Source organism: Marinobacter sp. L-13 (assembly GCF_056857715.1).
This window is the reverse complement of the sequence record NZ_JBSXNQ010000034.1, coordinates 1-46,225: the sequence shown is the minus strand read 5'-3', so window position 1 is coordinate 46,225 and position 46,225 is coordinate 1. Positions and strand designations below refer to the sequence as shown.

The 46,225-nt window shown below is 58.5% G+C and carries 45 protein-coding genes and 1 tRNA gene; 31 read left to right on the top strand and 15 right to left on the bottom strand.

The features are described 5' to 3' along the window. Positions 1–228 precede the first annotated feature (228 nt). Positions 229–1,431, bottom strand: a complete 1,203-nt coding sequence (tyrS, locus tag AC13DD_RS03025) for a tyrosine--tRNA ligase (protein WP_092033786.1) — start codon at positions 1,429–1,431, stop codon at positions 229–231. 304 nt (positions 1,432–1,735) lie between these two features. On the opposite strand from tyrS, the gene AC13DD_RS03020 reads away from it, so the two are divergent. Then, positions 1,736–3,145: an OapA family protein gene (locus tag AC13DD_RS03020; protein WP_008173144.1), complete on the top strand. Its 1,410-nt coding sequence runs from the start codon at positions 1,736–1,738 to the stop codon at positions 3,143–3,145. Positions 3,146–3,152: 7 nt separating this feature from the next. Beyond that, the gene (locus tag AC13DD_RS03015; RefSeq protein WP_008173145.1) at positions 3,153–4,250 is read left to right on the top strand and encodes an anhydro-N-acetylmuramic acid kinase; all 1,098 of its coding nucleotides are present in this window, start codon (positions 3,153–3,155) and stop codon (positions 4,248–4,250) included. A gap of 19 nt (positions 4,251–4,269) precedes the next feature. On the opposite strand, the gene erpA is transcribed toward AC13DD_RS03015, so the two are convergent. From erpA to argC, 4 genes are all read right to left on the bottom strand, one after another. After that, a complete protein-coding gene (gene erpA, locus AC13DD_RS03010) occupies positions 4,270–4,623 on the bottom strand; it encodes an iron-sulfur cluster insertion protein ErpA (protein ID WP_008173146.1) in 354 nt (117 codons plus the stop codon). A gap of 63 nt (positions 4,624–4,686) precedes the next feature. Further along, a complete protein-coding gene (locus AC13DD_RS03005; protein ID WP_008173148.1) occupies positions 4,687–5,172 on the bottom strand; it encodes a bactofilin family protein in 486 nt (161 codons plus the stop codon). 1 nt (position 5,173) lies between these two features. Further along, positions 5,174–5,914, bottom strand: coding sequence for a DUF6776 family protein (locus tag AC13DD_RS03000; RefSeq protein WP_014575940.1), 741 nt, complete (start codon positions 5,912–5,914; stop codon positions 5,174–5,176). Between the two features lie 16 nt (positions 5,915–5,930). Continuing rightward, complete coding sequence (argC, locus tag AC13DD_RS02995) at positions 5,931–6,968, bottom strand: N-acetyl-gamma-glutamyl-phosphate reductase (protein ID WP_092033803.1); 1,038 nt, start codon at positions 6,966–6,968, stop codon at positions 5,931–5,933. Between the two features lie 154 nt (positions 6,969–7,122). Between argC and AC13DD_RS02990 the strand changes: the two genes are divergently transcribed. From AC13DD_RS02990 to AC13DD_RS02965, 6 genes are all read left to right on the top strand, one after another. Continuing rightward, positions 7,123–8,898: a chloride channel protein gene (locus AC13DD_RS02990; RefSeq protein ID WP_092033784.1), complete on the top strand. Its 1,776-nt coding sequence runs from the start codon at positions 7,123–7,125 to the stop codon at positions 8,896–8,898. A 3-nt stretch (positions 8,899–8,901) separates the two neighbouring features. Continuing rightward, positions 8,902–9,324 (top strand): protoporphyrinogen oxidase HemJ, encoded by a 423-nt coding sequence (gene hemJ / locus AC13DD_RS02985; protein WP_092033781.1) that lies wholly within the window; start codon positions 8,902–8,904, stop codon positions 9,322–9,324. 41 nt (positions 9,325–9,365) lie between these two features. Further along, positions 9,366–10,124 carry a bifunctional hydroxymethylpyrimidine kinase/phosphomethylpyrimidine kinase gene (gene thiD, locus AC13DD_RS02980; protein ID WP_273070309.1) on the top strand — a complete coding sequence of 253 codons (759 nt, stop codon included), beginning with the start codon at positions 9,366–9,368 and terminating at the stop codon, positions 10,122–10,124. Continuing rightward, the gene (thiE, locus tag AC13DD_RS02975) at positions 10,121–10,780 is read left to right on the top strand and encodes a thiamine phosphate synthase (RefSeq protein ID WP_008173154.1); all 660 of its coding nucleotides are present in this window, start codon (positions 10,121–10,123) and stop codon (positions 10,778–10,780) included. The genes thiD and thiE overlap by 4 nt, the downstream gene beginning before the upstream one ends. A 15-nt stretch (positions 10,781–10,795) precedes the next feature. Beyond that, positions 10,796–12,076 (top strand): glutamate-1-semialdehyde 2,1-aminomutase, encoded by a 1,281-nt coding sequence (hemL, locus tag AC13DD_RS02970; protein ID WP_474546646.1) that lies wholly within the window; start codon positions 10,796–10,798, stop codon positions 12,074–12,076. Positions 12,077–12,398: 322 nt separating this feature from the next. Next, on the top strand, positions 12,399–13,319 hold the full coding sequence (locus tag AC13DD_RS02965) for a lipase family alpha/beta hydrolase (protein WP_474546645.1): 921 nt from the start codon (positions 12,399–12,401) through the stop codon (positions 13,317–13,319). A gap of 34 nt (positions 13,320–13,353) precedes the next feature. Here AC13DD_RS02965 and AC13DD_RS02960 read toward each other — a convergent pair whose 3' ends face one another. Genes AC13DD_RS02960 through AC13DD_RS02945 form a run of 4 tightly spaced genes read right to left on the bottom strand, consistent with a single transcriptional unit; the run spans position 13,354 to position 16,400 of the window. Further along, entirely contained in the window at positions 13,354–14,676 is a 1,323-nt protein-coding gene (locus tag AC13DD_RS02960) for a tetratricopeptide repeat protein (RefSeq protein WP_474546643.1), read from the bottom strand. Positions 14,677–14,729: 53 nt separating this feature from the next. Continuing rightward, positions 14,730–15,104: a hypothetical protein gene (locus tag AC13DD_RS02955; protein WP_092033775.1), complete on the bottom strand. Its 375-nt coding sequence runs from the start codon at positions 15,102–15,104 to the stop codon at positions 14,730–14,732. Then, positions 15,101–15,802 carry an anti-sigma factor family protein gene (locus AC13DD_RS02950; RefSeq protein ID WP_482930845.1) on the bottom strand — a complete coding sequence of 234 codons (702 nt, stop codon included), beginning with the start codon at positions 15,800–15,802 and terminating at the stop codon, positions 15,101–15,103. The genes AC13DD_RS02955 and AC13DD_RS02950 overlap by 4 nt, the downstream gene beginning before the upstream one ends. Positions 15,803–15,812: 10 nt before the next feature. After that, positions 15,813–16,400, bottom strand: a complete 588-nt coding sequence (locus AC13DD_RS02945; RefSeq protein WP_008173164.1) for an RNA polymerase sigma factor — start codon at positions 16,398–16,400, stop codon at positions 15,813–15,815. Between the two features lie 224 nt (positions 16,401–16,624). On the opposite strand from AC13DD_RS02945, the gene AC13DD_RS02940 reads away from it, so the two are divergent. Further along, positions 16,625–17,542, top strand: coding sequence for a DUF4382 domain-containing protein (locus tag AC13DD_RS02940; RefSeq protein WP_092033770.1), 918 nt, complete (start codon positions 16,625–16,627; stop codon positions 17,540–17,542). Positions 17,543–17,589: 47 nt separating this feature from the next. On the opposite strand, the gene AC13DD_RS02935 is transcribed toward AC13DD_RS02940, so the two are convergent. Both AC13DD_RS02935 and mrcB read right to left on the bottom strand, forming a co-directional pair. Beyond that, a complete protein-coding gene (locus AC13DD_RS02935) occupies positions 17,590–18,171 on the bottom strand; it encodes a tetratricopeptide repeat protein (protein ID WP_482930844.1) in 582 nt (193 codons plus the stop codon). Next, a complete protein-coding gene (mrcB, locus tag AC13DD_RS02930; protein WP_482930843.1) occupies positions 18,168–20,498 on the bottom strand; it encodes a penicillin-binding protein 1B in 2,331 nt (776 codons plus the stop codon). Before mrcB ends, AC13DD_RS02935 begins: the two co-directional genes overlap by 4 nt. 157 nt (positions 20,499–20,655) lie before the next feature. Here mrcB and AC13DD_RS02925 point away from each other — a divergent pair, with 157 nt between their 5' ends. Genes AC13DD_RS02925 through AC13DD_RS02915 form a run of 3 tightly spaced genes read left to right on the top strand, consistent with a single transcriptional unit; the run spans position 20,656 to position 22,983 of the window. Next, the gene (locus tag AC13DD_RS02925) at positions 20,656–22,206 is read left to right on the top strand and encodes a bifunctional aminoglycoside phosphotransferase/ATP-binding protein (protein ID WP_482930846.1); all 1,551 of its coding nucleotides are present in this window, start codon (positions 20,656–20,658) and stop codon (positions 22,204–22,206) included. Between the two features lie 40 nt (positions 22,207–22,246). Continuing rightward, on the top strand, positions 22,247–22,615 hold the full coding sequence (locus tag AC13DD_RS02920) for a pentapeptide repeat-containing protein (RefSeq protein WP_014575923.1): 369 nt from the start codon (positions 22,247–22,249) through the stop codon (positions 22,613–22,615). After that, a complete protein-coding gene (locus AC13DD_RS02915; RefSeq protein WP_338355805.1) occupies positions 22,612–22,983 on the top strand; it encodes a Rieske (2Fe-2S) protein in 372 nt (123 codons plus the stop codon). Before AC13DD_RS02920 ends, AC13DD_RS02915 begins: the two co-directional genes overlap by 4 nt. On the opposite strand, the gene sfsA is transcribed toward AC13DD_RS02915, so the two are convergent. Further along, complete coding sequence (gene sfsA, locus AC13DD_RS02910) at positions 22,967–23,698, bottom strand: DNA/RNA nuclease SfsA (protein ID WP_482930842.1); 732 nt, start codon at positions 23,696–23,698, stop codon at positions 22,967–22,969. The genes AC13DD_RS02915 and sfsA overlap by 17 nt on opposite strands. A 179-nt stretch (positions 23,699–23,877) precedes the next feature. Between sfsA and dksA the strand changes: the two genes are divergently transcribed. The 11 genes from dksA (at position 23,878) to pgi (ending at position 35,759) form a co-directional block, all read left to right on the top strand. Next, the gene (dksA, locus tag AC13DD_RS02905) at positions 23,878–24,318 is read left to right on the top strand and encodes an RNA polymerase-binding protein DksA (protein ID WP_008173182.1); all 441 of its coding nucleotides are present in this window, start codon (positions 23,878–23,880) and stop codon (positions 24,316–24,318) included. A 61-nt stretch (positions 24,319–24,379) separates the two neighbouring features. After that, a complete protein-coding gene (gluQRS, locus tag AC13DD_RS02900; protein WP_008173183.1) occupies positions 24,380–25,252 on the top strand; it encodes a tRNA glutamyl-Q(34) synthetase GluQRS in 873 nt (290 codons plus the stop codon). Between the two features lie 50 nt (positions 25,253–25,302). Beyond that, entirely contained in the window at positions 25,303–25,479 is a 177-nt protein-coding gene (locus tag AC13DD_RS02895; protein ID WP_008173184.1) for a hypothetical protein, read from the top strand. Beyond that, a complete protein-coding gene (locus AC13DD_RS02890; protein WP_014575918.1) occupies positions 25,469–28,432 on the top strand; it encodes an ATP-binding protein in 2,964 nt (987 codons plus the stop codon). The genes AC13DD_RS02895 and AC13DD_RS02890 overlap by 11 nt, the downstream gene beginning before the upstream one ends. A gap of 7 nt (positions 28,433–28,439) precedes the next feature. Beyond that, positions 28,440–29,843, top strand: coding sequence for a sigma-54-dependent transcriptional regulator (locus AC13DD_RS02885; protein WP_008169641.1), 1,404 nt, complete (start codon positions 28,440–28,442; stop codon positions 29,841–29,843). Between the two features lie 469 nt (positions 29,844–30,312). Beyond that, positions 30,313–30,522, top strand: a complete 210-nt coding sequence (locus tag AC13DD_RS02880) for a hypothetical protein (protein WP_008169646.1) — start codon at positions 30,313–30,315, stop codon at positions 30,520–30,522. After that, the gene (gene pcnB / locus AC13DD_RS02875; RefSeq protein WP_482930841.1) at positions 30,515–31,882 is read left to right on the top strand and encodes a polynucleotide adenylyltransferase PcnB; all 1,368 of its coding nucleotides are present in this window, start codon (positions 30,515–30,517) and stop codon (positions 31,880–31,882) included. The genes AC13DD_RS02880 and pcnB overlap by 8 nt, the downstream gene beginning before the upstream one ends. Then, the gene (gene folK / locus AC13DD_RS02870) at positions 31,879–32,376 is read left to right on the top strand and encodes a 2-amino-4-hydroxy-6-hydroxymethyldihydropteridine diphosphokinase (protein ID WP_008169650.1); all 498 of its coding nucleotides are present in this window, start codon (positions 31,879–31,881) and stop codon (positions 32,374–32,376) included. Before pcnB ends, folK (AC13DD_RS02870) begins: the two co-directional genes overlap by 4 nt. A gap of 59 nt (positions 32,377–32,435) precedes the next feature. Beyond that, entirely contained in the window at positions 32,436–33,230 is a 795-nt protein-coding gene (panB, locus tag AC13DD_RS02865; protein WP_008169652.1) for a 3-methyl-2-oxobutanoate hydroxymethyltransferase, read from the top strand. Beyond that, entirely contained in the window at positions 33,227–34,075 is an 849-nt protein-coding gene (gene panC / locus AC13DD_RS02860; RefSeq protein ID WP_053114245.1) for a pantoate--beta-alanine ligase, read from the top strand. The genes panB and panC overlap by 4 nt, the downstream gene beginning before the upstream one ends. A gap of 22 nt (positions 34,076–34,097) precedes the next feature. Then, a complete protein-coding gene (pgi, locus tag AC13DD_RS02855) occupies positions 34,098–35,759 on the top strand; it encodes a glucose-6-phosphate isomerase (protein WP_482930840.1) in 1,662 nt (553 codons plus the stop codon). Here the strand turns inward: pgi and folK (AC13DD_RS02850) are convergent. Then, positions 35,742–36,266: a 2-amino-4-hydroxy-6-hydroxymethyldihydropteridine diphosphokinase gene (gene folK, locus AC13DD_RS02850; RefSeq protein ID WP_482930839.1), complete on the bottom strand. Its 525-nt coding sequence runs from the start codon at positions 36,264–36,266 to the stop codon at positions 35,742–35,744. The genes pgi and folK (AC13DD_RS02850) overlap by 18 nt on opposite strands. Next, a complete protein-coding gene (gene folB / locus AC13DD_RS02845; RefSeq protein WP_482930838.1) occupies positions 36,266–36,622 on the bottom strand; it encodes a dihydroneopterin aldolase in 357 nt (118 codons plus the stop codon). Before folB ends, folK (AC13DD_RS02850) begins: the two co-directional genes overlap by 1 nt. 139 nt (positions 36,623–36,761) lie before the next feature. On the opposite strand from folB, the gene plsY reads away from it, so the two are divergent. Continuing rightward, positions 36,762–37,352: a glycerol-3-phosphate 1-O-acyltransferase PlsY gene (plsY, locus tag AC13DD_RS02840; RefSeq protein ID WP_482930837.1), complete on the top strand. Its 591-nt coding sequence runs from the start codon at positions 36,762–36,764 to the stop codon at positions 37,350–37,352. Here plsY and tsaD read toward each other — a convergent pair whose 3' ends face one another. Further along, complete coding sequence (gene tsaD / locus AC13DD_RS02835; protein WP_482930836.1) at positions 37,353–38,411, bottom strand: tRNA (adenosine(37)-N6)-threonylcarbamoyltransferase complex transferase subunit TsaD; 1,059 nt, start codon at positions 38,409–38,411, stop codon at positions 37,353–37,355. Positions 38,412–38,649: 238 nt separating this feature from the next. Between tsaD and rpsU the strand changes: the two genes are divergently transcribed. The 7 genes from rpsU (at position 38,650) to AC13DD_RS02800 (ending at position 46,117) form a co-directional block, all read left to right on the top strand. Further along, on the top strand, positions 38,650–38,865 hold the full coding sequence (gene rpsU / locus AC13DD_RS02830) for a 30S ribosomal protein S21 (RefSeq protein ID WP_007153483.1): 216 nt from the start codon (positions 38,650–38,652) through the stop codon (positions 38,863–38,865). Positions 38,866–39,014: 149 nt separating this feature from the next. Next, the gene (dnaG, locus tag AC13DD_RS02825; RefSeq protein ID WP_482930835.1) at positions 39,015–40,742 is read left to right on the top strand and encodes a DNA primase; all 1,728 of its coding nucleotides are present in this window, start codon (positions 39,015–39,017) and stop codon (positions 40,740–40,742) included. 119 nt (positions 40,743–40,861) lie between these two features. Continuing rightward, on the top strand, positions 40,862–42,709 hold the full coding sequence (rpoD, locus tag AC13DD_RS02820) for an RNA polymerase sigma factor RpoD (protein ID WP_482930834.1): 1,848 nt from the start codon (positions 40,862–40,864) through the stop codon (positions 42,707–42,709). 97 nt (positions 42,710–42,806) lie between these two features. Further along, positions 42,807–42,883, top strand: a tRNA-Ile gene (locus AC13DD_RS02815). Positions 42,884–43,092: 209 nt separating this feature from the next. Next, positions 43,093–43,821 carry a choice-of-anchor N protein gene (locus AC13DD_RS02810; protein WP_482930833.1) on the top strand — a complete coding sequence of 243 codons (729 nt, stop codon included), beginning with the start codon at positions 43,093–43,095 and terminating at the stop codon, positions 43,819–43,821. A gap of 346 nt (positions 43,822–44,167) precedes the next feature. After that, positions 44,168–45,505: an alkane uptake protein AupA gene (gene aupA / locus AC13DD_RS02805; protein WP_482930832.1), complete on the top strand. Its 1,338-nt coding sequence runs from the start codon at positions 44,168–44,170 to the stop codon at positions 45,503–45,505. Positions 45,506–45,517: 12 nt separating this feature from the next. Further along, complete coding sequence (locus AC13DD_RS02800) at positions 45,518–46,117, top strand: Ig-like domain-containing domain (RefSeq protein ID WP_482930831.1); 600 nt, start codon at positions 45,518–45,520, stop codon at positions 46,115–46,117. Positions 46,118–46,225 lie beyond the last annotated feature (108 nt).

Below are 46,225 nucleotides of genomic sequence, written 5' to 3'. Positions count from 1 at the left end.
CCCGGCTTACTGCTTGTTTCGAGGCGCGCATTCTACAGTGAATCGCTTGCCTGTCAACTGCTTTCTGAAGAATTTTGAAACTCATTTTCTTCAGCGCTTTCAAACAGTTATCTTTCGATTCCTCAGCCGCCTCAGCGGTGCCCCCCTCGAAAGAGATGCGCATTCTACAGACCTGCCCGAGGGTGTCAACGGCGATTCTGAAAAAAACTCAAAATCGCCCCAAATCGATCAGACAGTAATCAGAACCCGGGCGATCTTCTTCTTGCCAGCCTGGATTACGCAATCATCGCCTTCCACAAACATCCGATCGCCTTCGAATTTCTGACCATCGACAAATACCGCACCACGCCCCAGGACATCCCGGGCTGCCGCGCCGTTCTTGACCAAACCCGCCAGGCGAAGCACCGCCGCCATCGGAATCTCGGACTGACCCTCTAAAGGCACTTCGACAGTCGGCACATTGTCCGGGATCTCGCCGAGCGCCACTCGGTTACCGGCGGACTTGTGGGCAGTGCGAGCTGCCTCCTCATCGTGGAACCGGGCAATAATCTCTTCCGCCAGCAACTTCTTATAGTCCTGCGGGTTAGCACCATCGGCGACAGCCTTACGGAACTCCTCCACCTCTGCAAGCGGCCGGAAGCTCAACAGCTCGAAGTAACGCCATAGAAGATCATCCGGCATGGAAAGCAACTTGGTGTACATCTCACCTGGCGAGTCATTCACGCCCACATAATTGCCCAGAGACTTGGACATCTTCTGAACACCGTCGAGCCCCTCCAAAATCGGCATGGTAAGGATCACCTGGGGCGATTGACCGTAATGCTTTTGGAGAATTCGCCCCATCAGAAGATTGAACTTCTGGTCGGTCCCGCCCAGCTCAACATCGGCCTCCATGGCGACAGAGTCATACCCCTGAACCAACGGGTAAAGGAACTCGTGAATCGCAATCGCCTGCTCGGCGCGGTAGCGCTTGGTGAAGTCATCCCGCTCCAGCATTCGCGCAACGGTGTATTGCCCGGCAAGCTTGATCATATCGGCGGCGCTCATCTTACCCATCCAGTCGGAATTGAACATGACGCGCGTTTTCGCGGGATCAAGAATCTTGAACACCTGCTCTTTATAGCTGACCGCGTTCTCGGCGACCTGCTGCTCTGTTAGAGGAGGACGCGTGGCGCTTTTCCCGGTGGGGTCACCGATCATTCCGGTGAAATCTCCAATCAGAAACATCACCTCGTGACCAAGATTCTGAAACTGCCGCAGCTTGTTAATAAGAACGGTGTGCCCAAGATGAAGGTCCGGCGCAGTGGGGTCGAAACCCGCCTTAATCCGCAGCGGACGACCTTCCTTCAATTTTTCGATGAGCTCATCTTCCGGAATGAGTTCGTCTACGCCTCGCTTGATTATCGCCAACGCTTCATCAATGGATGCCATGAACAACACGTCCCCGCTTTGATCTTGGAAAGATTCTGTCAGTTACAGAGTTCAACAAAAGAAATCTGTGAGTTACCTGTTCCCCTGCTACTATATGCTGACCAGATTTTGGCCAACACCGACTTTGCAGGGCGGCGTATTATAACAACGCTGTCAAAAGAAATCCGGAGGATGGAGCAGCAACCGTAATGTTCCACGCTGTCCCGCATGCATTTTATACGGTAATCTGTTGGACTATACTTGAACAACAGCTTTAATTAGGTAGTACAAGCTGCCGTAATACCGATTAAAACGGGTGCGATACGTGCTGAAAATGTTTCCTAAAACTCACATTACCATTGCTGCCGCGGCTACCGTTGTTGTTACCGCTGCCATTCTCATGAGCCCCAGCAGCAACGTTGAAGCCAAACGGATGTCCTATGCCCTGGATCTGGAGCAAGGCACCGTTTCCGAAACCGGCGCAGCGCCTGAGCAAGCAATGCCGACAGAGGCTCCCGTTGCGGACACCCAGCCGAAAGCGCCTGAATCCGATGTCCTGACAGAGGCTACGCAGCAGGCAAGCGTTTCCGCTCCCGAGCAACCTGTCGCTCCGAAGTTGCCGGAAATTGAATGGCAAACCTTCGCGATCAAGTCTGGTGACACGCTGTCCTCCCTGTTCAAGAAAGCTGGCTTTAACGACGGCATCATGCTTTCGGTTATTCATGGCGACGGAGAGGCCGAAAAACTCCAGCGCCTGTACGCCGGCGAAACCATTCGTTTTGCGACAACCGAAGACGGTGGGCTTGCTGCCATCGACTTGCAGAGAAACCGCCTGGAAACCCTGAAGATTACCAAAGAAGGCGAAAGCTTTACCGGCGAAACCGAAGTTCGCAAACCGGAAGCGCGGCCAGCCTTTGCATCAGGCACCATTGACGGCTCCCTCTATCTGGCTGCGCGCGAAGCGGGCCTCAACGACAGCCTGACCATGGAGCTGGCAGGCATCTTCGGCTGGGATATCGACTTTGTCTACGACGTCCGGAAGGGCGACCAGTTCGAAGTGGTTTACGAAGAACTCTACCTAGACGGCGAAAAGTTCGACACCGGCCGGATCCTGTCTGCACGATTCGTTAACCGCGGCGAAGAAAACCTCGCACTGCTTTATACCGACAGCAATGGCGACAGCGATTACTACGCTCCCGATGGCAAAAGCATGCGCAAGGCATTCCTGCGAACCCCCATCAATGCCCGGATTTCTTCTCCGTTCAACCTTCAGCGCCGCCATCCCGTTCTGGACGTAGTACGTCCGCATGAAGGCACCGATTACGCAGCGCCTCCCGGAACTCCCATCAAGGCGGCAGGTTCCGGTCGGGTGAAATTCGCAGGCTGGAAAGGTGGTTACGGACGAACTGTCATCCTCCAGCACGGCGACAACATCACCACGCTGTATGCACACATGAGCCGCCTGGGTAAAGGCATCAAGAATGGCACCCGAGTCAAGCAGGGCCAAACCATCGGGCATGTTGGTTCATCGGGCATGGTAACCGGACCTCACCTGCACTATGAGTTCAGGCTGAACGGGTCGCCGCGCAACTCCCGCACGGTCAAGTTGCCGGACGCCAAGCCCATTCCGTCTTCCGAGATGGCCCGATTCAAGCAATTCACCGAACAGCGAATCGCGCAGTTTGACGTGTTCCGCGAGAGCTATCAGCAACTCGCACTGGCTTCAGACGACTGAGAAACAAATGGAAGCCTGGATTGGGTTGATGTCGGGCACCAGCATGGATGGCATTGATGCCGTGCTGGTGTCTTTCCAGAACAACACCGTACATATCCACGCCTCGCACACGACTCCCTACCCCGATCAAATTCGCCACCGGCTGCTGGCCGCCAGCCAGAATCACGCCGCGCCTGACGAAATCGGTGAACTGGATACCCTGGTCGGCACCCTGTTTGCCCAGGCGGCGAACGACGTTATTCAAACGTCCGGCTTTGACCGGGCGACAATTCGCGCCATAGGCAGCCACGGACAAACGCTTCGTCACCAGCCTTCCGGCACAGCACCCTTCTCGATCCAGATTGGCAATCCTTCCGTGGTATCCGAAGTCAACAACATTACGACGGTCGCAGATTTCCGGAGACGGGATATGGCCGCTGGGGGCCAGGGAGCGCCGCTGGTTCCAGCCTTCCACAAGGCATTTTTCAGCTCGGAGACAGAGAACCGCTGTATTCTTAATCTCGGCGGCATTGCCAATATCACCTGGCTCCCGGCCAGCACCACCGCGCCTGCAACCGGTTTCGACACCGGCCCGGCCAATGCACTGATGGATGCCTGGTGCCTGGACCAGACCGGGCTTCCGTTTGACAGCGACGGCCATTGGGCGCGCGAGGGATCGGTTAACGAGGAGCTTCTCGAGGACATGCTTTCCGATGCCTACTTCTCGAAGGCACCCCCGAAAAGCACGGGGAAAGAGCGGTTCAATCTTGACTGGGTCAAAACACTGGTAGGTCGCCACCCTGAGATTCCGACCGAGGACATTCAGAGGACCTTGCTGCAGCTGACCGTCAACAGCGTTGTTAACCAGCTGCCTGAAACCAAGGATGTTCGGATCTACGTATGTGGCGGCGGGGCGCGAAATCCACTCCTGATGGAAGAGCTCGGCAAGGCTCTGCCGGAGGCCAGCCTGTCACTGACCTCGGAACTGGGGGTCGACCCTCAAATGGTGGAGCCTGTGGCGTTTGCCTGGCTGGCAAAACAGGCTTTCGAAGGTAAGCCGGGAAACCTTCCTGACGTAACCGGCGCGGCCGGCCCTCGCATTCTGGGTGCTATCTACCCGGCCTGAAATCTTTTCGGATCAGAGATCAGATAGAGAAGGAACTGCCACACCCGCAGGTGGAACTTGCATTGGGGTTCTGGACCACGAACTGTGAGCCCTGCAGGCCTTCCTGATAATCAATCGTAGCGCCCACCAGATACTGGTAACTCATCGGATCCACCAGAAGAGAAACGCCATCACGCTCGATCACGGTGTCCTCCTCATCCTGGCTTTCATCAAACGAGAAGCCGTACTGAAATCCGGAGCAGCCCCCGCCCGTCACAAAGACGCGGAGTTTGAGTTCGGGATTTTCTTCTTCCTCGATCAACTCACGTACTTTGGCAACGGCACTGTCACTGAAGAACAGCGGTGTAGCTATTTGTTGCTGAACTGCGCTCAAGTTCGCCTCCGGATTATCGTGAACAACTCAGGCGATTATGGTATTCCTGACTAAAACAATCAACTATTCGGACTTTCCACCATCGTCCGCACCGCTGGGCTCCCCTGCCGAATCGCCAGCGGAAGCCTGCTTTTCACCGGACACGGCGGCTTTGGAATCCTGGGATAGCAACCCTACCGGCTCCCGCTGATGCACCAGATTTCCGTTTACAGACGCCCCCATCGCCATTTCAATGAGGTTGTAGTAAACGCTTCCATTGATAGAGGCTTTTTCCGCCAGTTCAAGATGTGCCGAGGCGTAGACATCACCATTCACGGTTCCGTTGATAATGACGTGCGGCGCATTGATATCACCCGTCACTTCGCCAACTTCTGAAATCCTCAGTACCGCGTCGGTGCCCTCATCGGCAACGACCTTGCCACGAATCCGGCCATCCACGTGAAGCCCACCGCTGAAATGCACATCGCCTTCAACCGTCGTACGGGAAGAGATCAGGGTGTCAAAATGGCCCGTGGGCCGGCGCGGCTTCTGCTTTTTCTTGCCAAGCATGTCAGTTCTCCGTTAAATCGTCCCAGTTAAAGGTGCGCTCGGCTTGCGAGGATTTTTTTCCCTCTGCCTGGGCAACCACCTGGATCTCAAGCGGTTCAAATTGTTCCGGCAGTTTCAGGGAGCCTTCGACATCCTGAAAGTACCGGAAACGGAATTTCACACCGAGATCGGCTATGTCCTCCGAGAGATCACGCAAGGCGATGACCTCTTTTTCCTCATCCCGCAAACCAATGACATTGACTGCCACCACACCGGAAATGTAGCTCTTGTTGTTGCCGACCTGGGTCAGCACCAACTTGAAGTCATAACTGTCCTGATTGCGAGCCCGAACCAGTGAAAAGCTGTCTACCTGAAGCCCCTTGCTGGTTTCCGACGGAGCCATGATGTTTTTATAGAAAGTCAGGTCCGATTGCAGTGACACAATGCGGGTTTCCAGATCCACAATGGTTTTTCGCGCCTGGTTCAGGGCCTGCTCGTCAATCGCCTGACCACGCTCAAGGTTGATCAGCTGCTGCCGGGCCTTGCGATAATCATCCCGGAGCTTCTCGACCTCGTTTTCCAGCACCTGGTTCGACTCCTCGGCACTGGAAAAACGGAACCCGCCCTGGGCGAGCCCGGCGGCATACCCCACGACCGCAGCTACCACGGTAAAAACCAGAAGGATGGCGGTTCTGCGCAGGCGATAACCCGGTCGATGCCGGATGACCACATACTCTTCAGCCGGCTTTCGCTGTTCGCTCACAATCTTCCCTTGGGTATCAAGGCAAAAGCGCCGGGGCCTCAAGCCCCATGGTTTCTTTCAGGCCAAACATAATGTTCATATTCTGGACCGCCTGCCCGGCCGCACCTTTCACCAGGTTATCAATGACGGAAGAAACAATAACAATGTTGCTCTGTTCCTGCCTGTGCAGTGCCATGCGACACTGGTTCGCCCCACGCACGCTCCGGGTTTCCGGATGGCTGCCGAAAGGCATCACATCGACAAAAGGCTCGTCATCAAAACGCTGCTCGAACAGGGCCTGGAGCCGATCAAAGTCCGCCGGATTTTTCAGCTCGGCGTAGAGCGTCGCCTCGATGCCGCGGATCATCGGAATCAGGTGGGGCACGAACGTCACACCCACATCCCCGCCAGCAGCACCGCACAAACCCTGGCGGATTTCCGGCAGATGACGATGCCCCGAGGCGCCGTAGGCTTTGAAGCTTTCACCGATCTCCCCGTGGAGCATGCCGATCTTGCTCTGCCTGCCCGCGCCGCTGGCGCCGGACTTGGCATCGGCGATCAGGCGCTTTGGATCCACCAGTCCCTGCTCCAGCAACGGGAGGAATCCCAGCTGAACTGCAGTCGGATAGCAACCCGGATTGGCCACCAGTTGAGCAGTGCGGATTTCATCACGCACCACTTCCGGCAAACCGTAAACCGCCTTCTCCGCCCACTCCGGGCTCTCATGGGCCATGCCATACCAATTGGCCCAGACATCCAGATCTTTAAGACGGAAATCGGCGGACAGATCCACTACACGCACGCCCGCGGACATAAGTTCCGGCACCATCCTCATGGCCACGCCATGGGGCGTGGCGAAGAACACCAGATCGCAGGCCCCAAGCACATTGACGTCCGGCTCTGAAAACGCGAGGTCGTAATGGCCTCGCAAATTGGGGTACATCTCCGCAACCGGCATGCCCGCTTCGGAACGGGAGGTAATGCAACTGACCGAAACTTCAGGGTGAACCGCGAGGATTCTCAGCAGTTCCACACCGGTGTAGCCGGTGCCTCCAACGATGCCTACTCTAATCACCATTTTCTCCAGCGACGTCGTATCAGAATTAAGAGCTTTGACGCCGTAGTCTACCATGATAAACCAATGACTTATTGCAGCCCTCAGGGCGACCGTTACAATGTTGTCAGAATCTTTCTGACAGTCCACCCAAATCCACCGGAACGCTGGCCTCATGCAGAAAATCTGGCACCAGATTACCGAGCATCTGATTCCTGTTTTCCGGCGCCGACTGTCCGGTGTTGATGCATTGCCACAACTGGCCGTACTCGGCCTGTTATCCGGGTTGATTACCGGCGGCGTGATCCTGGTTTTTCGGCTGGCTATCGAATGGCCGCTTGAGCATTTCCTGCCCGGGAATGGCTCCGAATCCTTCGAACAACTGGACCTGATTACCCGCGGGCTCCTGCCTCTGGCTGGCGCCCTCGGTCTGGGGCTGCTGATGCATCGTCTGGCCACCCATGACCGCAAGGTCGGGATTGTGCATGTGATGGAACGCCTGAACTACCACCAGGGCTACATTTCCATGCGCAGCGCGATCGTGCAGTTCATCTCGGGCGTTGCGACCGTGGTCAGTGGGCAGTCGGCCGGTCGTGAGGGGCCTGCCGTGCACCTGGGAGCGGCTTTTTCAAGCCTGATGGGCCAGTGGATGCGGCTTCCGAACAACAGCATCCGGACACTGGTGGCCTGCGGTTGTGCGGCCGCCATTTCAGCCTCTTTCAACACGCCGATCTCCGGCGTCATCTTCGCCATGGAAGTGGTGATGATGGAATACACCATTGCGGGTTTTACACCGATTATCCTGGCCTCTGTCAGCGCTGCCATCGTTACTCAGGCGGTCTATGGCACAGAGCCGGCCTTTAACGTGCCGGCGCTGACCATGAACTCGCTAACGGAAATCCCCTGGATACTCGCCATAGCGGTGATTATCGGCATTTCGGCCGCGCTGTTTATCCAGCTGGTTGACACTATGGGCAAGCATCACCACCGCCCAGTGCTGTTGCGCATCACGTTTGCGGGTCTTCTGATGGTGCCATTTGCCATTTTTATTCCGGAAACCATGGGTATCGGTTACGACACCGTCAACGAAACCATTAACGGCGAACTCGGGTTCTGGCTCCTGCTCGGAGCCGGGGCCGCCAAACTGGTGATTACATCGCTCTCCATCGGGCTGGGCATGCCAAGTGGCGTGATCGGCCCCACCCTGTTTATGGGGGCAACCCTGGGCGGCGCCATGGGGCTGATTGGCGCCCAGATCATGCCGGAGCAGGCTTCCTCTGTTGGCTTCTACGCCATGCTCGGCATGGGAGCCATGATGGGCGCCGTACTGCAGGCGCCACTCGCCGCCCTGATGGCATTGATGGAGCTCACGCGTAACCCCAACATCATCCTCCCGGGCATGCTGATCATCACCACCTCGAGCCTGGTGACCAGCGAGGCGTTCGGAAAGAGGTCACTGTTCCTGACCATTCTCAAGAACCAGGGGCTGAGCTATCAGAATTCCCCGGTTATACAGGCCCTGCGACGAGTGTCGGTTGGTGCCATCATGGACCGCAGCATACTGCGAACTGAACGCCACCTGACGGTGGAAGAGGCCCGCAAGGTTCTGAAATCCGAGCCAAAGTGGCTGGTGGTTGAAGGCAGTAGCGGCCCCACTGCATTGTTGCCGGCCGTGGATCTCGCCAGATATCTGGAGGACACCGAAAAGCTGGTGGCCGAAGAGGAAATCGAACCGCCGGAGTCCATTGATCTGATGGACATCCCCGCGAACCGTCGAGACGTTGCCCCCGTGCAGTACCAGGCCACTCTGGAGGAAGCGTTAAACCAGTTCGATGCAACCAATGCCGAGGCCCTGTACGTACAACGTCACGTGGCGCCCATGATCCAGCGGGTTTATGGCGTGGTACTGAAAGCCGATATCGAGAGTTACTACCAATACCGACGGAGCTGACGAATGCTGTGGGTGAAAGCCTTCCATATTATTTCACTAGTGTGCTGGTTCGCCGGCATTTTCTATCTGCCCAGACTGTTCGTCTACCATGCCGCCTGCGAGGATGAGCCTGGTCGTGAGCGTTTCAAGATCATGGAGCGCAAGCTGTACCGCGGCATTACCACGCCGTCGATGATCGCCACCGTTGTCTTCGGTGTCTGGCTGATCAGTTACAATGCCTCCGGCTATTTCAGCCAGGGCTGGATGCATGCCAAGCTGTTTCTGGTTGCCATTCTGATCGTTTACCATTTCTATTGCGGGCACCTTGTAAAGGTCTTCCGGGACGACCGGAACACCAGAAGCCACGTGTTCTACCGGTGGTTCAACGAACTGCCGGTGCTGATTCTTCTGGCCGTTGTTATCCTGGCTGTTGTCAAACCGTTTTGAGGAGCTGAGTCATCAAACGCTACACCCGACCACAGGTTCTGATTCTTTCCGGCCTTGATCCGTCCGGCGGCGCGGGCATTCAGGCCGACATCCAGGCCGTCACCTCCCTTGGCTGCCATCCCTTGCCGGTTCTTACCTGCCTCACCGTGCAGGACACCCGTAACGTGTATGGCGCCGAGCCCGTATCGGCAGACCTGATCCGAAAACAACTCCAGTGTCTCGCCGATGATTCCCCGATTCATGCCATCAAAACCGGTGCCCTGGGCAATGCTGCGTTGGTGGATGTGCTCGTGGATTTCATCCGTGAACATCCGGGCATTCCCGTGATTACCGACCCGGTGATCAAAGCCGCAGGGGGCGGTGATCTAGCCGACGACGAACTGGTCAGCGCGATGAAGGAGAAGCTCTTTCCCGTGGCCGAAATGATCACGCCCAATGGCGTCGAACTGGCCATGCTCGGCAACAGTGAAGACGCCGATCAGGCCGCCGACAATCTGCTGAAGGGCGGCTGCGAATCCGTGCTGGCCACTGGTGGACACGGCACCGGCATTCACATTATCAACACGCTCTATAACCACGCCCCGGAGCCCATGCGCTGGGAAATTGAACGAATCGGTGGTGAGTACCATGGCACCGGCTGCACCCTGGCAGCGGCCATTTCTGCCGGCAGAGCCTCCGGGCTGTCGCCCCGAGCCGCCATTTCCCAGGCCCAGAACTACGTTCATCGCGCCATACTCCACGCTCTGGAAGTCGGTAAAGGCCAGCCGGTGCCGGATCGAGGTATTCTGTGGGAGCGATGAGTAAAGGGCTGCGCCCGGGGCTCTACGCCATTACCGACAGCGTACTGACACCACCCGAAACACTGATCGAATCGGTTGAGGCTGCGCTTCGGGGCGGCGCGGTCATGGTACAATATCGCGAAAAGAGCGCGCCGATGGCTGAACGGATTTCCCAGGCGGTCAGTTTGCAGGCTGTATGCCGAAATGCGGGCGTTCCGTTGCTGATCAACGACGATCCTGATCTCGCGAAACGGGTCGGGGCTGCCGGGGTACACATGGGTCAGACGGACGGCTCAGTGGCAGCGGCCCGCCGCCTTCTCGGTGATGAGGCCATAATCGGCATAACCTGTCACGCCGATCTCGCACTTGCACAGGCTGCTCTGGGGGCGGGCGCGGACTATCTGGCGTTCGGGCGATTTTATACGTCGTCGACCAAACCCGGCGCCCCGGCAGCGCCTCCCGGTGTGCTGACCGACGCGAAGCGTTTCGGCCTCCCGATCACCGCCATCGGCGGGGTAACCACAGACAACGGCGAACCTCTTATCCGTGCCGGGGCCGACATGCTCGCCGTGGTAGGCGGCCTTTTTGGCGGCGACACACATGACATTGAGATGCGAGCCAAAGCGTTCGAGCGCCTGTTCGCAAGCCATCATCCACTTTTTTCACTTCCGGAATAACAGGAGCCCAGATCCATGACGCACTCCGAAACCCTGTTCGAGCAGGCCCAGAAATACATCCCCGGTGGCGTGAATTCTCCGGTCCGGGCCTTTCGAGGCGTTGGCGGCACGCCGATTTTCTTCAAGCACGCCCAGGGCGCCTATCTTTACGACGAAGACGATCAGCGCTACATCGATTACATCGGCTCCTGGGGCCCCATGATTCTTGGCCACGGTGACCAACGCATCAAAGACGCCCTGCATGCGCAGGTTGATCTGGGCGTTGGCTATGGTGCGCCGACCGCCCTCGAAACCGAGATGGCCAAGAAAGTGTGCGAACTGGTGCCATCCATCGAACTGGTCCGCATGGTGAATTCGGGTACCGAGGCCACCATGAGCACTGTCCGCCTGGCGAGGGGCTACACCGGTCGCGACAAGATCGTGAAGTTCGAGGGCTGCTACCACGGCCACGTGGATTCACTGCTGGTCAAAGCAGGCTCCGGCGCCCTCACCCTGGGCGTGCCGAATTCCCCGGGCATCCCCGCCAGCCTGGCTGAGCACACCATCACGCTGACCTACAACGACATGGACAGCGTTCGCGAATGCTTCCGGGAGATGGGCGACCAGATCGCCGCGATTATCGTAGAGCCGGTCGCTGGCAATATGAACTGCATTCCACCGGTCCCAGGCTTCCTGGAGGGGTTGCGGGAAGTGTGCGACGAGCACGGCACCGTGCTGATCTTCGACGAAGTAATGACCGGGTTCCGGGTTTCCCTTGGCGGCGCGCAGGGGCTGTATGGCGTAACCCCGGACCTCACCGCACTGGGCAAGGTGATTGGTGGCGGACTTCCGGTCGGCGCCTTTGGCGGCAAACGGGAAATCATGGAACACATCTCACCATTGGGACCGGTTTACCAGGCAGGCACCCTGAGCGGTAACCCCCTGGCCATGTGCGCCGGCCTGACGACACTGAACGCAATCTCCGAGCCCGGTTTCCACAACCGGCTGACCGAGAAAACCAATGCCGTTCGCGACGGCCTGAAAGAAGCCGCTGACGCCACTGGCATCCCTTTGACGGTCCAGAGTGCCGGGGCCATGTTCGGATTCTTCTTTACCGAGGAAAGCTCTGTTACCCGCTTTGACCAGGTGATGGGCTGTGATGTCGAACGGTTCAAGAAGTTCTTCCAGGGCATGCTTAAAGAAGGCGTATACCTGGCACCATCCGCCTTTGAGGCTGGCTTTACGACAGCGGCACTGTCCGAACAGGACATCGCCGATACGGTAGCGGCGGCCAAAAAGGTCATGGCCACGCTCTGATACTTCCGCTGTCCCCATCGCTGCCCCGCAGAACATGTCCTGCGGGGCCACCGATGTGATGGGCATCACAGTTCCACGGCGAATACCCCTGCCTGGCCTCTTGTGCCGTTGACTTACCATCCAGCCTGATCAAATGTTGATCTAATCTCTACCGAGATGCTCTGACGGCACCAATCTAACAAACACAAAAATCAAGTCAGCGCACGGAAGCACTCGGTCTGCCTACAGGCAGATGCAGTACGAGCAGGAAGTCTCTGGAGCAACCCGTTAGGTTGAGCCGCAGTTTGAATAACAAACACAACATCAAACTGTAGGAACGACAATGAAACTCTGGATCCAAGCACTGGCCCTGGCCCTCACTGTGGCCTGGTCCGCCCCCTCTGCCGCCTGGTGGTGGGACTCTACCCCTTCAAACTACACCGATACCCGTTACCCGGTTGTGCTGGTGCACGGCATGTTCGGCTTTGACTCCATTGCCGGCGTGGATTACTGGTACGCGGTCGCGGAGGATCTCCGCAAATACGGCGCTGATGTCTACACCACCCAGGTTCCGGCCCTGGACAGCACCATCGCTCGCGGTGAAGCCCTGCTGCCGCAGGTACAGGCCATCGCCGCGGTGCATGGCAAGGTCAATCTGATTGGCCACAGCCATGGTGGCCCCACGGCCCGTTACATTGCCAGGGTACGGCCGGATCTGGTCGCCTCGGTAACGTCTGTTGGCTCGCCCCATAAAGGCTCGCCGGTCGCCGACCTTATCTATGGTTCCCCTGCCGAAAGCCTGGCAGCCAGTCTGGGTAATGCACTGGGCGGGCTGATCGACCTGCTGTCCGGTGGCGGTTACAACCAGGACCTGCGGTCCAGCCTGCAGTCCCTTACCACCCAGGGCAGCGCCGAGTTCAACAATTTTGCCCCTGCCGGCATTCCAACCACCGCCTGCGGTGAAGGTGCCTACTCGGCAAACGGCGTCCGCTTCTACTCCTGGGGTGGCACCGGGGTTCTGACCAACGTACTGGATCCGTCCGACGCGCTTCTCGGCACCACCAGCCTCGCCTTCGACTTCAGCCAGAACGACGGCCTGGTTGGCCGCTGCAGCAGCCGGTTTGGCAAAGTGATCCGGGATAATTACTTCATGAACCATCTGGACGAAGTGAATCAGGCCCTGGGTCTGCACAGCCTGTTCGAGACAGACCCGAAAGCGGTTTTCAAGCAACACGCCAACCGCCTGAGGAACGCCGGACTGTAATGGGTAGCCCGCCTTCTGGCTTTGCGTTGCAGAGCTAGAAGGCCCCTTCCAGGGTCAACATCAGCGTCTGGCGCTGATACTCATACTGCGACAGACTGCTTCTGTTGTCCCGAACCAGCCACTCCCCCCGGACCAGCCAAAGGCTGTCCAGAGACTTTTCCGCCAGCAATCCGATCTCCAGACGGTTATCTGTTCTGCGACCGCTCTCGCCTTCCCCGGACACCACTTGATGGGCGTCCCGGTATCGACTGTGGCGAACAGAGCCCATCGTTCCGAATACGATATCTGGCCGCCAGCGGTAGCGACCGGCAAACTCCAGTGTGTGGTGGGTAGGTGAGACACTGATAAACTCACTGGTTGTTTGCAGATCCCGCCGGTCATTGATTTCCAGTGAGTAGTCGCCGTCCAATCGCCAGGGTCCCAGGTACTTCCGCGCATGAACGCGTGCCCGATACCACTGTCCGTCATAGGCCTCGAAGCCTGAACCACCATTCACGGTAGCCGCCGCCAGGGCAACTCCACACTGATCCGGGGCTACGGGTAGCGAACACTCACGCCAACGATAAAACCCCTCGATGCCGTATCGGGTCTCAAGGGATTCGCTGCCAAACCAGGACTTCACCAACGACACCAGAGCGCCGCGCTCAACTGCAGCGAGGGTCTCAGACCAGGCCAGTCGTCCCTGCAACACCTGAGTGTCGTATTCTTCATCGGACGTATGTTCCCGGGAGTAGGCGGCAGCATCGAGGGCAAGCCGTGAGCGGGTGCCGACTGGCCGCTCGTAGGTTCCGGCAGCCAGCGCCTCGAGGAACACCCCACCTTCACTCGACGCCGTATCCTCGGGCAGGCCGGCAATATTGGAATCGTAACCGCCCGAGATACCCAGATAGCCGCGAATGGAGGGCTGACCGGCCGACGACGGAACTCCGCCGGCCAGTCTATTCAGTTGCGCCCGAGCCAGTGTCCGAATCTTATCCGGAGCGCTCTCGGCCGAGGCCTGCTCGAACCAGCGACGGGCTTCGGCAGACTCCTCCGTGGCAAGCGCGACCAGACCGAGGTTATAACGCGCGAGGGCGCCATTGGAGCCGTCGAGCAAGGAACGGAAGGCAGATTCAGCGGCGCCATAATCGCCCAGCTGGTAGCAGACAACACCGAGGTTATAGAAAAGCGAGGGAGATCTCAGGCCAGCATCAACGGCCCTCTGGAAGCGCTGTTTCGCGGCGTTCAGGTCTCCTGCTTCAAAGGCTTCAACGCCGGCACGGAAATCCTCCATGCCGGCTTCCGTTTCAGCCGCCTGAAGAATCATCGTGGGCATTAACAACAGGATCAGGGACAGGGCGCGCCAAAATACCAGCAAACAGGTTTCTCCGGATTAATCCACGCGGGGCAGGTCCGGTTATGTATCCGGTTTCAGCGATCCAGCCCTGGTGCATCCGGCAGCTCTGGGCGTTCCGGCCGCTCCGGTAACTCAGGCTTACCCTTGATCAGCTCCCGGGATTGCCTGGCTTTTTCGGACATGGACTCACCAAACTCGCGCCCCCTTTCTCGGGCTTCACTCGCCGTATCCAGCCCTCGAGAGCCAGACTCACCCGGATTCTCGGGTTTTTCGATAGCGCGGGGCAACTCGATTTCCCGCACGACCGAATCGGTGAGTTCTGCGTCGTCAGTCACCATTCGCATGGTAACATCCAGATCATCATTAGCCAGTGTTGTTGCAGGGACCCAAAACCCCAACATCAGCAATCCGACCAGCCTGGCACTCAATAAGAACCTGCAACCTGTCATGATTCGGGATCCTCGACCGGGCGTTGTGGATATTCGGGAATCGGGGCCCGAAAGGTTTTCTGGCGATCTCCGGTGTCCAGTCGGGCCACCAACTCACCGGCACCGGGAAAGAGGAGCTTCAGGGGCAGCGACAAAACGTTCTCCCCGGCATTCAGGCTCACCTGCCAGCTAAGCTCTCGCTGACCCGGCCAGGAGGCCACCTCCACATTGGGCGGCAGCTCCAGAGTCAGCGTGACATCTTCCAGGGCTTCACCGGAGTGGAAGGCAAGACGCACGAGTTTTTCAACCGGTTCGGCAATTCCGATTGCCGGTTCTTCAGCGGCACTGTCCGAGGACGCCGAGGACGCGACAACAGGCTGGGCGCTGTCAGTCACATCATCGGGCTGGAACAGAAAGCCCAGGCCGATACCCAGGGCAAGAGCCGCCGCAATGGCGCCACCCAGTGCCCCGTGACTCCATCCGGACTCCGGTTTCGCTTCGCCTCGGACAGAGGACAAAACACGGCTGTGAAAATCAGGAGAAGGCCCAGGGACTCTGAATTGCTCCTGCAACGCCCGGTTCAGAGACCGCTCCGAGGCAAGCCACCCTCTGCACGACGTGCAGGCAGCAACGTGCTCCTGCACCCGGTCACGGGCGGGGGCGGAAAGCTCATTGTTGATGTAGTCGGGTAGATCCACCCGGATTTCATTGCAGGACATTGTCTTCACCTCACTCCCCCACACGTCCGGCCGGCTCGGTTGGTTCCAGCTCCCGCTGCAATTTCTTTCGCAGGGCGGCCCGACACCTGTGCAATCGCGATTTCACGGTTCCCAACGGGATGTCCAGCACCTCCGCGATGTCTTCCTGGCGCCAGCCGTCCACATCATGAAGCAACAAAAGAGTTCGCTGATCGGGCGTCAGAGTCATCATGACCCGATCCAACGCCGGTCCAAGGCGCGACTGCTCCAGTTGCAGATCCGGGCCAACACTGTCGGATTCAAGGCTGTCCAGCCAATCGGCCTGGCTTTCACTGCCTACCAGCTCCGTCAACGGGCGGTCACTCTGTCGGTTCTTACGCCGCACCTGATCAATAAACTGCCTGTAGAGCACCCGATTCAGCCAGGGCCTTAGCTGGTCAACGCTTTCCAGCTCATCAAGCTTTGGGAATAGCTTGACCACCACATCCTGAACCAGATCCTCAGCATCCTGTTGCTGACCCGCCAGACGGTAAGCAAACCGGTACATCGCATCCAGATGGGGCCGCACCAGGGCGTCAAAACGCCGGGACTTCGAGGGCTTGAAAGGAAAAATTGCCAAAGCCGTTGTTTACCTGCGTGGGTTCATGCCAGCGGCGCAGTCTATCTCAAGTCGCCGGGCCGATGCATTGGCCGCGTTCCCGATCTGACGATTCAACGGTTGCCCGGACATTAGGGAACGTTAACAAAATTTCCGGAACTCTGCCCTCTACCGCAGCGTGAGGGTGGAGTCAGGTAGCGATGTTGCTTCGCTATGAGTCCAGCAAATAAACCTTGGAGGTTTATATGAAACGTTCGATCCGCATTTTCACCATTTCGGCCCTGGCTGCAGGTATTGCCGCCTGTGGCGGCAGCGGTGACGGAAGCAGCACTGCTTCTACCGGCACGGTTAACGTAGGATTAACCGACGCGCCTGTAGATAACGCCCAAGAAGTCAACATAGAAGTCGAGGCATTGGTACTGCAACACACCAATGGTGACCGGAAACGTTTTGATTTCGACATGGCGGAACCAGTAAACCTACTTACATTGACCGGCGGAACCGTGATGTCCCTCTTGGCAGATGAAGAGGTTACTGCCGGCGATTATTCCTGGATGCGCTTGGAACTAGGCGATGGCAACACGATTGTTATCGATGGTGGCGTATTCGATCTGACAACTCCTTCAGCCCGAGGCGTTCAAACCAGCGGATTCATTGTGCCTGCAGGCGGCGAAATTAATCTGACCATCGACTTTGATGTGAGAAAATCGATCGTAAATCCTCAGAACGATCCTGACGTTTACCGATTAAAACCGGTTATTCGGCTGGTCGACAATTCGGAGGTAGGTACCATTGCGGGAACAGTTGCTACAGAAGTCATCAGCAATCTTTGCAGTGATGCGAGCGTCAGCTCACCGGAAACGTATAACGGCAGCGTGTATATTCATGAAGGCTTCGATGTTGAACCAGATGATATCGGTAGTGATCAAGAGCCTCTTGTTGCCGTTCCGGTAAATTACGATGGCGATCAGTTCGCTTTCACTGCAGCATTTATACCCGAGGGCAATTACACGGTCTCATACACCTGCGATAATGATGAGATCGAAACTGCAGAAGGTGAACCCTCCGATGATGAACTCAGCTTCATCACCGGCGACAGCCAGGTTGAGGTAGTTAGCGGCGAGACCTCCACAGTCGATTTCGAAGCCTCAGCTCCGGAATGACCACAAAAAAGAGGGGCATAAGCCCCTCTTTTTTGTTTACAACATATTTATAGCGCTGCGGCCCTTTCCTCCGCCTGATCCGCACCCGCCACATTACCTCGAGCCCGGCGAATATCCGCCAGCAACAGCCAGCCGGCTCTCTGCAGCCGAATATCACTTCCCGCCAGGGACAACCCCTTCAGGGTGAACTGCTCCGCTGAGCCCAACTGATTACCCGCCACATAGGCCTCGGACAATTTGAAATACACCTCCGCAGATCGGGGGGCGATCCGCTGTGCCCGTTCGAGGCGTGCGATAGCGCCAGAGATCTTACCTTGGGCCAACAGCTGATCGGCCTCACGTACCAGGCTGAGCGCCGCCGGTGAGAGCCCATCCCCGGTTTCCCGATAGCTAGGGGAGCTGGACCGGGCCGGTTCCCGGGTTTCCGGAGCCACCTCTGGCTGTTCGCTCTTGCGCCACACGGGGGCTTCGCTTTCTTCGCTATCAGTACTGGTTCTGGGTGGTTCCGGCGCCTTGGCCGGCTCACTGCCGATCGGCACGTAGATTCCGCCTCCTGGCCCGGAAGCACAACCGGCCACGGACAGCAGCGTGGCGATCAGGGCAGTCCTTAACGAAAGTCGGTCAATCATTGAAACAGTCCTTCAAACCAACCCCGGATTCGACGTTCCAGAGTTCCGGAGCATGAAATTGTCTGCGTGGGTTCACTACCAGCAATGTAGGGCAGCAGACGGGCATTGTCGCAGTATTCGTCTGTGAGTGCCTGCTGCTCCGAATTCACCCAGTGATAACTGACCCCGTCGGGTACCACCGGCGAGAAGCCGTGCTGGGGAACCTGCGCCATAAACCTCGACCACACTGGCAGAGCGCCACTGGCCCCGGTCAGTGAAGTTGGCCCGTTATCATCCCGCCCAACCCAGGCCACCGCAAGCAGGTCGCCACTGAACCCGGCAAACCAGGAGTCCCGACCATCATCGGTGGTGCCGGTCTTGCCGGCAAGACTGAGCTCTTCAGGCACCGTGTAATAGGCAGAGCGTCCTGTCCCCTCCTGCATGGTTTCCTGCATGGCGTATTGCACCAGGTGCACGGCGGCGGGATCGGCCACTTGCTCAACTTCAAGACTGTAACGGGATAGCGCCTCACCGCCGGCGTCCGTGACTTCACGGATCGTGCGCAGCGGCGTATTGAAGCCGGATGTCGCCAGCCCCTGGTAGATCTGCGCCACGGTCACCGGGCTCATGGAAACCGAGCCCAGAAGCATCGACGGGTAACGGGAAATCGGGGTATCGACTCCGAACGCTGTCAGCGTCTCCTGCACCCGATCCACTCCGATATCCAGCCCGACACGCACGGCAGGCAGGTTGTAAGAGCGGGACAGGGCCTTGTGCAGGGGTACTTCGCCCCGCTCCTCGCCATCGTAGTTCTTGGGCTGCCAGCGTTTGCCATCGTCGAATTCCAGGGTAAAGCTCTTATCCAGCACCGGTGTGGTCAGGGTATACCTCTCCGGCTCCTGCAACGCCGACAGATAGATAAACGGCTTGATCAACGACCCGATGGGACGGTTGGCATCCAGTGCCCGGTTGAACCCGGCAAATTGCGGATCGCGGCCACCCACAAGTGCCAGCACTTCCCCGGAATCCTTCGCCGTTACCACCAGAGTCGCTTCCAGCGCCTCGGCATTCTGCCCGCCGCCCAGCCTCGGGAGGGTATAGGTTACCGCATACTCTGCCGCGTACTGGATCGCCGGGTTCAGGGTCGTGAAAATCCGCAAACCTTCACTGCGCAGATCCTCTTCCTTGTAATCGCGGGCAAGGTGTCGCCGGACCAGATCGATATAGGCCGGGTACCGATTTTCCGAATACGACGGGCGCTCACTGACGCCCAGCGGCAATCCACGAGCCCTGGACGCGCGCCCCGGCTCAATGAGGCCGGCCTGTTCCATTTCAGAAATCACCAGATTCCGCCGCTCGGTTGCGCGCTCCGGGTGGCGGCGCGGATTGTAGTAACTGGGGCCTTTGACCATGCCCACCAGCAACGCAATCTGATGCACATCCAGATCCTTGAGGGATTCGCCAAAATAGAACTGGCTGGCAAGACCGAAACCATGAATGCTGCGCGTACCGGCTTGTCCGAGGTAGACCTCGTTCAGATAGGTTTCGAGGATATCGTCTTTCTCATAGTGCAACTCCAGGAGCACCGACATCAGGGCTTCGTTGGCCTTTCTCACCAGCGTCTGCTCCCGAGTCAGGAAGAAGTTTTTCACCAATTGCTGGGTCAGCGTGCTGCCACCCTGAACGATGCGCCCGGCCTGGATGTTGGCAAGCATGGCCCGGCCAATAGAAAGTGGCGCGATGCCGAAATGGTCGTAGAAATTACGATCCTCCACCGCCATCAGAGTGGTGGGCAACAGGGCCGGCACTTCATCCAGCTGAACCAGCACCCGGTCCTCCTTGTGCGCCGGGTAGATGCCGCCAATCTGCGCCGGCTCAAGCCGCACAATCGGGGCATTATCGCCTTCAATCACCGAAAAGCCCTGAACCCGATCGCCAGATATCATCAGTGAGATCCTGCGCCTGGGTTCATCGCCGTCCGGGAAGGAAAAGCCCCGGGTACTGATCACAAAGCGATTGCCCGTGCGCTGGTAACTGCCGGATTTCCTGCCGTCACCCTTACGGAAACCGGAGAGGCTCAGTTCCCTCTCCAGGGCACCGGCACTGACGCTGGCGCCATCGAAAAGCTCCAGAGGGCGCGCGTAAACCCGGGACGGAACCTCGAAACGCCGGCCCTCGAAACGGGAGGTCACCACGGCATCGAGGTAAACCATCCAGCCAGCCAGCAAAACGAGACCGATGGCACATAACCGGAACATAAAACGCCAGAACCACGGCCGGCGACCGTTGTTGGAGGAACGTCTGGAGGGCTTTCGCCTGGGGCTGGAAGATGCTTTGGATTTTTTCATGCCGCGATTATAACGAAGGGAGCGGTGAGGAAGGCAGGCCATCCGTGTGTTATTTCTGTAATCTGCCCGTTATGATAGAGCAAGAAAAATCAATGGGTTCAGGGAACGCGAGGAGAGCACGGTGAGTGAGACATCCCCAGGCAATCTGATTCTGGCCATGCAGAATCCAGACCTGTACGACCATCCTGTCGATGGTTTCAAGGTTATCGAAACTCACATCTCACAGGTGATCCTGACCGGTGACTACGCCTACAAGATCAAGAAGCCCATGGATTTCGGCTTCCTGAACTTCTCCACCCTCGATCGCCGAAAGCATTTCTGCGAGGAGGAGCTCAGGCTCAATCGGCGACTGGCCGACAAACTGTATCTGGAGGTGGTACCCATCACCGGCACGCCCGACAACCCCATCCTCGGTGGGGAGGGAGAAGCCTTCGAATACGCCATCAAGATGCGTCAGTTCGGCCAGGAGCATCTCTTCGATCGCCTGCAGGAACAGGGAAAGCTGACGCCCGAACCACTCACGGACCTGGCCGGTCAGGTCGCGGCCTTCCATGAGCAGCTACCGCCTGTGCCGGACGACAAGCCGCTTGGCACTCCGGAAGCCGTATTCGCCGCCATGCAGGAAAATTTCGACCAGATCCGGCCGATGATTGACGATTCGGATCTGCTCATGCAGCTGGACAACCTCCAGGCCTGGACCGAATCCACCTTCGAGCGCCACCGGGAGCTGATTGCCCGTCGTCGCGACAGCGGCATGGTGCGGGAATGCCATGGCGACCTCCATCTCGCCAATATCACCCGCTTCGAGGACGCGGTAACGGTTTTCGACTGCATTGAGTTCAACGAACCGTTCCGATGGATCGACGTGATCAACGATCTCGCGTTCCTGCTGATGGATCTGGAGTCCCGTGGGGAAAGCGCCCTTGCCAACCAGGTGCTCAATACGTACCTGGAATACCGCGACGACTTCGAAGCCCTGCCCTTGTTGCCGCTGTATAAGGCATACCGGGCTATGGTGCGCGCCAAGATCGCCCTGTTTACCATGGGGAACCCGGGGCTCACCGATGCTGAAAAAGCCGACCTGATGCAGCGCTATCGAGCCTACGCCCAGCTGGCCGAGGATTACGGCACTATTCCGAATCACTATCTGCTGGCAACCACCGGGCTGTCCGCCAGCGGCAAGACCTGCGTCAGCGCCGCCATGGCCAATGAACTGGGGCTGATACGCCTGCGCTCCGATGTCGAGCGCAAGCGCCTGCACGGACTGGCCCCTCTCGACAGCTCCCGCTCACCGACCGGTGGCAATCTGTATACCGAGGAAGCGACAGAGAAAACCTATCAGCGGCTGGCGGAGCTTGCCAGTCACGTTCTGGCAGCCGGTTTCCCGGTGATTGTGGACGCCGCCAGCCTGAAACAGAAAGAGCGGGCCCTGCTGGCATCGATAGCCGAAGATCAGGGTGTGCCCTTTGCCCTGATCCATTGCGAGGCGCCGGAAGATCTGCGCCGGGAGTGGATCCGCAATCGCAAGGGCGATGCCTCCGAGGCAACCGAGGAATTGCTGGACGCCCAGCAAACCTGGTTTGAACCGTTAACCGCGGAGGAGAAGAGCCACACCATCCACCTGCACACTGACCAGGAGCATGTGGCAGAGGCGGTGGCCGACCGGATCCGCCAACATCTGGGTATCCCCGGCGGCAAGGCCGACTAAGAACAACAACTGGCTCCCACTGGCGAGCGCGAGGTTCGAGATGGACGATAAAAGCGAACACGAAGTACATCAGATCAGCCACCCGCTCTACGATATTCTTCGTAGCGAGGACATGCAGGCGTTCAATGCTGAAAAGGCAAAGCTTGCAGAGTTACCCAGTTTCGCCCATGGCGATTTCCGGGGTTTGGATCTCAGGGGAATGGATGCCAAGGGGCTGGATTTCCGCCACGCCTACTTCCGGGGCGCCGACCTGCGAGGTGTCGACTTCTCGAAATCCCGAATGGAAGGCTCCAGTATTGCCAGCGCCAAGATTTCCGGCTGCTATTTTCCGCATCGTCTGGACGCCGATGAGATCGTCATGTCCCTGAATCACGGGACCCGCATGCGATACACGATCTTGCCGAAATGAGCAGCGTCCCGCATACCTGGCAGCCCGTCTGTCCGACCTCCGAGCTGACACCGGGCCAATTCGTGGAATTCCGGCTCCGTGAGAAGGCCCGGGAGCCGGCCGGCATGCCGCTGACCGGGTTCGTGTTTCTGGACGGTGGCACGCCCCGCGCCTACCTGAACATCTGCCCGCATCTGGGCGTTGAACTGAACTGGATGCCCGGCCGGTTCATGGATTCCGACAACCTGTTTATCCAGTGTTCCACCCACGGCGCCCTGTTCAAGCCCTCAGACGGCGAATGCATTGCCGGGCCCTGCCAGGGCGATGCGCTCACCCAGCTGGACCTGCGGGAGCGGGACGGCCAGATTGAGGTCAGACTTCCAGAATAACGGGCACCGATTCGGTCAGGGTCAACACACCTGTTGGCGTGCCGTCGCTCTCGCTCAGATCGGCACGATAGGCGATCACTTCCACGCCAGAATCGCAGGCCTCCCGCAGTAACTCACCGTATTTGCGATCAATGTGGTCGGCCGGGCGGACGGTTTGAATGCCGGTGTGATTGACCACGAATAACAGCACCGCGCGATCACCCTGCCGGACCTGGGCCATCAGTTCCCGGAGGTGTTTCTGGCCGCGCTCGGTCACCGCATCGGGGAAAAAACCCTGAGCATCTTCCGCCAGCGTGACATTCTTGACCTCCACCCAGGCATCGGCCGCGGTGTCATGGCCGGAAAGCAGCAGGTCGATCCGGCTCTTCTCCGAACCGTACTTAACCTCGGCGCGGCACTCGGAATAGCCGGCCAGCTCCACCACGGTGCCGGCCTGCACGGCCGCCCGGGCCTGGCTGTTCGGCCGGGCGGTGTTCACGCAGGCCAGTTGCCCGGGCGAGGTTTCCACCAACTCCCAGGTGTACTGGAGTTTGCGCTTGGGGTTATCGCTATGGCTAAGCCAGACTCGCGCGTCCTCCGGCTGACAGCCCAGCATGGAGCCGGTGTTCGGACAATGGGCCGTAATTTCTGAACCATCCGGCAGACGCACGTCTGCCAGAAAGCGTCTGTAGCGGCGGATAAGCCGGCCTTCAACCAGCGGTTCTGGAAACTTCATGTGATCTCCGTACAAAAGTCGATGTCACAAGGCTGGCACCCCCGTGACTAATCTGCTATTTTCCGCAAATTCCCGTTTCAGGACGAATGCTTCATCCAGGGTACAACCGCGCAGCCACGGGGGCTCACGCGGAGGGAAGCAAACCGTTCTTGTGAAGTACAAACAAGAGGCCGGGTTCAATGGCAACTACTGCAGAACAACCACGCGAACGTTTTACCAACTTCACCCCCTATGAAATGAAGAAGGGTGAAGAGTACATGAGTGCGGAAATGCTCCAGCACTTCAAAGATCTGCTGCTGCAATGGAAGCAGGAGCTGATGGAAGAAGTCGACCGCACCATGCACCACATGCAGGAAGACGCCGCAAATTACGCGGATCCCAGCGATCGCGCAACCCAGGAGGAAGAATTCAGCCTGGAGCTGCGTACCCGCGACCGCGAGCGGAAGCTGATCAAGAAGATTGACCAGACCATCGACCGCATCGACAAAGACGACTATGGCTTCTGCGATCAGTGTGGCGTGGAAATCGGTATCCGCCGTCTGGAAGCTCGACCAACAGCCACCCTGTGCATCGACTGCAAGACACTGGCCGAGATTCGCGAACGCCAGACCGGCATCTGAGCCTACTACGCAACAGCTGCCGGTTGGGGCTCTTCCCAGCCCCGCCGGCTGACTGACCGCCATGAACAACCCTCACTACCGGGGCCGGTTTGCGCCCTCTCCGACAGGCCCGCTGCACTTTGGCTCCCTCGTTACCGCACTTGCCAGCTTTCTGGAAGCCCGCAGCCAGGGCGGCCAGTGGTTTATCCGCATTGAAGACCTGGATCCTCTGAGAGAGCCGCCGGAGGCGACCGGCCAGATCATTGCCAGCCTTGACGCCCACGGGCTGTTTCCCGACGAGCCGGTACGCTTTCAATCCAGACGTCACGACGCCTATCAGCACGCCGTTAACCGGCTGCTTGAAAGCGGCTACGCGTATCGTTGCCAGTGCTCGCGCAAGGAATTGCAGGCCAATGAGGGGCGCCACCCGAACCAGTGCCGCACTCGCACAGAAATCGACGGTGACCGGCCATTCGCAATCCGCTTTGCCCTCGAAGACGAAGACTGCCACTGGCAGGACCAGCTGCTGGGACCCCAGCACCAGACGGTGCAAGCAGAGCTTGACGATCCGGTCATCCTCCGCAAGGAGGGGTTCTACGCCTATCAAATGGCGGTGGTGGTCGATGACATTGATCAGGGCATCACGGACGTGGTGCGTGGTTCGGATCTGCTGGACATGACGGCGCAGCAGCAACAGATTTATCGTGCCCTGGGTGCTCTTCCTCCACGCTGGCTTCACATCCCGGTCATACTCAACGCGCAGGGTCAGAAGCTGAGCAAGCAGACCCATGCGCCAGCTCTTGATGATGACAAGCCTGTCGACAACCTGTTCATGGCGCTCGTTGCTCTTGGTCAGAACCCGCCTGCCAACCTTGCCAGCGGTTCGCTGGATTCGCTGCTGGAGTGGGGCCGGAGTAACTGGCGACGGGGCGCCATCCACCTGACATCCCGGTGAGGGACATGGTATAAAGCCCTTCTCACACCTCAGCGCGGATAGCATGCCTGATGTATATCTACCGTCTGGTCTTCCTGTTGGTACTGGCCATCTATATCTTTTCTCCCAACATCCTTGACTGGTGGACTTCGCCGGGAAACGTCTGGTATAGCCCCTACCTTATCTGGGCCGGGCTGATCGCCATCGGTTTCTGGCTTGAATGGCGGCGGGACCCCAATGAGTTTTAGTCCCTCCGGCCTGCTGCTCGCCAGCCTCCTGTATCTGATTCTGCTGTTCGGCATCGCCTGGTTTACCGAAAAAGGCATGGTCCCCCGGCGCTGGGTTCGCCACCCCCTGGTTTATGTGCTCAGTCTGGGTGTCTATGCCGGCATATGGGCGGTCTACGGCGCGGTTGGTATGGCCGCCGAATCCGGCTACGGCTTTCTGGCTTACTATCTCGGCATCAGCGGCGCTTTCCTGCTGGCGCCTGTGCTTCTGAACCCGGTCATGAGGATCGGACGCGCCTATCAGCTCACGTCCCTCGCCGATCTGTTTGCCTACCGCTACCGAAGCCAGTGGGCTGGCACCCTGGTCACCCTCTGCTCCGGCGGGGCCATTCTGGCCTTGCTGAGCATGCAGATACAGGCCGTCGCCACCTCTGCCAGCATTCTTGCGCCGGACACATCGCCTGCGGTAATCAGCGTGATGTTCAGCTTGATCGTGGTGCTTTTCGCCATGCTATTCGGGGCAAGGCGCGACCAGAACTCGGAAAACCATCAGGGGCTGGTGCTGGCCATTGCTTTTGATTCGCTGGTGAAACTTGTGGCATTGCTGGTGCTCGGGGGCGTCATTCTCTTCGGGGTCTTTGACGGCATGAGCGGACTGGAAAGCTGGCTGGACAACCGGACGTCGCCAGCCACAACCATGACCCTGAGCATTGACGACGGCAGTTGGCGGGCACTGATGCTGATGTCCTTTGCTGCTGCTCTGGTACTGCCACACATGTACCACATGACCTTCAGCGAAAACCCCTCGCCCAAGGCCCTGGCAAAAGCCAGCTGGGGCCTGCCACTCTATCTGTTGCTGCTCGGCCTGCCGGTGCCCCTGATTCTCTGGGGAGGCCAGGAGCTGGCGGTGACCACAGGGCCCGGATTCTTTGCCATCGGGGCAGCCCAGGCCATGGAAAGCCCGGCACTGACACTGCTGATGTACATTGCCGGCCTGTCAGCGGCCAGCGGCCTGATGATCGTCAGCACCCTGGCACTGGCGGGCATGGCGTTGAACCACGTGGTGTTGCCCCTGAAAACCCCGAAAGACCAGGGCGATATCTACCGGTGGCTGCAGTGGATCAAGCGCCTGCTCATCGCCGTGATCATTTTCCTGGCGCTGCTGTTTCATGAAGTTGTCGGCAAAAACCTCGACCTGTCCATTCTCGGCGCCATTTCCCTCTCCGGCACTTTGCAACTGCTGCCCGGCGCCCTGGGCGTGATTTACTGGCCCGAGGGCAATCGCCGCGGCCTGATCGCCGGCCTTGTTGTCGGGCTGGCCATCTGGGTGGTGACGCTCGTGCTGCCATTCTCGCACACGGCCAATCTGCTGGCCTGGCTGGATGCGCCACTGATACCGGACTACAGCAACTGGCATATCTTCACGTTCGTAAGCCTGACTGCCAACATTACCGTGTTTGCGCTGATTTCCATCCTCAGCACCAGCACCAGTGAGGAGAACAGCGCAGCCCAAGCCTGCTCACTGGGCGCACTGTCCCGTCCGCAACGCCGTGAATTGCTGGCCACGTCCTCCAGTGACTTTGTGAGACAGTTAGCGGAGCCGCTGGGCTACGGTGTGGCGCGGCGAGAAGTGGAGCGGGCACTGGGCCAGTTGAAACTGCCCAATGTGGAGTATCGGCCGTACCAGCTCAGGCGACTGCGCGACCAGGTGGAAATAAACCTGTCTGGCCTGCTCGGCCCCTCCGTGGCCCGGGACATGGTCAAGCGCCATCTCGGCTTCAAGCCCATGGCCCAGGGCGGCACTGCCCAGGACATCCGCTATGTAGAACGCGCCCTCGGCGACTACCAGAACCGATTGACCGGCCTGGCCGGCGAGCTGGACAACCTGCGCCGGCATTACCGCCAGACCCTTCAGAACCTGCCGATTCCTGCCTGCTCCGTGGGCGAGGACGGTGAAATCCTGATGTGGAACCACGCCATGGAGGCGCTCACCGGCATCACCGCCGATGACGTGGTCGGTGCCAGGCTGATGGCACTGCCCGAGCACTGGCACCTGCTGCTTGATGACTTCAACCGTGGCCCGGACCTGCATCGCTACAAGCATCGCCTGGACCTGCGTGGCAAACCCCACTGGCTGAACCTCCACAAAGCGGCCCTGAGCGGACCGGACCACACCGAAGGTGGCAGCATTATCCTGGTCGAGGACCAGACCGAAACGCGGCTGCTTGAGGACGAACTGATGCACAGCGAACGGCTGGCATCGGTGGGAAGACTCGCCGCCGGTGTCGCCCACGAGATCGGGAACCCGGTCACCGGTATCTCATCCCTGGCCCAGAACCTGAAACTGGAAACCGACAACCCGGACATCCTGGACACCGCTGACCAGATCCAGCAGCAGACCCGGCGCATCTCTACCATTTTGCAGTCGCTGATGAACTTTGCCCGCACCGGCAATCATGCCCAGGCCAACCGGTACGAGCCGGTAGCGATTCATCGCTGTGTGGAAGAATCAATCAACCTGCTGTCGCTCAGCGACAAGGGCCTGGGCATTCACTATGTCAACGACTGCCCGCCCTCTTTGCAGGTGCTGGGAGATGAGCAGCGTCTGGTCCAGGTATTCGTCAACCTGCTGGCGAACGCCCGCGATGCCTCACCGGAAGGCGGTACCATCCGGGTCAGTGGAAAGGGCGATGGCTACTCCGCTATCATCGAGGTGGTTGATGAGGGCTCCGGTATTCCCGGGGATCAACTCGATCATATCTTCGAGCCGTTTTACACCACCAAGGCCCCCAACAAGGGAACCGGTCTTGGCCTGTCGCTGGTGTACAGCATTATTGAAGAGCACTATGGCAACGTTCAGGTGGAAAGCCCGGCTAATGCCGACACCGGCCGCGGAACCTGCGTGAGGCTGAGATTGCCAGCCTACGAACCGGAAACCGGCACTATTGCCATCAGCCAGAACCAAAGGTCTTGAGACTGTTATGCCTCGCATTCTGATCGTGGAAGACGAAGACATTATTCGCTCGGCAGTGCGCAAACTGTTGTTGCATGCCGGCTATGAGGTCGCCGATGCGGCCTCCGTTGAGGAAGCCGAACAGAACCACGAACCCGATCAGTTCGATCTGATCATTTCCGACCTGCGTCTGCCAGGCGCTGCGGGCACCGAACTGATCAATCGCGCACCCAACACGCCGGTGCTGATCATGACCAGCTATGCCAGCCTGAGATCAGCGGTGGACTCCATGAAAATGGGCGCCGTTGAGTACATCGCCAAACCGTTTGATCACGATGAAATGCTGGCCGCGGTCGAAAACATTCTGGCCCGGAAACCCGCCGGCCGGAACTCGGGTGACGACTCGGCACCAGCCCTGGAAACGCCGGAAAGCAGCGATCCTGCCAACATTATGTTCGGCCAGTGTGAGCCAATGCAGCGGGTGTTCACGCTGATCCGTAAAGTCGCACCGACAGAAACCACTGTTCTGATCCAGGGCGAATCAGGAACCGGCAAGGAGTTGGCGGCCCGCGCCCTGCACCTGCTCAGCCCCCGCGCTGCCAAGCCGCTGATTTCGGTCAACTGCGCGGCTATCCCCGAAAGCCTGATTGAATCGGAACTGTTCGGCCATGAAAAGGGCGCTTTCACCGGCGCGGTATCGGCCAGGACCGGCCTGATCGAGGCCGCCGATGGCGGCAGCCTGTTTCTGGACGAAATCGGAGAACTGCCGGCCGAAGCCCAGGCACGCCTGCTACGGGTTCTGCAAGAGAGCGAGATCCGGAAAGTCGGCTCCACCCAGAGCCGTACCGTCAACGTGCGGATGATTGCCGCCACCCACCGAAACCTCAAGGCCATGACTCGTACCGGAGAGTTCCGGGAAGACCTCTACTACCGGTTGAACGTCATGCAGATCCGTATCCCGCCGCTGCGTGAGCGCCAGAGCGATATTCTGGGACTGGCCCGCCGCTTCCTGAAACGCCAGGGCGAGAGAATGGGCAAGCCCGATCTCAATCTAAGCCCCGAGGCGATGCGCGCCCTCGAACGCCATCGCTGGCCGGGAAACGTACGGGAACTGGAGAACGCCATTGAGCGCGCAACCATCCTGTGTGACGGCGACGTGATCACGCCCTCATTGCTGGACCTGGACAGCGAAGGCAGCGACGAATACATCCCCGAGACTCTCGTGGACGGCAACAACGAGCAGACACATACCCGGGAGGTGGACGCGTCCAACGATCTCTCCCTCGAAGATTACTTCCAGCATTTTGTTCTCGAGAACCAGGACCGCATGAGCGAGACAGAATTGGCCCAGAAACTGGGCATCAGCCGAAAATCGCTCTGGGAACGTCGCCAGCGTCTCGGCATACCCCGGAAAAAATCCTCTGGCAACTGAGTCCGGGATAGTATGAACCCGGGCTCAGTTGTTACCCCATGTTCCTGTCGGTAACACTCCTCACGAAAGTAACGTGACCTCAGTAACACTTAGGTTGAATACGGGGTAACACTTATGGCCTACAAATTCGTAAGACTCTGTTAATAAACGAAATTCAAAAATTGGCACATGGACTGCAACCTATTTGGCGCACAACAACAAAAACAAGAGTGACAAAGCAGCGCCAACAACAAGAACAAAAAGCTGCAGGATGCGTTCGGTAACAAAAACAACAACAGAACGTAAGCGAACTGAGTGTTTTGGGTATTTTGCTTTTTAGTGGTCCCACGGCACGTGCGAGTTGTAGATGTAGAGAAGAATCACCTTCCAGGTGACGCTGCAGCTACCCAAGGCCCGCTCGATGTCTCTGACCGCTCTGTGTATTCAAAGCTTTCCGTTTGCACTGCTGAGATGCCCCTGAAGTGGGGATATGCAGTGGGGTACAAAAACCAAGAAAAATCCCGGCAAAAACAAAAACAATGCAGATCGTCAACGCTTTGAGGGCGGATTCGTGAAAACGGATCCGCCTTTTGATTATCTGGGCTCCGAAACGGTAATCCACGGCAAACGTGTGCAAATCCTGCTCAAACCGTTAAACTCTCGGTTTTTGCTCATCGCAACCACGGATTTCAATGCCTAAACGACTTGTCGACAAACTCCGTTCCTTCATGCCCGGCAACGGAAAAAAGAAAGCCCGCACCTACCAGCGACGGGAAATCCCCAGGGACCAGCACAACGTCTCCCGCTCGGTTATCAGCGAACCCGCCAAGAAAGTTCTGCATCGCCTGAACAAATCGGGCTATGAAGCATACCTCGTGGGCGGCGGCGTAAGAGACATCCTGCTGGGCGGCAAGCCCAAGGATTTCGACATCGCGACCAATGCCACCCCCGAGGAAGTGCACGACCTGTTCCGGAACTCCCGGTTGATCGGACGGCGATTCCGGATTGTCCACGTGGTGTTTGGCCGCGAGGTCATTGAGGTGACCACGTTCAGGGGCAACGCTGCGGAAGCAGACACCGACACCGATGATGACGATCGCAGGACCAGTGAACACGGCCTGCTTCTGCGTGACAACGTATACGGCAACCAGGAAGAAGACGCCCTGCGTCGCGACTTCACCGTCAATGCGCTTTACTACTGCATCCGCGACTTTACCGTAATCGACTTTGCCAACGGGATCGAGGATCTGCGCAACCGCCAGCTGCGACTGATTGGCGATCCCGAGACGCGGTACCGGGAAGACCCCGTGCGCATGCTTCGCGCTATCCGTTTTGCAGCCAAACTCGGCTTTGACATTGAACCGGAGACCGAGGCCCCGATCGGGGAACTGGCCCCTCTATTAACCCATATTCCGCCGGCCCGCCTGTTTGATGAAGTGCACAAACTGTTTTCCGCAGGCCATGGCGAAGCCACTTACGACCTGCTGACCCGTTACAATCTGCTGGAGCCTCTGTTCCCGGAGACGGTCAGGGCCATTGAGTCGGGTGAGCCGGACGAGCTGATCCGCCAGGCCCTGAGAAACACGGATGCCCGGATTGCCCAGGGCAAATCGGTCACGCCCTATTTCCTGTTTGCTGCCATGCTTTGGCCGGCACTTCAGGCAGAGTGGCATCGCAGGCAGGATAATGGTGACCCGGTCCAGCCCGCATTGCACGGTGCCATCGGAAAGGTGATTGGCCGTCAGGTGCAGGCAACCTCGATTCCGAAACGATTCTCTGGCCCGATGAAGGAGATCTGGGAACTTCAGATGCGACTGCCCCGACGCCAGGGCAAGCGGGCCTTTGCCACCATGACTCATCCACGGTTCCGGGCCGCTTACGATTTCCTGCTGGTTCGCGAGGCGTCTGGTGAGATTGAGCCCGGGCTTGGCCAATGGTGGACCGAGTTCCAGCAGGAAGATGAACGGGGCCAGGAGCGAATGCTCTCACAACTGAGCACCGACGCCCCCAAGAAGCGGCGGCACCGCCGCAAACCGGTCAAACGCCCAGCCCAGCAATGATGACAGACGTCTTTATCGGTCTTGGCAGCAATCTGAAAGACCCTGCAGCCCAGTTGGCCCGGGCAGTCTCCGCCCTGGCCAACCTGCCGGAGACGGTTCTGGTGGCCCAATCGCCCTTTTATGCCAGCCGCCCGGTCGGCCCCCAGGACCAGCCCGACTTCGTCAACGGCGCGGTATGGCTTAGAACCTCCCTGCTACCACACCAACTGCTTGACGAACTGCAGAACGTCGAACAACAGCATGGCCGGGAGAGACTTCGCCACTGGGGACCCCGAACGCTTGATCTGGACATACTGATCTTCGGCGATCAGATGTTGGATGACGAGCGCCTCACCGTACCTCATCGGGAACTGCGGAACCGGGACTTTGCGCTCCAGCCTCTGCTGGACCTGAAGGCCGGCCTGACTCTGCCCGACGGCACACCGATTGCCAAACTGCGTCGCCAATGCCCCGACAACGGCTTGCGCAAGCTTCCACCGGCGGATTACCCTTAACACTTCAATGCCGACACCCCGGCACGCCCAGGCCCATCCACCCAAAAGGCAAGGATTCTATGGCTGTTACCATCAATACCCTGCGTGAGTTCAAGCAGAAGGGCGAAGCCTTCGCTGCCCTTACCTCCTATGACGCCACCTTTTCCCAGGTGGTCAGTGAAGCGGGCGTTCACGTAATCCTTATCGGCGACTCCCTCGGGATGGTGCTTCAGGGGCATGACAGCACCCTGCCGGTGACCATGGACCAGATGGTGTATCACGTCAGCTGCGTGGCCAAAGGAAACCGTGGGTCCCTGATCATGGCCGACATGCCCTTCATGAGCTACGGCACGGTCGAGTCTGCCCTGGAGAACGCAGCGGAACTGATGCGCGCGGGCGCGCACATGGTAAAACTCGAGGGCACGGACTGGATGAAAGAAACCATTACTGCTCTGACCGAGCGCGCCGTGCCCGTGTGCGCACATCTGGGCCTCACGCCGCAATTCGTCAATAAATTTGGCGGCTACAAGGTCCAGGGCCGTGACGAGAAAGCGGCGGAGATGATGATTGAGCACGCCTGCGAACTGGAAGCCGCCGGCGCCGATGCCATCCTGCTGGAGTGCGTTCCCGCGCCGCTGGCGGCACGCATCTCCCAGGCCGTCAAAGCACCGGTCATCGGGATAGGTGCCGGGCCAGACACCGACGGACAGATTCTGGTATTGCACGATATGCTGGGCATTACCACTGGCCGTAAGCCACGATTCGTCAAGAACTTCCTGGCTGAAACAGATTCGGTACAGGAAGCCCTCCAGGCCTACGTGAAAGCCGTAGGCGAGCGCTCATTCCCCGCTGAGGAGCATACGTTCAAGGCATGAGAACTGTACATTCTTTGAAAGAATTGAGAACCATCCTCCGCGGCTACCGGCAGCAGGGCAAAACCATCGGCCTGGTACCCACCATGGGCAACCTGCACGAGGGCCATATCTCCCTCGTGCGCAAAGCAGCGGAGATGGCGGATGTGGTGGTTACCAGCATCTTCGTGAACCCGATGCAGTTCGGAGCCGGCGAAGATCTCGAGACCTACCCGAGAACCCTGGCTGAAGACCAGGACAAGCTCGCCTCGGCCGGTAACACACTGGTATTCGCGCCTTCCGCCGAGGAAATCTATCCGGAAGGGCTGGCAAGTCAGACCCAGGTGGTCGTGCCGGATGTCAGCGACGGCCACTGTGGCGCCAGTCGCCCGGGTCACTTTGAGGGCGTAGCCACGGTGGTCACCATGCTGTTCAATATGGTGCAGCCGGACTTCGCTGTATTCGGCGAGAAGGATTTTCAGCAACTGGCCGTGATCCGGAAAATGGTCCGGGATCTGATGATCCCTGTTGATGTGGTGGGCGGCCCCACGGTGAGAGAGGACGACGGCCTGGCGAAAAGCTCGCGCAATGGTTACCTGACGCCCGAGGAACGGCAGATTGCGCCAGCGGTCTACCAGACTCTGCAGGCCACGGCGGCCAAGATCACCGATGGTCGTACAGACTTCCAGGCCCTGGAAAGCGAAGCTGAGCAGAGTCTCGGGGACGCAGGGCTCAGGCCGGACTACTTCAATATCGTCAACAGTCAGACACTCAAACCGGCCACGGCCGAGGATCGGGAGATTACCATCCTGACGGCAGCTTTCCTGGGCACCACCCGCTTGATCGATAACCTGTCCCTGACCCGATAAGCCAACAGAAAAGGAACCTCTGATGCCCGCACATCCTGAAGTACTGACCTCGAAACCCGAATGGCAGACACTGAAGGAACATCGGCAACGCCTGGACGGCGTTCTCATGAAGGACCTGTTCAACCAGGATCCCGGGAGGGCAAAGCGTTATTTCATTGAAGGCGCAGGGCTGTCACTGGATTTTTCCAAGAATCGGATCACTGACGACGTGCTCGACGCGCTTCTGGCGCTGGCCAGCAGCTGCAACCTGGAAGCACGGCGGGAGGCCTTGCTCAGCGGAAAGAGAGTCAACGTTACCGAAGATCGCCCTGCCCTTCACACGGCATTGCGAAACCCGGGAACGGACGCCATCACCGTTGACGGCGAAGACGTGGTCGCCGAGGTGCAGCGCACCCTGCAACGCATGGAAACCCTGGTGGATGAGGTGTTGGGCCAACACCGCACCGGGTACACCGGCAAGCCTTTCACCGATGTGGTAAGCATCGGTATCGGCGGTTCCTACCTGGGCCCGAAGCTGGTTGGCGAAGCCCTTCAACCCTATGCCCAGGCCGGCATTCGCTGCCATTACGTGGCCAACATTGACGGCACCGAGATTTGCGAGGCACTGCGCCAGGTCAATCCGGAAACCACTCTGTTTCTGATCCAGTCCAAGTCATTCCGCACCCAGGAAACCCTCGAGAACAGCAAAGTCGCGAAACAGTGGTTTCTGGATCATTGCGGGGATGAACAGGCGGTCTCGCAGCATTTCATGGCCGTGACGGCCAATGTGCCGGCGGCGCAGGACTTCGGCATCGATCCGGAGAACGTCTTCCCGATGTGGGACTGGGTCGGCGGCCGTTATTCACTGTGGTCAGCCATCGGCCTGCCCATTGCCTTTAGCGTTGGCATGACCAACTTCCGGGCCCTGCTGGCCGGCGCCCATGCCATGGACCAACACTTCCGTGATGCGCCATTGCCGGAGAATCTGCCGGTGGTGATGGCCATGCTGGGCATCTGGTACACCAATTTCTGGGGTGCCGAGACCCACGCGATACTGCCCTACGATCATTACCTGCGCAGCCTGCCAGACCACCTCCAGCAGCTGGATATGGAAAGCAACGGCAAGAGCGTTACGCAAGCGGGCGCCCCACTCGCCTGGCAGTCCGGCCCGGTCATCTGGGGCGGCGTCGGTGCCAATGGTCAGCACGCCTATCACCAGCTGATCCACCAGGGCACCCGCCTGATTCCGGCGGACTTCATCATACCTCTGAAAACCCACAATCCGGTGGCCACCCATCACGCCGACCTGTTTGCCAACTGCCTCAGCCAGTCCAGGGCCATGATGGCCGGAAAATCACTGGAAGAAGCCAGGGCCGAGCTGAAAGCCGAAGGACGGGATCAAAGCGAGATTGAACAGCTTGCGCCACACAAGGTGATCCCAGGCAACAAGCCAAGTAACACTCTGACCATGGAGAAGGTGACACCCGAGACTGTGGGCGCGTTGATCGCGCTCTACGAGCACCGCACCTTTGTGCAGGGGGTTATCTGGGACGTGGATTCGTTTGACCAATGGGGTGTGGAACTCGGCAAGCAACTGGGTAAAGGCATCCTGCCGCGGCTATTGGGCGAGGAAGATGGCACCCAGGCCAGCGACAGCTCGACCGATCACCTCATCGAGCTATTCCGCTCAACCGGCAGCGTGTGAAATCTGCCGACCCTGCCAGCTGAAGCCCACCGGCCAGAGCTTCTGGCCGGTGTCGTACTCCCGCCATAGCTGGCCATAGGTTTTGCCGCACACCGGGTGCTCTGCTTCAGGCGCTATGTCGGCCAGTGGCCGAAGCACGAAAGCGTTTTTCAGGATTTCACCCCTTGGCAGTTCAACGCCATCGATGCGCCCGACGGCACTGCCATAGGTGAGAATATCGAGGTCCAGCGTTCGCGCACTGAATTTAGGCACATCCCGACGCCGGCCGTTGTCCGCCTCCAACTGTTTGAAACGCTTCGAAAGCTCGGCAACCGACAGGGACGTATCCACGCCCACTACGAGGTTCAGGAAGGGCGAGCCATCAAACCCGACCGCTTCGCTGTCGTAGACCGGGGAGATGATCAGCTCGCCAAACCATGCCGAGAGCGCATCGAGCGCTGCCTTGACGTAGCGTTCCCTGTCGACATTGCTGCCAATACTGATGTAAACCCGAACGGCCGCTGCCATCACCGGACTCCCCTCTCGATTTGCACACCCACCGCCTGTGCCGCAGGTACGGCCCCCGGCTTGCGTATCGCCAGCCGAAGCCACGTGATGCCAAATTCCTCCCGCAAGGTTCTGGCGAGGACCTCTGCCCCATGCTCAAGCAGTTTTGGTCTGAGCGTTTGCAGGCAGGACTCGACCCGGGCACTGACGGCCGCATAATCCAGGGCATCAGCGACGTCGTCCGAGCGGCCCGGCACCGTGTTATCCCAGGTCATTTCCAGATCAACCACCAGGTTCTGGGTGACTTCCCGCTCCCAGTCATAAACACCAACCACAGTTTCCACAACCAGGCCTTCGATCAATACGCTGTCTGCCAAGGGTGCTCCCGGGATCTTCCACTCTTTGGTGATTGAATAACGCACAACCAGGGGATACTGTGAACAGGCTGGCCCGTGCTTCAGGGCGGGCATTTTCGCATACATTAACCAGATACGTCTTTGCTTCCGGGCCCATAGCATGCTTCCCAGTGATCCGGTGTTAACGGTTTTGCTCTGCGCCGCCGCTTATGTGGCAGGTTCGGTGCTGTTTGCCCTGCCGGTCTGCCAGCTATGGAAGCTACCCGATCCCCGGGCCCAAGGGTCTGGCAACCCCGGCGCTACCAACGTCTACCGCACCGGCGGTTGGCCGCCAGCCCTGCTGACTCTTGCACTGGATGCGGCCAAGGGCTGGTTGCCCGTATGGCTGGCCCATGCCGCCGGCCTTTCGGTGATGGTTCAGGCTGTCGTTGCCCTGTTCGCCGTTACCGGCCACATGATCCCGGTCTTCTACCGATTCAAGGGCGGGAAAGGTGTGGCAACGGCGCTTGGCGCCGGGCTTGCACTGGCCCCCGTCACAACACTGATGATGGCCGCTATCTGGATGCTGGTGATCTGGCGCTGGCGCATTTCAGCGCTGGCCTCCCTGATCGCCATCGTCAGTGGCCCGCTGATCAGCGCCTTCCTTGAACCAGAAACCCTGCCCCTGTTCGGCCTGCTGGCGCTGCTGATCGTGGTTCGCCACCGCAACAACCTTATCCGGCTGGCCCAGGGTCGCGAAGCCGGGCTTTAACTATCCGTCCACCAATCCGGTGGATCGCGGTTCGTTGATCGGTGGCAATGTGTTCATGGGCCATCGGGGCACCGCCACGATACGCTCACCATCCTGCTGGCCGGCCTTCATGCGCTGGGCCCCGGCGTAGGCGATCATCGCACCGTTATCCGTACAGAATTCGGGGCGGGCGTAAAACACGTGGGCCTTGAGCTTGCCGGCCATTTTCTCCAGGCCCGCCCGCAGCCGTTTATTGGCGCTGACACCCCCGGCAATGACCAGACGCTTGCAGCCTGTCTGCTCCAGAGCCCGACGGCATTTGATGGTCAGTGTGTCGACCACAGCGGCTTCAAACGCCAGGGCGATATCCGCCCGGGCCTGGTCATCCAGTCCGCCCGCCTCGCGTGCAGCATTGACGGTATTAAGCGTGAAGGTTTTCAGACCGCTGAAACTGAAATCCAGCCCGGGCCGGTCAGTCATTGGCCTTGGGAAACGGTAGCGGCCCTCGACTCCCTTTTCCGCGAGCGCCGCTACCCGCGGACCACCGGGATAGTCCAGGCCAAGCATCTTGGCAGTCTTGTCAAAAGCCTCGCCGGCGGCGTCGTCCACCGACTCGCCCAGCATCTCGTACTGGCCAATGCCATCCACCCTTACCAACTGTGTGTGGCCGCCGGAAACAAGCAATGCCACAAAGGGAAATGCGGGAGGATTGTCTTCCAACATGGGCGCCAGCAGGTGCCCTTCCATGTGGTGGACGCCCAACACAGGAATGCCCAGGGCGAAGCCCAGCGCATGGGCCACCGAACCACCCACCATCAGGGCTCCCACCAGTCCCGGCCCGGCGGTGTAAGCAATTCCCTCTATGTCGACCCGGCTTTTCCCGGCATCTGACAGCACCTGATCGCATAGCGGCAGGAGCTTGCGGACATGGTCCCGGGACGCCAGCTCAGGCACGACACCGCCGTAATCCGCGTGCATGTCAATCTGACTGAACAGGGCGTGCCCCAGCAGCCCTGTTTCGGTGTCATACAGCGCTACGCCGGTTTCATCGCAGGAGGTTTCGATACCTAGAATCAGCATAATGTCGGGCCACATTGGTTGGCAGAAATGAAAACGACGCGCATTTTAGCAGAAACCCGAAACCCACTGGCAGATTCATCGAACAAACATTGACCTTGCCATAAGGCAGGCGCTATCATTGCCGCCCTAAAATATGCACTGGTCGAGTTTTAGCCAATCTGACCAGGGATCGAGAACCGGTCTGGCCTCGCCAGACGGACAAAATTGAAACCGAATCTATCAGGTAGGTGATTTTCGAATGCCAGCTGTTAAAGTGAAAGAGAATGAACCGTTTGACGTAGCACTGCGTCGCTTCAAGCGTTCCTGCGAAAAAGCAGGGGTACTTTCCGAAGTACGTCGTCGTGAGCACTATGAGAAGCCGACCGCTGTTCGTAAGCGCAAAGCAGCCGCTGCCGTTAAGCGTCATCTCAAGAAGCTTCAGCGGGAACAGCGCAAGTTCGAGCGTCTGTACTAAGTTTTATCTGACGCCGCTTGACTGCAAAGCACTGATTGCCTGTACAGCCGCAGGCTGCACAGAGCGACTCAAAAATGCCGCCGAGGCCTGGCTTCGGCGGCATTTTTGGCTATTGGCCAACTCCGATGACGGCCTGATGTGGAGCCCCCATGAGCGGACTGATCCCTCAACAGTTTGTTGAAAACCTGCTGGATCGTATCGACCTGGCGGAACTGATCGGTTCACGCATCACGCTCAAGAAAGCCGGAGCCAACTACAAGGCCTGCTGCCCGTTCCACGACGAGAAAACACCCTCGTTCAATGTCCGGCCGGACAAGGGCTTTTACCACTGTTTCGGTTGCGGCGCCCATGGCGATGCCATCAGCTTTGTCAGGGAGTTTGAAGGCCTGGGTTTTACCGAGGCGGTTGAGGAGCTGGCCAAGCGGGCGGGGCTGGAAGTGCCCTACGACCGGGCGGCAAAGCAGGAAATCCAGCAGGCACGAACATTAACCGACGCCCTGGATTTTGCCAGCCGCTTCTACCAGACATCACTGAAGGGCCAGCAAGGCGCCTATGCCAGGGATTACCTGCAACAACGGGGCCTGGACAATGCCATTATCGAGCAGTATCAGGTAGGCTACGCGCCCTCAACAGGGACCGCCCTGTTTGATGCCGCCAGCAAGGACCTGCAGGGCCCGCTGATCAAAACCGGCACGGTTTCCGACAAGTACGGCAGGCCCAGAGACCTGTTCCGCAACCGGGTAATGTTCCCGATTCGTAACACCCGGGGCAGAACCGTGGCGTTTGGCGGCCGCACCCTGGGCGATGACAAGGCGAAATACATCAACTCCCCGGAGTCGGATGTATTCCATAAGAGCCGAGAGATCTACGGTCTGTTTGAAGCCAAGCAGGCCATCCGACAGCTGGACAAGCTGCTGGTGGTTGAGGGCTACATGGATGTGATCGCCCTCGCCCAGCACGGCATTCACTATGCGGTTGCGACACTGGGCACGGCGACGAACCAGGACAGCCTGACAGCCCTGTTGAAGCAGGTAAGGCACATTGTGTTCTGCTTTGATGGCGACCAGGCCGGTTTCCGGGCCGCAGACCGGGCCATGGAGAACGCGCTGGAACTGATGGCCGACGGCCTGCACCTTCAGTTCCTGATGCTGCCCCAGGGCGAAGACCCGGACACCCTGGTGCGCAAGGAGGGGCCAGAGGCGTTCCAGAAGCGCATTGAAGGGGCAACGCCTCTGTCGCGGTATTTGTTTGACCGGCAGAGCGAAGGATTGGACCTGCAACTGCCGGAGCACCGGGGCGAACTGCGAGCCAAGGTTGAACCCCTGCTCAACAAGATGCCCAGAAGCACCCTCCGGGATGCCATGTGGCACGAAATGCTCCGTCTTTGCGGTGGCCGGAACCAGTGGCAGAGCCGCCAGCAGGGGCAGAAAGGGCGCTGGAACGGCGAGCGACGGGATCGGGTGTCCGAGGATCGAATTGATGTGAAACTCAGCAAGGACAGCATTCTGTGCCTTGCCCTGCTGGAAGCGCCGGACCTGGCCACCGAGGTGACTGAACTGGCCCGCAGCTCCCGGCAGTTCAATCAGGCCCGGAATTTTGCCGAGTGGATTCTGGCGAACGAGATCCGGGACCGGAAAACACTGGTGCGCATGCTGGCACTGGATACGACCGCTCGCGAGCGGTTTTACCACCTGTTTGACGGGATTGAACATATTCCGGCGCGGGAGAGCACACTGGCCGCCGCCCGTGAGCTTCTGAGCCCGAACGAAGAGGCATCCCGTCAGCAGCGGCTTGCCACACTGTTACGAAACCTGTCCAGCCTCACGAGTGAGGAACGACAGGAGCTGAGAGCCCTGAGCAGTGGCACCGGGGACTAGCAGCACTTGAAACTTGACGCACTGATCACCATCTAACCATTCGGTGGCAGAGCAACTAAGCGGCAGCTATAATGGCTGTTTAACTTTTTTCCTTCTAAAAGCGAGTTTACAGGGTGTCTATGTCAGGCAATTCGCAAAAATCACGTTTGAAAGACCTCATTGCACGAGGCAAGGAACAAGGTTACCTGACTTACGCCGAGGTAAACGACCACCTCCCGGAAGATATTGCTGACCCGGATCAGGTCGAAGACATTATTCGCATGATCAACGACATGGGTATCCAGGTGTGCGAAGAAACACCAGACGCCGATACCCTGCTGATGACCGAGGGCGATTCCACCGCTGACGAAGCTGCGGCTGCTGAAGCCGCCGCAGCTCTGGCCGCCGTAGAAACCGATGCCGGCCGCACCACGGACCCTGTGCGCATGTACATGCGTGAAATGGGCACCGTTGAGCTGCTGACCCGCGAAGGCGAAATCGTCATCGCCAAGCGCATCGAAGAAGGCATCCGCGATGTGATGGCCGCTGTTGCCCACTTCCCGGGTACCGCCGGCACGGTGATCCAGGCCTACGACCGTATTCTTGAAAACGAAGGTCGCATCAGCGACATCGTAACGGGCTTCCTCGATCCGGACGACGCCGAGCCGTTCATGGGCGAGGAAACCACCACCGAGAGTTCCGACGATTCCGATTCCTCTTCCGACGATGACGACGACTCCTCGGAAGAAGAAACCGATAACGGCCCGGATCCGGAAGAGACCCGTCTCCGCTTCGAGCTGCTCAACGAAAAGCTGGATGCCGCGAACAAGGCCCTGGCCAAGCACGGCCGTTCCGACAAGAAAACCCAGGAAGCCCTGAACGAGCTGGGCCAGGTGTTCGCACCGTTCAAGCTTGCCAACAAGGCGTTTGACGAGCTGGTCAACGTGGTTCGCTCCACCAACGACCTGGTTCGTGAGAACGAGCGCGCGATCATGCAGATCTGTGTTCGCGAGTGCAAAATGCCCCGCAAGGACTTCATCAAGTCGTTCCCGGGCAACGAGACTAACCTGGACTGGGCCGACAAAATTGCCAAGAGCAAGAAGCCTTACGCGGCCCCTATGGCCGAGCGTATTGACGAGATTGTTCGCCTGCAGAAGCGCATCCAGAACGTGCAGACCGAAGTGGATCTGGACGTTGCCGACATCAAGGAAATCAACCGTCGCGTCTCCATCGGCGAGGCCAAGGCACGCCGTGCCAAGAAAGAGATGGTTGAGGCCAACCTGCGTCTGGTTATTTCCATCGCCAAGAAGTACACCAACCGCGGCCTGCAGTTCCTGGACCTGATTCAGGAGGGCAACATCGGCCTGATGAAGGCCGTGGACAAGTTCGAGTACCGCCGGGGCTACAAGTTCTCCACATACGCCACCTGGTGGATTCGTCAGGCCATCACCCGCTCCATCGCGGACCAGGCCCGCACCATCCGTATTCCGGTGCACATGATCGAGACCATCAACAAGCTCAACCGCATCTCCCGCCAGATGCTGCAGGAGATGGGCCGCGAACCGACGCCGGAAGAACTGGGCGAGCGCATGGAGATGCCTGAGGACAAGATCCGCAAGGTACTGAAGATCGCCAAAGAGCCGATCTCCATGGAAACCCCGATCGGCGACGACGAAGACAGCCATCTGGGCGACTTCATCGAAGATATCCAGGCCCTCTCCCCGGTGGATTCTGCCACCGCCGAAGGCCTGCGCGAAGCCACCCGCTCGGTACTGGCCGGCCTTACCGCCCGCGAGTCCAAGGTTCTGCGGATGCGCTTCGGTATCGAGATGAACACCGACCACACCCTGGAAGAAGTCGGCAAACAGTTCGACGTAACCCGGGAGCGGATCCGTCAGATCGAAGCCAAGGCCCTGCGCAAACTGCGACACCCCTCGCGCTCCGATCACCTGCGCGGCTTTATCGACGATCAGGGCAATCAGGGATAATTTCCCAAACAGTAGCGGGCGCCACACCTCACCGGTATAATGGCGCCCGCTTTGTTTCCCCCTCCGGAAACACCTCTCAAAACAGCGTTCGCTGAACGGGCCTATAGCTCAGTTGGTTAGAGCAGGGGACTCATAATCCCTTGGTCGCAGGTTCGAGTCCTGCTGGGCCCACCACTCACCCGCCAAGCAGTCGATACGCCTGATTTAGGGTTTCTGTCGATTTCCTTTACACGCGCTCTGTCTGTTCACGGATAGACGCCATCCAACCCTTTGAGTTCTAACCCTTCCCCGGTTCTGGCAATAATTTTGCTTTAATCTGGTTGAGTGTCTGGAAACGTTGGCGCGGGATTTATCTAAGGAAGATTGAGAAGAGGACTGTCGCTATGAATCTTAAAACTTTGGCGGCTTTGGCTATAGGGATAGTGAGTGCAAACACGGCGCTTGCGGTACCTACGCTGCAGCTTGATATTGATGGCGGCACCTATGTGGGTGGGTCAGAGGAAAGTACGGTCACAAATGACTCGACCTTTGATCTCTGGGCACTAGGCGACACCTCTGGAGTCAACACGGCTTTTGATTATTACCTGTCGATCGCGCTGTTGCCCGAGGGCCAGAATGTTGGGGACATCGCTAACCTTGGTGGCGTGACCGTTAATGGCGCCGCTCTTTCGACGCTCTCTGGCAGTTCCGAGTACGGCACACCACCTATAGAAACTGTCTCCAACGGCGGAGAGCTAGGCCCACACGGAATTTTTGACACATATTACTACGAGTTGGCGTTCAGTTTTGCAGCTGATCAGACCATTGCTTCATACAATGTTCAGGACGGATCCACCGGTCCGGTCGGCGATGAGCTGTTCAAGCATGTATTCCAGATCGATGCCTCTGCCTTGGCAAGCGGTTATGGCCTCCACTTCGACCTGTACACGTATGGTGAAACCAATGGTAACAGGACAGCGATTACCGAATTTGCACCGTTCTCCCACGATGCAGCCTATTGCATTAGCCTGAACTGCGAACCGGTTGAAGTTTCAGAGCCGTCAACTCTAGCGCTATTCGGCATCGGCCTGATGAGTCTGGTTGCGTTCCGTCGCCGACTCCGCCTCGCGTAATGTCAGAAAGTTTTACACACTGATCCGTTAATCTCTCAAATGGCCCCGAAAGGGGCCATTTTTGTTAGTGCACCTGACCGCACCTCCTTCATGCTCGACAACTTTGCTTCACAGTGAATTGTCCGGTTCGCCAGAAAAATCAGGCAATGACCTTTTATGTCCATGCGTTGCAATTACGGTTAACTGAGATTGCGCTACGTGTGGTTCTACCGACATTAATTTCTGTCAAAAAAGCCAACGTCCCCAAAAGACAAGCCGAATACACTACCTCCTGAACAAAAATACCAGCCGTGCTCACCACCAGTGCGGCCCGAGTATAAAAACAACGAAGTAATGGAGTGTATCAATGGTTTTTTCCTCCCTTTCCCGGTCAAGGGCACTGTCTCTTGCGATCGCCACCGCCTCTGTCGGTTTCTCTGTTCCGGTTATTGCCAGCATGGGCAACCTGGGCACCACCTATGGCGTCATGCCGGTGGATGTCGCTACGGCCCAATCCTTATCAATGTTCAATGATCAGGTGTCGGCCACCTATTACAACCCAGCCTATCTGACCAAAGATGAGCGTGGGGAGCTGACGGCTGGCATTCTGCATGCCGAACAGGAACTGCGTTCTGCCAACCCGAATGCCGATGGCGATATCCTGGCCAACTCCCCGAGCCAGCACGTGCTGATTGGTATGAAAACCAATCTGGGCTCGTTGACTCGCTTCAAACACCCGATCTATCTGGGTTTTATTGCCGGCGTCGAGAAATACGGCAAGGAAATGCTGGCGTTCGATTCGCAGACCACGGAGAACGGCCAGTTCCTGCAGTACGGTAAAGAGCCCCTGTTCCTGAACATCGGTGGCGCTACGCCGATCTGGCGCGGCATCTCCGCCGGTGCTTCGGTGCGCGTCACCCTGGATGCCCAGGCAAACCTCGATGCGGTCTCTACTTTGGGTGGCGAGACCAGCCGGGAACGCCTTGCGGTCAATGCCGAACCCTCACTGAAAACCATTCTGGGCACCACCATTGATCTGGGCAGCACATTCTGCCCGGACAGCGACTGCTTCCTGAACGGCTGGGAAACAGCACTCACTTATCGAACCAAATCAGCGGCCTCCACGTCGGTTGATTCCAACATCATTGTCACCCAGACCATTCCGGATCCCGGCCTGAGTCTGGCGGTCTCCACCATTGATTCCTTCCAGCCGGAAACCTTCGGCTTTGGCGCTCAATACAAGGGCGAAAACTGGCGGATTGGTGGCAGCGTCGAGCAGCAAAACTGGTCCGAGCTGGAAAACGAATTTTCCTCCGATACGATCAAGGACCAGCAGTCCGTTGCACCGGGCAGCCGGATCAAATTCGACGACGTGCTCGTTCCACGAATCGGCGCCGAGTATGCCCTCAACAAGAACTTTTCCGTGCGGGGCGGCGTTGCCTATGAGGAATCACCGCTCAAGTCTACCCGCAACCCCGAGATCAACTACCTCGATACCGACAAGATTGTCGTGGGCCTCGGCCTGAGCGCCACGTATGACCGCACCCGTCTGCTGGCCTACCCCGTCCGCCTGGACATCGGTTACCAGTACCAGCAACTGCAGGAGCGCGATTTCACACTGGTGGATTTTGACGGCAACGAAACGCCGGTTACTGCAGACGGCGACGTTCACGTTGTCAGCGGCTCCATCACCCTGAAGTTTTAAGGAGGGCACGCCATGAAGTACAACAACACACTGGCACTGATACCCGCCCTGTTACTGGCCGCCTGTGGTGGCGACGAACAGACCATGAATGAGAAAGTCTCCCCCGGCTCGGTGGTGTATTCCTACCCTGCTGATGGCCAGGCAGATGTCAGCCCGAAAGCCGACATTGTTCTGCGCTTCAGCCATGCGTTGACCGATGAGGATGCAGATCTCCAAAACAAGATTCTGCTGCAATCTCAGGAACAGTCACTGCCCTTTTCTATCAGCCGGATTGACGGCGGTAAAAGCCTCATGCTGTCGCCCTCGTCGGAACTCGACACGCTCGGCGACTACACGGTGACGTTCAGCGAACCGCTGGCTGCGGAGGGCGGTCGCCAGATCGACACCCCCAACGCGGTCGGCGATGCCGGCATCCAGTTCGAGACTCGGGGAAGTTTCTCCGGACCCGCAAGCATAACCAACTCGGCCGCGGATTTTGGTATCGCCTGGCAGGTTCCGGCAAACAACAGTCCGTTCGAGGCCATGAACTTCTCCACATTCCGCCTGGCCATGACCCACCCGATCCATCCGGACTGGAAGGCTCTAGGGGTCTGCGCGGCAGAAGTATTTTGAGCAAGTGACCCCGCCGCGTCGAATCACAGTTCGGCCCGAGAACGTATCCACAATATCCAGCCGAATAGAGTCTCGATTCTCTCTATTCAGTCAGTCAAGACGGTTATC

What these genes read in the sequence shown, in the direction of transcription:
- tyrS (WP_092033786.1), bottom strand. Translation starts at nt 1,431, where the DNA reads ATGGCATCCATTGATGAAGCGTTGGCGATAATCAAGCGAGGCGTAGAC.
- AC13DD_RS03015 (WP_008173145.1), top strand. Translation starts at nt 3,153, where the DNA reads ATGGAAGCCTGGATTGGGTTGATGTCGGGCACCAGCATGGATGGCATT.
- AC13DD_RS03005 (WP_008173148.1), bottom strand. Translation starts at nt 5,172, where the DNA reads ATGCTTGGCAAGAAAAAGCAGAAGCCGCGCCGGCCCACGGGCCATTTT.
- AC13DD_RS02990 (WP_092033784.1), top strand. Translation starts at nt 7,123, where the DNA reads ATGCAGAAAATCTGGCACCAGATTACCGAGCATCTGATTCCTGTTTTC.
- hemJ (WP_092033781.1), top strand. Translation starts at nt 8,902, where the DNA reads ATGCTGTGGGTGAAAGCCTTCCATATTATTTCACTAGTGTGCTGGTTC.
- thiE (WP_008173154.1), top strand. Translation starts at nt 10,121, where the DNA reads ATGAGTAAAGGGCTGCGCCCGGGGCTCTACGCCATTACCGACAGCGTA.
- hemL (WP_474546646.1), top strand. Translation starts at nt 10,796, where the DNA reads ATGACGCACTCCGAAACCCTGTTCGAGCAGGCCCAGAAATACATCCCC.
- AC13DD_RS02965 (WP_474546645.1), top strand. Translation starts at nt 12,399, where the DNA reads ATGAAACTCTGGATCCAAGCACTGGCCCTGGCCCTCACTGTGGCCTGG.
- AC13DD_RS02955 (WP_092033775.1), bottom strand. Translation starts at nt 15,104, where the DNA reads ATGACAGGTTGCAGGTTCTTATTGAGTGCCAGGCTGGTCGGATTGCTG.
- AC13DD_RS02950 (WP_482930845.1), bottom strand. Translation starts at nt 15,802, where the DNA reads ATGTCCTGCAATGAAATCCGGGTGGATCTACCCGACTACATCAACAAT.
- AC13DD_RS02940 (WP_092033770.1), top strand. Translation starts at nt 16,625, where the DNA reads ATGAAACGTTCGATCCGCATTTTCACCATTTCGGCCCTGGCTGCAGGT.
- AC13DD_RS02935 (WP_482930844.1), bottom strand. Translation starts at nt 18,171, where the DNA reads ATGATTGACCGACTTTCGTTAAGGACTGCCCTGATCGCCACGCTGCTG.
- mrcB (WP_482930843.1), bottom strand. Translation starts at nt 20,498, where the DNA reads ATGAAAAAATCCAAAGCATCTTCCAGCCCCAGGCGAAAGCCCTCCAGA.
- AC13DD_RS02925 (WP_482930846.1), top strand. Translation starts at nt 20,656, where the DNA reads ATGCAGAATCCAGACCTGTACGACCATCCTGTCGATGGTTTCAAGGTT.
- AC13DD_RS02920 (WP_014575923.1), top strand. Translation starts at nt 22,247, where the DNA reads ATGGACGATAAAAGCGAACACGAAGTACATCAGATCAGCCACCCGCTC.
- AC13DD_RS02915 (WP_338355805.1), top strand. Translation starts at nt 22,612, where the DNA reads ATGAGCAGCGTCCCGCATACCTGGCAGCCCGTCTGTCCGACCTCCGAG.
- sfsA (WP_482930842.1), bottom strand. Translation starts at nt 23,698, where the DNA reads ATGAAGTTTCCAGAACCGCTGGTTGAAGGCCGGCTTATCCGCCGCTAC.
- dksA (WP_008173182.1), top strand. Translation starts at nt 23,878, where the DNA reads ATGGCAACTACTGCAGAACAACCACGCGAACGTTTTACCAACTTCACC.
- gluQRS (WP_008173183.1), top strand. Translation starts at nt 24,380, where the DNA reads ATGAACAACCCTCACTACCGGGGCCGGTTTGCGCCCTCTCCGACAGGC.
- AC13DD_RS02895 (WP_008173184.1), top strand. Translation starts at nt 25,303, where the DNA reads ATGTATATCTACCGTCTGGTCTTCCTGTTGGTACTGGCCATCTATATC.
- AC13DD_RS02890 (WP_014575918.1), top strand. Translation starts at nt 25,469, where the DNA reads ATGAGTTTTAGTCCCTCCGGCCTGCTGCTCGCCAGCCTCCTGTATCTG.
- AC13DD_RS02885 (WP_008169641.1), top strand. Translation starts at nt 28,440, where the DNA reads ATGCCTCGCATTCTGATCGTGGAAGACGAAGACATTATTCGCTCGGCA.
- AC13DD_RS02880 (WP_008169646.1), top strand. Translation starts at nt 30,313, where the DNA reads ATGCAGTGGGGTACAAAAACCAAGAAAAATCCCGGCAAAAACAAAAAC.
- pcnB (WP_482930841.1), top strand. Translation starts at nt 30,515, where the DNA reads ATGCCTAAACGACTTGTCGACAAACTCCGTTCCTTCATGCCCGGCAAC.
- folK (WP_008169650.1), top strand. Translation starts at nt 31,879, where the DNA reads ATGATGACAGACGTCTTTATCGGTCTTGGCAGCAATCTGAAAGACCCT.
- panB (WP_008169652.1), top strand. Translation starts at nt 32,436, where the DNA reads ATGGCTGTTACCATCAATACCCTGCGTGAGTTCAAGCAGAAGGGCGAA.
- panC (WP_053114245.1), top strand. Translation starts at nt 33,227, where the DNA reads ATGAGAACTGTACATTCTTTGAAAGAATTGAGAACCATCCTCCGCGGC.
- pgi (WP_482930840.1), top strand. Translation starts at nt 34,098, where the DNA reads ATGCCCGCACATCCTGAAGTACTGACCTCGAAACCCGAATGGCAGACA.
- folK (WP_482930839.1), bottom strand. Translation starts at nt 36,266, where the DNA reads ATGGCAGCGGCCGTTCGGGTTTACATCAGTATTGGCAGCAATGTCGAC.
- plsY (WP_482930837.1), top strand. Translation starts at nt 36,762, where the DNA reads ATGCTTCCCAGTGATCCGGTGTTAACGGTTTTGCTCTGCGCCGCCGCT.
- tsaD (WP_482930836.1), bottom strand. Translation starts at nt 38,411, where the DNA reads ATGCTGATTCTAGGTATCGAAACCTCCTGCGATGAAACCGGCGTAGCG.
- rpsU (WP_007153483.1), top strand. Translation starts at nt 38,650, where the DNA reads ATGCCAGCTGTTAAAGTGAAAGAGAATGAACCGTTTGACGTAGCACTG.
- dnaG (WP_482930835.1), top strand. Translation starts at nt 39,015, where the DNA reads ATGAGCGGACTGATCCCTCAACAGTTTGTTGAAAACCTGCTGGATCGT.
- rpoD (WP_482930834.1), top strand. Translation starts at nt 40,862, where the DNA reads ATGTCAGGCAATTCGCAAAAATCACGTTTGAAAGACCTCATTGCACGA.
- AC13DD_RS02810 (WP_482930833.1), top strand. Translation starts at nt 43,093, where the DNA reads ATGAATCTTAAAACTTTGGCGGCTTTGGCTATAGGGATAGTGAGTGCA.
- aupA (WP_482930832.1), top strand. Translation starts at nt 44,168, where the DNA reads ATGGTTTTTTCCTCCCTTTCCCGGTCAAGGGCACTGTCTCTTGCGATC.
- AC13DD_RS02800 (WP_482930831.1), top strand. Translation starts at nt 45,518, where the DNA reads ATGAAGTACAACAACACACTGGCACTGATACCCGCCCTGTTACTGGCC.